The organism is Sebaldella sp. S0638 (assembly GCF_024158605.1).
Classification (GTDB): domain Bacteria; phylum Fusobacteriota; class Fusobacteriia; order Fusobacteriales; family Leptotrichiaceae; genus Sebaldella.
This window is the reverse complement of record NZ_JAMZGM010000012.1, coordinates 1-57,671: the sequence shown is the minus strand read 5'-3', so window position 1 is coordinate 57,671 and position 57,671 is coordinate 1. Positions and strand designations below refer to the sequence as shown.

Annotated in this window: 55 protein-coding genes; 9 read left to right on the top strand and 46 right to left on the bottom strand. The window is 33.8% G+C overall.

All coding sequences use genetic code 11. The features are described 5' to 3' along the window. Positions 1 to 131: 131 nt before the first annotated feature. The gene (locus NK213_RS05540) at positions 132 to 917 is read right to left on the bottom strand and encodes an ABC transporter ATP-binding protein (protein WP_253347591.1); all 786 of its coding nucleotides are present in this window, start codon (positions 915 to 917) and stop codon (positions 132 to 134) included. Then, a complete protein-coding gene (locus tag NK213_RS05535) occupies positions 914 to 2,509 on the bottom strand; it encodes a glycine betaine ABC transporter substrate-binding protein (protein ID WP_253347589.1) in 1,596 nt (531 codons plus the stop codon). The genes NK213_RS05540 and NK213_RS05535 overlap by 4 nt, the downstream gene beginning before the upstream one ends. A 367-nt stretch (positions 2,510 to 2,876) precedes the next feature. Between NK213_RS05535 and NK213_RS05530 the strand changes: the two genes are divergently transcribed. Further along, positions 2,877 to 3,764, top strand: coding sequence for a DUF5996 family protein (locus tag NK213_RS05530; RefSeq protein ID WP_253347586.1), 888 nt, complete (start codon positions 2,877 to 2,879; stop codon positions 3,762 to 3,764). 219 nt (positions 3,765 to 3,983) lie between these two features. On the opposite strand, the gene NK213_RS05525 is transcribed toward NK213_RS05530, so the two are convergent. The 19 genes from NK213_RS05525 to xylF all read right to left on the bottom strand — a co-directional run bounded on the left by NK213_RS05525 (position 3,984) and on the right by xylF (position 25,143). Further along, positions 3,984 to 5,156, bottom strand: coding sequence for an ROK family transcriptional regulator (locus NK213_RS05525; protein ID WP_253347584.1), 1,173 nt, complete (start codon positions 5,154 to 5,156; stop codon positions 3,984 to 3,986). Between the two features lie 163 nt (positions 5,157 to 5,319). Further along, the gene (locus tag NK213_RS05520; protein ID WP_253347582.1) at positions 5,320 to 6,414 is read right to left on the bottom strand and encodes a glycerol dehydrogenase; all 1,095 of its coding nucleotides are present in this window, start codon (positions 6,412 to 6,414) and stop codon (positions 5,320 to 5,322) included. Between the two features lie 25 nt (positions 6,415 to 6,439). Further along, positions 6,440 to 7,072: a dihydroxyacetone kinase subunit DhaL gene (gene dhaL / locus NK213_RS05515; protein ID WP_253347580.1), complete on the bottom strand. Its 633-nt coding sequence runs from the start codon at positions 7,070 to 7,072 to the stop codon at positions 6,440 to 6,442. A gap of 85 nt (positions 7,073 to 7,157) precedes the next feature. After that, on the bottom strand, positions 7,158 to 8,144 hold the full coding sequence (gene dhaK / locus NK213_RS05510; protein ID WP_253347578.1) for a dihydroxyacetone kinase subunit DhaK: 987 nt from the start codon (positions 8,142 to 8,144) through the stop codon (positions 7,158 to 7,160). A gap of 105 nt (positions 8,145 to 8,249) precedes the next feature. Beyond that, a complete protein-coding gene (gene dhaM / locus NK213_RS05505) occupies positions 8,250 to 8,660 on the bottom strand; it encodes a dihydroxyacetone kinase phosphoryl donor subunit DhaM (RefSeq protein WP_253347576.1) in 411 nt (136 codons plus the stop codon). A gap of 23 nt (positions 8,661 to 8,683) precedes the next feature. Beyond that, positions 8,684 to 9,397, bottom strand: coding sequence for a sulfite exporter TauE/SafE family protein (locus NK213_RS05500; protein ID WP_253347568.1), 714 nt, complete (start codon positions 9,395 to 9,397; stop codon positions 8,684 to 8,686). Positions 9,398 to 9,433: 36 nt separating this feature from the next. Then, positions 9,434 to 11,485 carry an alpha-glucosidase gene (locus NK213_RS05495; protein WP_253347566.1) on the bottom strand — a complete coding sequence of 684 codons (2,052 nt, stop codon included), beginning with the start codon at positions 11,483 to 11,485 and terminating at the stop codon, positions 9,434 to 9,436. Next, the gene (locus tag NK213_RS05490; protein WP_253347564.1) at positions 11,482 to 13,245 is read right to left on the bottom strand and encodes a solute:sodium symporter family transporter; all 1,764 of its coding nucleotides are present in this window, start codon (positions 13,243 to 13,245) and stop codon (positions 11,482 to 11,484) included. Before NK213_RS05490 ends, NK213_RS05495 begins: the two co-directional genes overlap by 4 nt. Positions 13,246 to 13,255: 10 nt before the next feature. Further along, the gene (locus NK213_RS05485) at positions 13,256 to 13,912 is read right to left on the bottom strand and encodes a DUF4867 family protein (RefSeq protein ID WP_253347562.1); all 657 of its coding nucleotides are present in this window, start codon (positions 13,910 to 13,912) and stop codon (positions 13,256 to 13,258) included. Positions 13,913 to 13,934: 22 nt separating this feature from the next. Further along, positions 13,935 to 15,248: a hypothetical protein gene (locus tag NK213_RS05480; protein WP_253347560.1), complete on the bottom strand. Its 1,314-nt coding sequence runs from the start codon at positions 15,246 to 15,248 to the stop codon at positions 13,935 to 13,937. Positions 15,249 to 15,272: 24 nt separating this feature from the next. Then, the gene (locus NK213_RS05475; RefSeq protein WP_253347558.1) at positions 15,273 to 16,133 is read right to left on the bottom strand and encodes an NAD(P)-dependent oxidoreductase; all 861 of its coding nucleotides are present in this window, start codon (positions 16,131 to 16,133) and stop codon (positions 15,273 to 15,275) included. A gap of 11 nt (positions 16,134 to 16,144) precedes the next feature. Then, positions 16,145 to 16,822: a transaldolase family protein gene (locus NK213_RS05470; RefSeq protein ID WP_253347551.1), complete on the bottom strand. Its 678-nt coding sequence runs from the start codon at positions 16,820 to 16,822 to the stop codon at positions 16,145 to 16,147. Between the two features lie 173 nt (positions 16,823 to 16,995). After that, the gene (locus tag NK213_RS05465) at positions 16,996 to 18,141 is read right to left on the bottom strand and encodes an ROK family transcriptional regulator (protein WP_253347549.1); all 1,146 of its coding nucleotides are present in this window, start codon (positions 18,139 to 18,141) and stop codon (positions 16,996 to 16,998) included. Positions 18,142 to 18,360: 219 nt separating this feature from the next. Further along, positions 18,361 to 19,377: a xylulokinase gene (xylB, locus tag NK213_RS05460; protein ID WP_253347546.1), complete on the bottom strand. Its 1,017-nt coding sequence runs from the start codon at positions 19,375 to 19,377 to the stop codon at positions 18,361 to 18,363. A 31-nt stretch (positions 19,378 to 19,408) separates the two neighbouring features. Further along, positions 19,409 to 19,831, bottom strand: coding sequence for an FGGY family carbohydrate kinase (locus NK213_RS05455; RefSeq protein ID WP_253347545.1), 423 nt, complete (start codon positions 19,829 to 19,831; stop codon positions 19,409 to 19,411). A 217-nt stretch (positions 19,832 to 20,048) separates the two neighbouring features. Beyond that, a complete protein-coding gene (gene xylA / locus NK213_RS05450; RefSeq protein WP_253347543.1) occupies positions 20,049 to 21,371 on the bottom strand; it encodes a xylose isomerase in 1,323 nt (440 codons plus the stop codon). Positions 21,372 to 21,414: 43 nt separating this feature from the next. Continuing rightward, entirely contained in the window at positions 21,415 to 22,560 is a 1,146-nt protein-coding gene (locus NK213_RS05445; RefSeq protein WP_253347535.1) for a sugar ABC transporter permease, read from the bottom strand. After that, positions 22,529 to 24,079: a xylose ABC transporter ATP-binding protein gene (locus NK213_RS05440; protein WP_253347533.1), complete on the bottom strand. Its 1,551-nt coding sequence runs from the start codon at positions 24,077 to 24,079 to the stop codon at positions 22,529 to 22,531. The genes NK213_RS05445 and NK213_RS05440 overlap by 32 nt, the downstream gene beginning before the upstream one ends. Positions 24,080 to 24,099: 20 nt before the next feature. Beyond that, the gene (gene xylF / locus NK213_RS05435; RefSeq protein ID WP_253347531.1) at positions 24,100 to 25,143 is read right to left on the bottom strand and encodes a D-xylose ABC transporter substrate-binding protein; all 1,044 of its coding nucleotides are present in this window, start codon (positions 25,141 to 25,143) and stop codon (positions 24,100 to 24,102) included. Between the two features lie 379 nt (positions 25,144 to 25,522). On the opposite strand from xylF, the gene NK213_RS05430 reads away from it, so the two are divergent. Continuing rightward, on the top strand, positions 25,523 to 26,179 hold the full coding sequence (locus NK213_RS05430) for a transcriptional regulator (RefSeq protein WP_253347529.1): 657 nt from the start codon (positions 25,523 to 25,525) through the stop codon (positions 26,177 to 26,179). A 97-nt stretch (positions 26,180 to 26,276) separates the two neighbouring features. On the opposite strand, the gene NK213_RS05425 is transcribed toward NK213_RS05430, so the two are convergent. Beyond that, on the bottom strand, positions 26,277 to 27,638 hold the full coding sequence (locus NK213_RS05425) for a deoxyribodipyrimidine photo-lyase (RefSeq protein WP_253347527.1): 1,362 nt from the start codon (positions 27,636 to 27,638) through the stop codon (positions 26,277 to 26,279). Between the two features lie 339 nt (positions 27,639 to 27,977). Here NK213_RS05425 and NK213_RS05420 point away from each other — a divergent pair, with 339 nt between their 5' ends. The 6 genes from NK213_RS05420 to lacG all read left to right on the top strand — a co-directional run bounded on the left by NK213_RS05420 (position 27,978) and on the right by lacG (position 33,255). Continuing rightward, positions 27,978 to 28,727: a DeoR/GlpR family DNA-binding transcription regulator gene (locus NK213_RS05420; protein ID WP_253347525.1), complete on the top strand. Its 750-nt coding sequence runs from the start codon at positions 27,978 to 27,980 to the stop codon at positions 28,725 to 28,727. Positions 28,728 to 28,860: 133 nt separating this feature from the next. Further along, positions 28,861 to 29,283 carry a galactose-6-phosphate isomerase subunit LacA gene (lacA, locus tag NK213_RS05415; protein ID WP_253347523.1) on the top strand — a complete coding sequence of 141 codons (423 nt, stop codon included), beginning with the start codon at positions 28,861 to 28,863 and terminating at the stop codon, positions 29,281 to 29,283. A gap of 43 nt (positions 29,284 to 29,326) precedes the next feature. Then, entirely contained in the window at positions 29,327 to 29,842 is a 516-nt protein-coding gene (gene lacB / locus NK213_RS05410) for a galactose-6-phosphate isomerase subunit LacB (RefSeq protein WP_253347522.1), read from the top strand. Between the two features lie 17 nt (positions 29,843 to 29,859). Continuing rightward, complete coding sequence (locus NK213_RS05405; RefSeq protein ID WP_253347520.1) at positions 29,860 to 30,174, top strand: PTS lactose/cellobiose transporter subunit IIA; 315 nt, start codon at positions 29,860 to 29,862, stop codon at positions 30,172 to 30,174. 15 nt (positions 30,175 to 30,189) lie between these two features. Next, positions 30,190 to 31,836, top strand: coding sequence for a PTS lactose transporter subunit IIBC (locus NK213_RS05400; protein ID WP_253347518.1), 1,647 nt, complete (start codon positions 30,190 to 30,192; stop codon positions 31,834 to 31,836). Positions 31,837 to 31,848: 12 nt separating this feature from the next. Next, positions 31,849 to 33,255, top strand: coding sequence for a 6-phospho-beta-galactosidase (gene lacG / locus NK213_RS05395; RefSeq protein ID WP_253347516.1), 1,407 nt, complete (start codon positions 31,849 to 31,851; stop codon positions 33,253 to 33,255). Positions 33,256 to 33,388: 133 nt separating this feature from the next. Here lacG and NK213_RS05390 read toward each other — a convergent pair whose 3' ends face one another. The 21 genes from NK213_RS05390 to NK213_RS05290 form a co-directional block, all read right to left on the bottom strand. Continuing rightward, complete coding sequence (locus NK213_RS05390) at positions 33,389 to 33,685, bottom strand: hypothetical protein (RefSeq protein WP_253347514.1); 297 nt, start codon at positions 33,683 to 33,685, stop codon at positions 33,389 to 33,391. Positions 33,686 to 33,783: 98 nt separating this feature from the next. Continuing rightward, the gene (gene alsB, locus NK213_RS05385; RefSeq protein WP_253347512.1) at positions 33,784 to 34,776 is read right to left on the bottom strand and encodes a D-allose transporter substrate-binding protein; all 993 of its coding nucleotides are present in this window, start codon (positions 34,774 to 34,776) and stop codon (positions 33,784 to 33,786) included. A gap of 58 nt (positions 34,777 to 34,834) precedes the next feature. Then, entirely contained in the window at positions 34,835 to 35,731 is an 897-nt protein-coding gene (gene alsK, locus NK213_RS05380) for an allose kinase (RefSeq protein WP_253347511.1), read from the bottom strand. A gap of 14 nt (positions 35,732 to 35,745) precedes the next feature. Continuing rightward, the gene (gene alsE / locus NK213_RS05375; protein ID WP_305879861.1) at positions 35,746 to 36,426 is read right to left on the bottom strand and encodes a D-allulose 6-phosphate 3-epimerase; all 681 of its coding nucleotides are present in this window, start codon (positions 36,424 to 36,426) and stop codon (positions 35,746 to 35,748) included. A 1-nt stretch (position 36,427) separates the two neighbouring features. Then, positions 36,428 to 37,393: a D-allose ABC transporter permease gene (gene alsC, locus NK213_RS05370; RefSeq protein ID WP_253347509.1), complete on the bottom strand. Its 966-nt coding sequence runs from the start codon at positions 37,391 to 37,393 to the stop codon at positions 36,428 to 36,430. Beyond that, entirely contained in the window at positions 37,377 to 38,927 is a 1,551-nt protein-coding gene (gene alsA, locus NK213_RS05365) for a D-allose ABC transporter ATP-binding protein AlsA (protein ID WP_253347507.1), read from the bottom strand. Before alsA ends, alsC begins: the two co-directional genes overlap by 17 nt. 187 nt (positions 38,928 to 39,114) lie before the next feature. Then, the gene (locus NK213_RS05360) at positions 39,115 to 40,125 is read right to left on the bottom strand and encodes a LacI family DNA-binding transcriptional regulator (RefSeq protein ID WP_253347505.1); all 1,011 of its coding nucleotides are present in this window, start codon (positions 40,123 to 40,125) and stop codon (positions 39,115 to 39,117) included. Positions 40,126 to 40,480: 355 nt separating this feature from the next. Beyond that, positions 40,481 to 40,885: a hypothetical protein gene (locus NK213_RS05355; protein WP_253347503.1), complete on the bottom strand. Its 405-nt coding sequence runs from the start codon at positions 40,883 to 40,885 to the stop codon at positions 40,481 to 40,483. 185 nt (positions 40,886 to 41,070) lie between these two features. Next, on the bottom strand, positions 41,071 to 43,464 hold the full coding sequence (locus NK213_RS05350; RefSeq protein WP_253347502.1) for an alpha amylase N-terminal ig-like domain-containing protein: 2,394 nt from the start codon (positions 43,462 to 43,464) through the stop codon (positions 41,071 to 41,073). Between the two features lie 303 nt (positions 43,465 to 43,767). Continuing rightward, positions 43,768 to 44,418, bottom strand: a complete 651-nt coding sequence (locus NK213_RS05345) for a ComF family protein (RefSeq protein WP_253347500.1) — start codon at positions 44,416 to 44,418, stop codon at positions 43,768 to 43,770. Next, positions 44,393 to 44,596, bottom strand: coding sequence for a zinc ribbon domain-containing protein (locus tag NK213_RS05340; RefSeq protein ID WP_012862476.1), 204 nt, complete (start codon positions 44,594 to 44,596; stop codon positions 44,393 to 44,395). Before NK213_RS05340 ends, NK213_RS05345 begins: the two co-directional genes overlap by 26 nt. 11 nt (positions 44,597 to 44,607) lie before the next feature. Continuing rightward, entirely contained in the window at positions 44,608 to 44,943 is a 336-nt protein-coding gene (locus NK213_RS05335; RefSeq protein WP_253347498.1) for a YraN family protein, read from the bottom strand. Beyond that, positions 44,936 to 45,538 carry a ribonuclease HII gene (locus tag NK213_RS05330; RefSeq protein WP_253347495.1) on the bottom strand — a complete coding sequence of 201 codons (603 nt, stop codon included), beginning with the start codon at positions 45,536 to 45,538 and terminating at the stop codon, positions 44,936 to 44,938. Before NK213_RS05330 ends, NK213_RS05335 begins: the two co-directional genes overlap by 8 nt. Before the next feature lie 15 nt (positions 45,539 to 45,553). Next, complete coding sequence (locus tag NK213_RS05325; protein WP_253347493.1) at positions 45,554 to 46,015, bottom strand: methylated-DNA--[protein]-cysteine S-methyltransferase; 462 nt, start codon at positions 46,013 to 46,015, stop codon at positions 45,554 to 45,556. Positions 46,016 to 46,034: 19 nt separating this feature from the next. Beyond that, the gene (locus NK213_RS05320; RefSeq protein WP_253347491.1) at positions 46,035 to 46,952 is read right to left on the bottom strand and encodes an RluA family pseudouridine synthase; all 918 of its coding nucleotides are present in this window, start codon (positions 46,950 to 46,952) and stop codon (positions 46,035 to 46,037) included. A gap of 43 nt (positions 46,953 to 46,995) precedes the next feature. Further along, complete coding sequence (locus NK213_RS05315) at positions 46,996 to 47,913, bottom strand: hypothetical protein (RefSeq protein ID WP_253347489.1); 918 nt, start codon at positions 47,911 to 47,913, stop codon at positions 46,996 to 46,998. 41 nt (positions 47,914 to 47,954) lie between these two features. Beyond that, positions 47,955 to 48,374 (bottom strand): HD domain-containing protein, encoded by a 420-nt coding sequence (locus NK213_RS05310; RefSeq protein ID WP_253347487.1) that lies wholly within the window; start codon positions 48,372 to 48,374, stop codon positions 47,955 to 47,957. An 8-nt stretch (positions 48,375 to 48,382) separates the two neighbouring features. Continuing rightward, the gene (locus tag NK213_RS05305; RefSeq protein ID WP_253347485.1) at positions 48,383 to 49,213 is read right to left on the bottom strand and encodes a KH domain-containing protein; all 831 of its coding nucleotides are present in this window, start codon (positions 49,211 to 49,213) and stop codon (positions 48,383 to 48,385) included. Positions 49,214 to 49,215: 2 nt separating this feature from the next. Then, the gene (locus NK213_RS05300) at positions 49,216 to 49,872 is read right to left on the bottom strand and encodes an HAD family hydrolase (RefSeq protein WP_253347476.1); all 657 of its coding nucleotides are present in this window, start codon (positions 49,870 to 49,872) and stop codon (positions 49,216 to 49,218) included. Positions 49,873 to 50,035: 163 nt separating this feature from the next. Continuing rightward, complete coding sequence (locus NK213_RS05295) at positions 50,036 to 51,820, bottom strand: DUF2135 domain-containing protein (protein ID WP_253347474.1); 1,785 nt, start codon at positions 51,818 to 51,820, stop codon at positions 50,036 to 50,038. After that, on the bottom strand, positions 51,774 to 52,919 hold the full coding sequence (locus NK213_RS05290; protein WP_253347472.1) for a VIT domain-containing protein: 1,146 nt from the start codon (positions 52,917 to 52,919) through the stop codon (positions 51,774 to 51,776). Before NK213_RS05290 ends, NK213_RS05295 begins: the two co-directional genes overlap by 47 nt. A gap of 571 nt (positions 52,920 to 53,490) precedes the next feature. Here NK213_RS05290 and cysK point away from each other — a divergent pair. After that, positions 53,491 to 54,405, top strand: coding sequence for a cysteine synthase A (gene cysK, locus NK213_RS05285; protein ID WP_253347470.1), 915 nt, complete (start codon positions 53,491 to 53,493; stop codon positions 54,403 to 54,405). 127 nt (positions 54,406 to 54,532) lie between these two features. Here the strand turns inward: cysK and NK213_RS05280 are convergent, their stop codons facing one another. From NK213_RS05280 to NK213_RS05270, 3 genes are all read right to left on the bottom strand, one after another. Further along, positions 54,533 to 55,447 (bottom strand): metallophosphoesterase, encoded by a 915-nt coding sequence (locus NK213_RS05280; protein WP_253347468.1) that lies wholly within the window; start codon positions 55,445 to 55,447, stop codon positions 54,533 to 54,535. 16 nt (positions 55,448 to 55,463) lie between these two features. Then, complete coding sequence (locus tag NK213_RS05275; protein ID WP_253347461.1) at positions 55,464 to 56,537, bottom strand: thymidine kinase; 1,074 nt, start codon at positions 56,535 to 56,537, stop codon at positions 55,464 to 55,466. Positions 56,538 to 56,840: 303 nt separating this feature from the next. Further along, positions 56,841 to 57,590, bottom strand: coding sequence for a carbohydrate deacetylase (locus NK213_RS05270; RefSeq protein WP_253347459.1), 750 nt, complete (start codon positions 57,588 to 57,590; stop codon positions 56,841 to 56,843). Positions 57,591 to 57,671: the final 81 nt, after the last annotated feature.

The following is a 57,671-nucleotide window of genomic DNA, read 5'->3' as shown; positions in this document are numbered from 1 at the left end:
TTTTTTTATTATTTTTTATAATTATAACATATATTCTTCATTTTTCCAGACTAATCCAAAAGAATCCCCTTATTTTTACAAAATAAAATGAGTGTCTTATCAAATTCTGCACTCATTTTATATAATTTATTTTATCTTATATTTTTCAGTTCATTCAGGCTTATATTATTATCTTTGATATATACGGATTTTAGTTTTTCACTCAGAAACTCCTTTACAAATTCTGTATTTTCATTCTGATAATACTCTTCCTTTGTCCCTATCTGCTCTATCTTCCCGTTATGCATAACAATAATTCTGCTTCCCAGCGCAAAAGCCTCTTCAATATCATGCGTAACCAGCATAATCGTAAGTCCTAATTCTTTTTGCAGTTTTTTTACCTGCTCCTGTAATTTTCTTCTGTTTATCTCATCCAATGCTCCGAATGGTTCATCCATAAGCATTATTTCCGGACTGGACGCAAGAGCTCTTGCAATTCCCACTCTTTGCTGTTCACCCCCGCTTAACTCACGAGGATATTTTTCCAGATAATCATGAGGCAGATTCAGGAGCTCAAGAAGCTCTTCTGCTTTTTTTCTTTTCTCCTCAGATGATTTATTTTGAAGTGTAAGTACATAACTAATATTCTCTTCTGTATTCAGATGGGGAAAAAGTCCTATACTCTGCACCACATAACCTATTCTTCTTCGCAGCTCTGATTTGTCCCATGTTTCCACTTCTTTATCCAAAACCTTCAAAGTCCCTGATGTTTTCCCCTCAAGACAGTTTATCATTTTCAAAAGAGTTGTCTTACCATTTCCGCTTGTCCCGAGAATAGTTATAAACTCTCCGTCTTTTACTTTAAGATTAAGATTCTTTATTACAGGCTTGTCTTTTTCATATGACTTGCTGACATTCTCAAATTCTATTACTGTCATTTTATCAGCCCCTTTTCTTCCAAAAATTTTCTCGCCACGTCCTGAGGATTTTTATTCTCTACCTCTACCTGATAATTCAGATTTGTCATAGTCTCGTCATCTATCAGCCCGTTTAATTTTTCTATCAGCGGTTTTATTTCCGGATATTTATCAAGTGTTTCTTTTCTTATTACAAATCCAGCGTTATATGAAGGAAAATAATTTTTATCATCCTGTAATGTAATAAGATCGTATTTTTTTATCAAACTGTCTGTGGAAAAAGAATTTATCACATCTACTTCTTTTCCTTCCATAGCCTTATATTTCAGATTTATATCTAATTCAACAAGTTTCTTAAAATCAAAGCCGTATTCCTTTTTCAGACCGGGATATCCGTCTTCTCTTTCAAAGAAATCAAATTCTGCCCCGAATCTATACTGTTTACTGACTTTTGCCAAATCAGAAAAAGTTTTTATATTATTTTTTTCTGCTTCTGTTCTTTTCATTGAAAGAGTGAATGTATTATTGAAGCCCAGAAGTCCGAGCCATTCAAAGCTGAATTTTTCTTCATATTCTTTTTTCAGCTGTGCATACATTTCATCTTTCGGGAGGGCCTTTTCATGTTTGAGTACAAACAGCCATGAAGTACCTGTATATTCAGGATACATGTCCACATCTCCCTTTACCATTGCAGGATGTATATTTGATGTTCCTCCGCCTATGCTGAATTTCTTCTCTACATGTATTTTTGTATTTTCTTCTATGAGTATACTCGCCATTTCACCCAGTATAAGCTGTTCTGCACTTGGTTTTGTGGCTATTGTTATTGTTTTTCCCTTACCGGCTCCCGGTTTCGACACAAAATTTTTCGCAAATACTGTAAAGACCAGTATTGCAGCCAGTGTCGCCCCCAGTATCAGAGCTGTCTTTTTTACCTGCTTTGCCTTTGGTTCATGATAACCGTTTACTTTCCTGAATGCCTTTTTCTCCATTATATTCAAAAGATAGTCCAAAATAATTGCCAGAATTGCTATGAGTAAACTTCCTATTACTATCAAAACTGAATTATTAGTGTTGATCCCTCTGTATATCGCCTGTCCCAGACCGCCGGCTCCGATAAATGAAGCTATCCCTGCAAGTGAAATAGTCATAATAACTACTGTTCTCACACCGGAAATAATAATAGGCAGTGCAAGTGGAAGGCGTATATTTTTGAAGGTTTGGAATTCAGTGGCTCCCATCCCTTCGGATACTTCTATTATCTTTTTATCTGTATTTTCCAGACCAGTATACGTATTTCTTATAACTGGCAGCAGACCATATATTATAAGTGTAACAGAAGCGTTCCAGAAACCTATCCCCACAAGCGGAATAAGCAGCCCCAATACTGCAATTGACGGTATTGTGTAAATCCCGTTTGTTATTCCCAATACCAGACTTCGGATTTTTTGGTTGTAAAAAATATATACTCCGATTGCTATTCCCAGAATTACTGCTATAACTATAGAAAATACCGATATTTTCAGATGCTGTAAAAGTAAATTTATATAATAGGGTCCGTTTCCTGTGATTTCTTTAAAAATACTTCCTATATATTCCCGAAGTTCTCCCATTTCCAACCCCTCTTTCTTTAAAGTTTTGTATTAATTATAGTTTACCGTACAAATTTTGTCAAGTTTATCTTTTAACTTTTTTATAAATCAAAAATCACTTTTTATATAATAAATATTTTTTATTTTATACCATTCATTAACCTAAATTTTGATTAATTATTTCAATAAGCATATGTTAATCAAAAAATATATTTGTATAAACAAAATCATTAATTTATTTAAGTATCTGCTTATTTTTATCTGGTCATATAATACTTACTTCATATTTTACTCACATATTATTTATTTTTAATAATAAAATAAGTTATTTATTTTATATTTTTTTAATATAATAAAGGTACAAATAAAGTAATCTATAGGAGGTCATATGAAAATTATCAACAGATCTGTCTGGAAAGACACTTATGATACACTTCATCACCTTGCCCAGATGATGGGAAAAGTAAAACTGGCAGCCACTCCTGTACAGCCCGAGTGGGCGAATGTTCCTTTGGAGGTATATCCGTCAGGCTTTAGAACGGGGCTTCTTTATAAGAATGGTATTAATTTTGAAATCCTTCTGGATTTTTATAAATCTGAGGTAAGTATCTTTGATAACCGCGGAAATTCGAAATTCTTTGTATTAAAAGACAGGACTTCTGTTTCCGGCATATATGGAGAATTTTTGGAACTGCTGAATTTTCTCGGTCTGGACATTACCATTAACACTATCCCTCAGGAAATGAACATGAAGACACGTTTTGAAGATAACATAAATGAGATAATATACGATCATGAATCTGCAAAAAATGCATTTGAAATGATTTTGTATGCCTATCATGAACTAAATATTTTTATCTCACCATTTCGCTCAAAAAAAGTGATGCCGAGATTTTACTGGGGAACTTTTGACCTTGGTACCACTATATTCTCTGGTATTCCTGCCCCCTATGATTCTTCGGACATTATAGCAAGAATAGGATTCGATGAACAAATGATAGAATTCGGATATGCCTTTGATGATACCATTGACGGCTTCCCGTATCTCTACATACTGATTTACCCTGTAAAGACTTCTGAATATGAAAATGCAAAACCAGAAGGAAGCGGATATTTTTCAAAAGAAAAGTCTGAATTTTTTCTTCCGCTGAAACCTGTTTTTGAAATGGGGAACCCGTCTGAAGAAATACAAAAGTTTCTTGAATCTTCTTTCAGAATCATATGTCATAATGAAAAGTGGCCTAACCTTGACTGGCATACTAAAGAAATCAAATAAAAACATAAAAATAAATAAAAACTGTATCACTGGAAGTTTCAAATATATTTCATTTCGGCTGATACAGTTTTTTTATAAATTTTTCAATATCCGCCCTGCTCATCTGCCGCTGTTTTCAAATTCGCTTCTAAAGAAAAAAACTGTCTGCAAAACAGCTTTTTCTCGAAATTTATTTTTATTGTATTATTTATCTATATCTTAAAATATTATTTTTCAGGTCTAATATTTTTTAAATATCATCTCATTTAATATCAAATAATTAGGCCCCAGTGAAAAATCAACAGGCAGTATACTCTTTTCCACTACTATATCGTATTTATCATGCTGCCTCAAAAAATCATTTATTATATCAATTATTAGTCCTTTTTCAAATATTTCTCCGTATAAAATTATTTTGTCAAAATTCACCAGATTGGATGAATTATATATTACCAGAGCCAGCATTTCTACAATATATTTTAAATATTTAAATTCATTAGTAGTTTTATCTGTACATACTGCAAGAAAGTTTTTCAGTATTTTACCTTTCGGAGTATCTTTATACTTTTTATGAAAAACCTGAAAACCTGATGTATTCTCTATTATGGCATTTACTATTCTTTCGTAGGATATCAGATCTTCAATATAAATATACTGTCCCCCGTGCTTTATCAGAAAATGCCCTATTTCTGCCATATCATTGCTTTTTTGTGAAAAAGACTCTCTATCAAAAATAATTGACCCACCTAGTTTCGGTCCGTATTTCAGGAATAAAAAGTTATTTCTCTTGTTTCTTATATATATTTCTGCTAGTGAAAGACAATTAACATTATTATCCACCACTACGTTTATATCTATCCGGTTTTCTATGAGCTCTTTCCAGTTTATCTCCTTATCTGCAAAAACTCCGTATGTATCAAGACTTCTGGAATGATCAAAATCTACTTTCCCCACTACTGAAAGCCCTAAACCTACTATGTCTTTTACAGTCATATTATTTTCTTTTAATATAGCAATTAGTCTCTCTATAAGAAATTCAATAAGAATTATTTCATTTTCAAATTTTTTCATACTATAATTTTCCAAAACAATCAGATCTGGTTTCAAATTACTTAAAGTTATACTTATCTCTTCTCTTTCCAGCTTAATTCCAAAAATATGCTTAAAATCGTAATTCAAATCAAGCAGAATTTCATTTCTTCCTGCTTTATTCGATTTTTTTTCGCCTACAGGCTCCAGATATCTCATATCTATCAGATCATTACATATAATAGTAACAGCTGCCCGTGTCAAATTTAGTTTTGAAGCTATTTCCTTTTTGGAGATAGACCCGCTTTCCCTTATTAAATTTAATATAGTCTCTATATTCTGAATACGTGCCATATTCATATTTATCCCACTATACTTAGCCAAATTATATCCACCATCTCTATTATGAATTTCTTATAATTATAGCAATTTTAGCCCTTTATTTCAACTTGAATTACTGTTGGTCTCTATTTATCAGACTAAAAAATAAATTAAGAAGTGCATACTCTTGCCGCGATACACTCCTTAAATTTAATTATCAAATAATTTATCTCCCGAACTCTTCACCTATTTTATCAGCTGTAAGCATAGCTGCATAAACATCAGACGGCGTCACTTTAAACGGCATATTATGGATAGTTTCCCCGTCTGCACAAGCTGCTTTGGCTGCTTCGTACATTTTTTCATAATTTATTACTTCTAATCCCATATCCTTCAAGCATACAGGCAGTCCGACTTTTTTGCAGAAAGCCAGAACTGTATTCAACTCTTCCTGAGGTGCATTTTCAAGTACGAGTTGTGTTAATGTTCCAAATACTACTTTTTCACCATGATATAAATGATGAAGCTCTTCTATTACAGTAAGTCCGTTATGTATGGCATGAGCCGCGGCAAGACCGCTGCTTTCGAATCCTATTCCGCTTAAATATGTATTTGCTTCTATTATATTCTCCAGTGCCTTTGTCACTACCTTATTTTCAGCTGCTATTTTTGCACTGTACCCGTCTTCAAGGAGTGTTTTATAACATAATTCCGCCAAAGCAAGTGCCGCCTTTGTAGAAGTTCCTCCTGCCATAGATACTGCCTCTGCTTTTTGACATGCTCTTGCTTCAAAATATGTAGCCAGTGCATCTCCCATTCCTGAAAGAAGAAGTCTTACAGGGGCTGAAGCTATTATCTTTGTATCCATAATCACTATATCCGGATTTTTTGGAATCATAAGATACTCGCTAAAAACACCCTCCGGAGTATAAATTACAGATAACGCGCTGCACGGAGCATCTGTAGAAGCTATTGTCGGCACCACAGCTACAGGAATCTTCGTATAAAATGCCGCTGCCTTAGCTGTATCCAGTGTCTTTCCGCCGCCTACACCTGTTATACAGTTTATATTTCTTTCTTTTATTATTTCTATCATTCTGTTTATCTCTTCTCTCGAACACTCTCCGTTAAACTTTTCAAATTCTGCTTTTGACTCTTCGTTTTTATACGCTTCATTAATATCATCTTTTACCAGATTCATCACAAAATCATCACATATTACAAGTACATTATCTCCCATTCTGTTTAAATATTCAGGCAGTTTTTTCAAAACTCCCGCTCCTTGCACATATTTTGAAGGAGATATAATTATTTTTTCCATATTATTTTCACCTCTCAGAATTTTTTTATATATTTTCACTTATCGCTTTTAATATAAGATAACTGGAATATGCCCCCGGATCTTCTGTCCCTATGCTTCTTTCCCCGAGATAACTGGCTCTTCCTTTCTTAGCCTGAATTGTTTTTGTATATTCCAAACCTTCATAGGCTTTTTCAAGCATTCTCCCCAGAATTTCTTTTTTACTTTCTGTTTCCTGTGCCGCTGAAAGCTCTTCGAGAACAGGCGTAAGAACATCAATCATTGTTTTGTCCCCGGGTTCTGCCTTTCCTCTTTCTTTTATTCCTTTCACTGCTTCACTTAATGCATTACACAATATTTCATTATTTAATATCTCTTTATCATTCTTTCCTTTCAAAGCCGTCCCTGCCCTCATGAAAGCTGTTCCGTACAAAGGCCCTGAAGCCCCGCCTACTTTAGTAATTAATATCATTGCACACTTTGTTAATACCTCTGAAACTTCTAGTTTTTCATACTCAGGCAATGCTTTTTTTATTTCGCCAAAACCTCTTTTCATATTTATGCCGTGATCGCTGTCCCCTATTTTTCTGTCCAGATCTGTAAGAAGCTCTTCATTATTTATTATCTCATCAGCAGCCTTATCCAAAAGTTTCAGAAACTTTCCTGTCAGATTATCCATTTTAAAACTCCTGTCTTTAGAATTTCAATTTCTGGCCAAACATCCTGTCAAAATTCTAAAATATAAAATTTAAATTTTCTGTATACTAACTAAAAATTCCTATCTCTGTTTTAAAATCAAGATATTTTATAAGTTCACTATCCAGTTTCATTACTGTTATAGAAAACCCCGGCATTTCCAGCGCAGTCATAAAATTACCTACAAATGTTCTGTGAGTCTCTATTCCTTTTTCATTTAATATTTTTGATATTTTATTATTTATAATATAAAGTTCCATCAAAGGTGTTGCCCCCAGACCATTTACCATTACAGCTGCTTTATCACCCTTTTTTAGTCCGCTTTCACTTAAAATTTTTCCCATTATATATTCAGTATGCTCATCAGCACTTTTCAGTATTTCCCTGTGTGTTCCCGGTTCGCCGTGTATTCCCATTCCGATTTCCACTTCATTTTCTCCCAGCTCAAACCCTGCTTTCCCTGATGCCGGTACTATACAAGAGCCTAATGACATTCCCATAGAAGTTATATTTCCGGCAGCTTTCTCTGCTACTTCCTTTACTTTTTCCAGCCTTTCGCCATTCTCTGCGGCTGCTCCCGCTGTCTTATGTACAAACAACGTGCCGGCAATTCCACGTTTTCCTATTGTATATGTGCTGTTTTCCACTGCTATATCATCACCGACAACTATTTTTTCTACTTTTATTCCTTCCATTTCAGCCATTTCCGCTGCCATTTCAAAATTCATTACATCTCCGGAATAATTTTTTATAATAAGCAGTACGCCTTCACCGTTATCTGCGGCTTTTATTCCTTCAAGAACCTGATCCGGAGTGGGCGAAGTAAACACTTCTCCCGAAACAGCCGCATCCAACATACCATAGCCTACGAATCCCGCATGTGCAGGCTCATGTCCGCTCCCTCCTCCGCTTACAATTCCTGTTTTTTTCTTTTTCTCTTTTCTGGCTATAATATTATAATTTTCTATTTTCACCAATTTTTCCGGATTGGCTGCTGCAATGCCTTCCAGCATCTCTGTTACTATATTCTCTGTTTTATTTATAAGTTTTTTCATAAACAATACTCCTTTTTGGATCAGCTGTCCTAACATCCGGCAGAAGAATTTTTTACTGCCGAAATATCATTGTATTTTTAGATTGAATTACATATTCATCATTCTTTAGAGTGCTAATTTACTATAAGATTTACTCTCCATTGCTGTTTTTTCCAGTTCATCCAATGTTACTCCCTGAAAATTTCCTGCTACTGCTGATATCAGTCCTTCAATCAGAGGGACATCAGCTATTCTGGCTTCTATCTCCCCGTTTAGCATTTCCAGAGCTATCTCCGTACTCATTATCGCACTTCCCAAGTCTACGAAAATCAGCACCCCGCTGCCTCTGTCAGCTTCTCTCACAGCTTCTATTATTATTTCCGGATTTGTCCCGTAAGATTCCGTACCTGTTCCCCCGCCGTTTTCTATGCCAAATTCAGCATGCTGCATCTCCCTGCTGAAATTTATCAGCTCCCGGGCAAGTTTTCTATTATGGCAGACTACTACAATTCCTACCATATTATTTTTTTTATCCATATTATCTCCTATATCTTATTTTTCTATAGAAAAAAGAGCGGAACTGCAGACAAAATCAGTAAAATAAAAGTTAATATCATAAAAAATTTCTGGCTCATCTTATTATGCAGTTTATTCCCTATATACATTCCGATTATCAAAGGTATCACTGATATAATACTTTGTATGCAGTATTCCGGTATAAATATTTTTTCAAAATTACTAAATAAAATTACTGAATTCAGAATAATCCATACAAAAGAAAGTGTAGCCCGGAATTCTCCTTTATTTTTCATAGTCTGGCTGGCATATATTACCAGAAAAGGCCCTCCTATGACAAACATTCCATGTACAATTCCTGAGAACAACAGTATAAGTATCAATATTGTTTTATTTTCTATGGTCTTAGTGCTGTTTATATTTAAAAGTCCTCTGACTGCCACAATTAATATTATTACAGGGAGTATTTTTATCAGAATTCCCGGAGCTGTTATTCGCCCGAGGAAAAGTCCCGCTATAAGTCCGATTCCCATAAATATCACTATATGTTTCAGTTCCTTTTTATTTACCATTTTATGATTCACTGCCACAATCCAGATACTTGCTGCAATTCCCAAAAAATTAAGTATAAATTTTGATTTATCTATTCCTATAAGCATTACTGCAAAGGGCATTGCCAGTATTGTCCCTGCGAATCCTGTTATTCCCTGTATAATATTCGACCCTAAAACCACCAGATAATATAAAAATTCTGTCATTTATCAGGTTCCTTTCTTTTCTGTCCTGTTTTCTAATTATTCCACATTCCATTGTCTCATAGGATTTTCTTTTGCAGCAGACATAAAAATTTCTGTATGTTTACTGCCTTCTTTATAAAATGCCGGTATTTGTCCTATTGGAGATTTTACCTTTATACTGCTTCCCCCTTCATAGCTCTTTCCTGTCCAAAAATGTATCCACTTTTCTCCTTTGGGCAGGTAAACTTCCCATTCTTCGGCTCCTTTATCGTAAACAGGAGCTACTATGATATCTTCACCCAGCATATATTGATATTTTATATCATAACAGTTTTTATCATTCTCATAATGTAAAAACAGGGGTCTTTGCACCGGTATTCCTTTTTCCGCATTTTCCTTCACCAGCATTTTTATATATGGTACCAGCTTCACATATATACCTGTCATTACCGCGAGATGTTCCAGTGTCTCGTCATCGCTGTCAAACTGATGATTATCTCCCGGTCTGTTCCCTTCATGTGTTCTGAGAAAAGGTGTGAATGATCCCATTTCTGCCCATCTCATAAATAATTCCTTTGTTCTTTTCATTCCGTGAAGTGTAGTATACCCGCCTATATCACTGTGGTGAAGACCATTCCCCAGCATTCCGCTTGATAATGCACCACATACCACAGAAGCCAGTCCGTCATCCACAGGCCAGTCTACAGACTGATCTCCTGCCCATAGTAAAGTACAGTATTTTTGTATCCCTGTGAATCCTGCCCTCATAAAATATACTATCTCTCCAAGTTTCCCCGCTTCTTCCACAGCTTCGTAATTTACCTTTGCCCATAATGCAGGCCATGCATTATGCATTATTTTAGCGTCTACTCCATTGGAAAGGATACAATCTATGGGAAGATACTCTCCAAAGTCTGCCATCCAGCCGTCTAAGCCGAAATCTATCATATTTTTCCCGATAACCCTGTCCTTATACCATTTTGCCGCCTCAGTATTTGTAAAGTCGACTATTCCTGCATAAAATTCACCAAAATCTACCAGATAATCTTCATTTTTATCATTTAATGCAAGATATCCTTTTTGGCTTGCTTCCTTAAATAAATCCTTTTCTTCTGCAAGATAAGGATTTATATATCCCAAAAATCTTATGCTGCTCTCTTTTAATTCCCATATTTTCTTATCAAGTTCAGGATAAACATCTCTATCCCATTCCCAGTTCCACATAAGTCTTTTTCCGAAAGATGTCATCCTTATACCTTCCCAATCCTGACACCATACACCTGATATTTTTACTCCAAGTTCTTTTGCACGCTTTACTTTCTCATAAACAAGTTCTGTTCCACCTTGAATGCCGAGTATTATTCCGTCATAAACCCACTCAGGCAGTTCCGGCTGTTTACCAAAATAATCCGATATCTTTTCCACCAGCAAAAGAAAAGTTTCTGCTTCCTGTATGTGTATAAATTCAGGAATCCCCCATACTTCCATTTCAGTAAACTCTTCATTTGAAAAATCAAATACTGAATAACATGTTGTTTCTATATGAAAAAAATATTTATTGCTTGAAATATATGTAGGCTGTGGATAATTGGTATTGTAATAATCCCCGCCGGCTTTGTCTTTCACATCAGCCAGCCATGTAGTATAAAGATTTTTGTTTCTTCCCACTCCCGGCTCTGATGTCCAGAGCGGAAACTTTTTCCCTTTCATATTAAAATATGTAAGCTGTTCACCGCAGCCGTATACTTTCTCAGAAACACTGCTTCCACTTCGAATCCATATTCTGTTTGCTTCATATGTCTGGGTCAAAAACTTTATATTTACACTATCTTTATTTTCTGTTATTTTTATTACCATTTCTTCAATATCATTCTCGTTCTTTTTTAGTGTCACAATACAGTCTTCTCTGTCTTTTACCACTCCTGTTACCTTCAGAGGAACTCTTTCAGTAAGATAATCACTTATATCAAAATTCCCTCTGTACATCTCCATTTTTTCTTTTCCAAACCCAAGATAAATAAACGGCTTATTACTTTTAGCATCTATTATAATATTTCCATTTTCTGACACTATTTCAAATTCATTTTTATTTATAATATTTATTTTCATTCGATAGCCTCCTCGACTGCATTTCTTCCTGCATATTTTTTTATTGCTATCTTTCCGAATACAATAACTGCCAGTCCTGCCATAATTAAAGTTACTATAATTATAAAGCCGTAATTTTTATTCTGTGTTGCTATTCCCAGAGGTGAAAGTATAATATAAATATAAATAAGAAAAGCTATAAGCAGAAAACTTATTGGAGCCGCATGTTCCCAGGGGGTCATATCGTATCCTTCGTTTACCACTGAATTTCTGTTAAATTCCTTAACATCAGGCTTAATTGCAGAAACCACAAACATTATTATAAACATACATATTACCGAAAAAGCAAACACATGCAGAAAATGTACAGTAAATCCGAATAATGACTCAGGAGTGTCTATTTTTATCACATATTTCATCAGTGTATAAAATACTATATGAAATCCTACTGCTATCTTTATTCCTAAAGCTGTTGCTCTCTTAGTAAACATTCCTGCAAGAACTGCGGCTATTATAGGCATATTATAAAATCCGGTTACGGCTCTCCCGAAATTATATATTCCGTCCACTGACTGTAGTGAAGGCGCCACTATAATAGCAAATACTGCCATTATTATCCCGACTATTTTAGCCTTTTTTACCAATTCCCTGTCGTCTATATTTGGATTTATTACAGGCTTGTACACATCAAGCATAAAAATCGTAGAAGCTGAGTTCAGCAGTGAATTATATGTAGAAATTATTGCTCCGAAAAGTGCTGCACAGAATAATCCCACTAACGGCCACGGCAGAACTTTTGCCACAAGCTGCGGATATGCGAAATCTGCTTTCGGAAGTCCGGGAATCAAGTGAAAAGCTATTATTCCAGGAAAAAGCAATATTATCGGAACAAGTATTTTAAAGAAACCTGACATTAATACTCCTTTTTGTCCTTCTTTCAGATTTTTTGCACCAAGCACTCTCTGAATCAATACCTGATTTGTACCCCAGTAAAATAAATTTGCCAGAAGCATACCGGTAAATATCGTAGGAAACGGTACGGGATCTTTCGGTCCGCCTATTGCATTCAGCTTCTCAGGACTTGTATTTATCACATTATTCAGCCCTGTAATAATTCCGCCTCCCTGTGTTTTCCCAAGTACCCATAAACCAAGTATAGGAACCAGAAGACCTCCGATTATAAGGAGTATACCGTTTATGGTATCTGATACTGCTACAGCTTTCAAACCTCCGAAAATGGCATATAATGCTCCTATCACTCCAAGAAGTACAATCATTACAGTCATAGATAATGAAGGAGATATACCGAATATTTTTGAAAGATTGAATATCTGATTGAATCCTATTGCCCCTGCATAAAGACATACTGGTATTCCAAAAAGCGTGTACCCCGCCAGAAACAATAAAGAAACCAGTCTTCGAACACCTTTATCATATCTGTCTTCTAAAAATTCAGGAAGTGTTGTATATCCTTTTCTCAGATATATGGGCAAAAATACCATTGCCATAACTACCGTAGCAATTACCGCCGTGGATTCCCACGCCATTCCTGAAAGATTTTTCCCGTAAGATTGTCCGTTTAATCCTACAAGTCCTTCTGCAGAAATATTAGTTAACAGCATAGACCCTGCTATAAAAACACCAGTAAGCCCCTGACCTGCTAAAAAATATCCTTTCGAAGTAGTCTGGTCATCTGAAGTGACCATTTTTGCTGCGATAACCCCTACTAAAGCTGTAAAAAACACAAATGAAATTAAAGTAAATAGTAAATGGCTTTCCATTAAAACCCTCCTAATAATTTATTTTTATATTATTTCCATTTAATCCTTTATGTGCTCCCAAGTTTGCCAGTCTTGTAAAATTGTCATGTATTAATATCCATTTATTTTTCTTAAATAATAGTTTATCATCTGATATTGTATCTGAAAGTTCAGTATTTGTTCCGTCCAAAAGTATTACTACACATTTAAAACCGCTGTCACTGGTTTTACACGGACTAAAGTGAAGTGTATCTCCGTATACTTCAAATATTATTCCTTCTGGTATATAGAATATATCTGTTTTTTCTGTACTGTATTCATTCTCTTTTATATCAGAGGTTTTTCCTAGAATAAGTATCATATCAGTGACTGCTATATTTACCTCTGGTGACTTGTGAAATTCCAGTGCATTCAGCTGTGAATTATTTCCGTTACAGTATCCTGCCTGAATTTCCAGTTCGCCAAAAATATTTTGTTTTATTTTCTCTATTATTTCCAGCTTCTTCATTTCACTGTCTGAAGCTATATAGATATTCCCTTCCTCCGGAATATCTGTTTTATTTTTCATATACTTTGTTATTTCATCAGTATTATAGCCCTTAAGTACCCTCCCATACTTTTGGAATTCAGGATCTGAAATTCTTAATATGGAAAGATCTGGATTTTTCTTTCGCAAATTTTCAAGCATAGTTTTGTTTTCTCCCTGTTTTTTATTCTATAACTTCCCAATTCATTATTCTTCCGAGTATTCTGAAAATATTTGCATATCTGCCGTAAACAAGCGAAACATGATGGGCGATCCCATTATATATCAACAGATCTAAAACTTCCGTCATATGTTTTTCAAATCTTACTTTTGCATATGTTCCTCTGAGAAGCTTTTCCATATATTCTGCTTTTCCTTCCTGCATAAATATTCTTGTTTTTCCCAAAGCTGTATCAATTCTCATTATATTTACATTACCTTCTTTCATGACGAAATCAGCAGTAACTCCCCTTCCTCCTGCAAAATATGTATCCAGACTTATCTGGCACTTCCCGTCCCACAGATTGCTCGGCGCTACTCCGCAATGCCACATAAGCGAATAATCTTCTTCGAGATTTACCTGAGATAAATCAGCAAGAAAAGGTGTCTGGGCTCCGATTGCCTTGTGTGCCAGCATTGACATAAGTCCCTGTATGTCGCCCTCACAAGAAAGAAGATAATCCTCTGCCTGAAGATTGGACATTGCAGCACATGGAGCCACACCATAATTTGCAGCAAATTCAGGCCAGCATCTTACAGCAAGACCTGTGAGATTTTCCCTGTCCATGAACTCTTTCAGACTCAGCGACAGATTAGCTACTTTATTTACTTGTTCTGCAGTTACTGAAGCTGTATCATATACTTCTTTTATATGTTCCTCTTCATGCTTTACTGTATTTTCGGAATTTTGCTTAAATACTTCGTCTATTCTGTAATAATCTATGATTACCCCTGATTCTCTGAAATTATTCAGTTCGTCTACAGCCATATTAAAGAAACCATGTGCTCTTGAACCAAGTATACCTAAACGGGCATTTTTCAGTGCTGTTTTTATTCTAATTGCATCTACCCAGTCTTCATCTATTTTATCCCCTATTGTATAATAAAAATCATTTACCCCTGACTTATAAAGATTTGATGCATTTAGATTTAACCCGCATACTGAATTAAGTCTTATCTTCCCTCCGTCATAAGGAAGTTCATTATATGCCCACAAAAGAATGGGTTTTTCAATAATTTTCTGAAAATAAAGAATCAAATGTCCTAAGTGAAAAGTTCCGCTAATGACTACTACAGCATCCACATTTGCAGAGCTTAGTTTCTTTGCCGTTGCTTCTGCTTCATTTATTTCTATTACTGTTTCTTCAATTATCTCCCATTCTGTATTTTCGATTTTCTTTAAATCTTCTTTTGTTTTATTGTACATTTCCTGAGCTGTTTTATATTCGAATGTTGTTCGAGTAAGACACACCACTCCTAATTTTATTTTTTGTTTCATAATCTCTTATCCTCCTTGCTGCTCTTATAATTCTTTTTTTACTACTTTGAATGATGCTGAAAAATCTTCATTTCCAAAACCTTTTTCCATAGCTTCCGAGTATATTTCCTTTATATGTTCAAAGCCCGGAAGGTCTAAACCGCAGTTTTCCTGCAAATCACACGCAAGATTCACGTCTTTATTCATATTCTGCACAGAAAACGCAGGTTCAAAATCTCTTCTTTTTATTGTTTCCCACTTGCTGTCCAGATAAAAATTCTGTCCTCCGCCGTAAGAAATTGCTGTAACGAATTTTTCATAATCTATACCGAGTTTTTCTGCCAATGTAAGCACTTCGTTCACACCATTCTGAATCATACCTACAAGTATGTTATGACATATTTTCATTACCAGTCCCTGTCCGTTCTCTCCCATATAAATTATATTTTTTCCCATACATCTCAATATATCTTTTACTTCTTCGTAAGTTCCGTAATCTCCGCCTACATAAATTCCCAATTCCCCTTTTTCGGCAGCAGCTTTTGATTTTACTACAGGAGCATCAAGCATAACGGCACCTTTACCCCCTGTTTTCTCAGCTGTCTTTATGCTTACTTTTGGATCAATCGTACTCATATCTATAAATATTTTACCCTGAATATTCTGTGTCAAAATTTTTTCATATAAATCTTCTACGTTTTTTGAAGTGGGAACCATAGTTATTATTATGTCGCTTTTATTTACTACATCTTCTGCGCTGTTTTCCGAAACAGCCCCGTGTTCCGCCATCTCAGCCTTTTGCTTTTCGCTTATATCATAGACATGAATAGTTTTTTTCATTTTATTCAAAATATTCAGTGCCATTGGTATTCCCATAGTCCCAAGACCTATAAATCCGATTTCCATATTTTCTCCTTTTATTTTTTTGTTTTATCCCATGCATCTTTAAATATATTCAAACCATAGTCTGTAAAAGGATGTACAAAACTGTCTTTATATACCTGAAGTCCGCATGTTACTATATCAGCCCCTGCTTTTGCAGCCTGTACAATCTGATTTCCATTTCTTAGTGCAGCTACTATTATTTCTGTTTTTATATTATACTTTCTGTATATTTCCACAATATCAGCAATATACTGCGTACAGTCTTCCCCGCTTTGTTCTTTCCAACCTACAAACGGCGATACAAAAAGAGAATTGTTTTTCCCTGGTAACATTGCCTGTGATGGTGAAAATACAAGTGTTACATTTGTTCTTACTCCTTTTTCTTCCAGTATTTTTGCTGCTATCAGACCCTGTTCATTACAAGGAATTTTAATTACAAAATTTTTACATATTTTTGCGATTTTTTCAGCTTCCTCTACCATATCCTCATATTTTTCAAGATGTGGATTTATTTCCACTGATATAGGAAATTTTTCATATCCCTCTATTCCTTCTTCTTTTACCCACTCTGAAAATTCTTTTATAACTGTCAAAAATGGTTTTCCGCTGGTTTGTATATGTCGGGGATTCGTAGTCACCCCGTCAAAGCCAAGATACTTATAAGCGTACTTTACTTCCTCAAGAATAGCACTGTCTAAAAAATATTTCACAATAATACCTCCTAAAAATAATTGATTAAATAATTTAATTAATCATAATATACCTCGATTTATTTTTTTGTCAACTCTTATAAAATTTCTTTTTTTCTAAAAACAAAAAAAATCCCTGAATTTATCAAGGATTTTTCATAAATAAAATATTTTATTGTATATTTTTGAAAATTCTATTCTCCGTTTGTTAATATCAAATCAAAGTCATAAATATTTGACAAAGGAATAATTCCCGCACCTATTGCCGAAGCTGTTGTCAGTAGTTTTGGAAAAACAATTTTTTCAGCATTTTTTTCTAATTTGCAGTTCTCTTTTTTTATTTTTTCTATAAGAAGACTTTGAAGCTGTTTTTCATAAGGCGCAAGAATTCCGCCTATTATTATGCAGTCCAGATCGAATATAAGAAAGAGATTCATTATTCCCGCTGCAAGATAATCGAAGTATTCGTCCATTTGTTTGAAAATATCGCTGTTACTCTCATTCAGATAAATATCAATAAGTTCTTCCACTCCGGATAAGTCATTATCTTTTATTATTTTATTTACTATATTCGATGAAACATATTTTTCCCAGCAGCCATGTCTGCCGCATTCACATTCACGGCCTTTGTAATCTATGACCATATGACCTACTTCGCCTGCATGTTGAAGTCCTCCCGAATAAAGGGAATTCTCCAGAATTATTCCCCCGCCGATTCCTTCATGTACAAAGAGATAAATAGAATTCTTATATTTTTTGGAACTTCCTATCAGATTTTCCGCATATGCTGCATAATCTGCTTCATTCCCTATATATATAGGCATATCAAAGGTTTCTTTCAGACCTTCCAATGAATATTCCTTGATATCCACTATAGGCGATTCCTCGAATTTAAGCTTTCTGTCATTTACTATTCCCGGAAATGCTATGCCAATACCCAGAATCTGTTCCATCTTTATATTGCTATGCACTATTGACTTATAAATAAGATTCTTTAATTCCTCTTCTAAATTGTTTATATTATAAATTTCCTGTGATTTATATATTAAATTTAACTCTAAATCCAGTATTATCACTGTAATAAGTTCTTGTCTTATTTCTATTCCTATGGTATAGCTGTTTTGGGAATTTATTTCAAATACAACAGGCTTTCTCCCTGCTTCGGAGTTAATTACCCCGCTTTCTTTTATCAGACCTGTTTTTATAAGTTCATTCAAATAAAGAGTTACTGTGGGTATTGTAACATCAAGAAATTTAGATAACTGTATCTTAGTTATCTGCTTTTCAAGATATATATAACTCAAAATTTTTCTGTGATAATTATTCTGAATTAATTCCATAAAAATTCTCTCCTTTTACAGTTTGCTTTCCTTATTTATACCGGATTTTCGATTTTGTGTCCTGTATATTTTTGTGTTGAAAATAGGACACAAACGGTTTAATATTATTACATATATTTTGATTTAAAATGGTGCAAGTCTCTGGCATTAAATATATAATTTTAATTTAATTCTACTTTGCCATAGTATATTATACTCCTAATTTTTCTTTTTTCAAATTCATAATCTGCTTATTTCAAAAAATTCGTTTTTCAATGCATTATACAACCTTGTGTAAACATCATATCTTCTTTTATATTCTTTATGATTATTACTGTCCGGTTCTATTATATCAGTTATTTTTACTATTTCCCCTAATTTTTTGTCCATATCTTTTTCATTCTCTGTACCAAACAAAGCAAGAAGCGCTGCTCCATATGAAGGGCCTTCCTGAATAGCCAATACTTCTGATTTTATATTAAAAATATCCGTAAGTATTTTCCGGCTTAATTCTGACTTTGCACCGCCGCCTATTATTCTAATTGTATCCGGAGTGAGACTGTCAGCTAGATTATAAGAATCATAAAGTGCAAAAGCAATTCCTTCCATTACTGCTCTTGTCATATCTCCTCTTGTATGTGCTGCTGTGAGTCCTATGAAACTTCCTCTTGCATAAGGATCTGAATGGGGCGTTCTTTCTCCTGTAAGGTAAGGCAGAAAAAACAGATTATTACTTCCAATAACTGATTGTTCTGCTTCTCCAAGCATTTTTTCATAATTTCCGTCATGTATATCTTCTATCCACCATTTCAGGCATGAAGCTGCTGATAATATAACTCCCATAAAATGATATTTCCCGCTTGAATCACAGAACGCATGCATACTGCTTTTTTCAGGAAGCGACCATTTTTTTTGCGGGATAAACACTACTCCCGAAGTTCCCAGAGAAATCAGTATTTTATCTTCATCTACCACTCCTGCACCAATAGCACCGCAGGCATTATCCCCGCCCCCTGCTACCACGGGAATTTTCGCTGTAATATTAAATTCATCCATAATTTCCTGTTTTAATTCACCTGTAATTTCATATGATTCAAAGATTTCAGGCAGATATTCTTTTTTTATATCAAGAATTTTTATCATTTCATCTGACCATTTTCTGTTCTTTACGTCAAAAAATAAAGTTCCCGAAGCATCTGACACATCAGTGTAGAATTTCCCCGTGAGTATATAGCCTATATAATCCTTGGGAAGCATTATATGTCTTATTTTACCAAAAATTTCAGGTTCATTTTTTTTTTAGCCATAAAAGCTTTGAAGCTGTAAAACCTGTAAATGATATATTTGAAGTATATTCTATCAGTTTGTCCATTCCTGGTTCATTATTCAAAAACTCTGATTCTTCCACAGTCCGCTGATCATTCCACAGTATCACAGGATATAAAACTTCCTTATCTTCTCCCAAAACCACAAGACCATGCATCTGACCGGAAATTCCTATACCTTTTATATCATTCAGCGGCATTTTTTCTGAAAGCTCCCGCATACTGTCCCGTATACCCTTGACCCAGTCTGCCGGATTTTGGTCAGACCATCCGTTATTGGAATAATGTACCGGATACTCCCTTGATGAAGATGCTGTTATTTCCCCGTTTTTATCTATAGCTGTTATTTTCACTCCGGAAGTCCCTAAATCTATACCTAAATACATACTTCCTCCTTTATCTGTCTTATTTTTTTAATATTGTATCATATAATATCAATATAAAATACTTCTTAAAAAACAGGTTATCCCAAATAATTTTGAAATAACCCGTCTATCCTGAATTAACAGGTATTACTTTATAATTCAAAATCCACCAAAACCCTGAATCATTTCTTCTGCCGGCTGGCAGCGGAGAGAGTTGCTGCCAGTCAGCGCTGTTTTTTTATCTGGCTTCCAATATATATGAATTCAATATACTTTCAAGCATTTCCTGTCTTCCTGAAGTATTTTTTATCTCTGTAAGTTTTTCCGCGTACTCTGCCAGTTCTTCAAATCCTACCTTACCTTCTACTATATCTTTTCCAATTCCTGTTTTATAGCTTTCATATCTTTTATCCTGAAAATCCTCAAAAACTTTATCTTCATAAAGTTTGTAAGCTATCTTTAATCCTTTTGCAAATGTATCCATACCTGCAATATAAGCTAAAAATAAATCCTTGTCTTCAAAAGAGCCTCTTCTTACTTTGGCGTCAAAATTCAGTCCGCCTTTTCCCAGTCCGTTATTTTTTATTACTTCATACATTGCCAGAACAGCATCATATATATTTGTAGGGAATTGATCTGTATCCCATCCGAGAAGCATATCTCCCTGATTAGCATCTATAGATCCCATAACATTATTTATTCTTGCAAGATTCAGTTCATGCTGGAATGTATGCCCTGCAAGAGTAGCGTGATTTGCTTCTATATTCATTTTATAGTGTTTATCAAGATTATACTTTCTCAAAAAACCAAGAACTGTGGCAGTATCAAAATCATACTGGTGTTTTGTAGGTTCTTTCGGCTTTGGCTCTATAAGGAGCTGACCTTTAAATCCTATTTTCTCTTTATAATCAACTACCATCTGAAGGAATCTGGCAAAATTATCGTATTCTAAATCAGACTTAGTATTCAAAAGAGTTTCATATCCCTCTCTTCCACCCCATAAAACGTAATTTTCTCCGCCTAATCTGTGAGTTATCTCCATTGCTTTTTTCACCTGTGCCGCTGCATATGCGAAAACATCCGCATTTGGCGCAGTAGCACCTCCATGAAGAAATCTTGGATGGCTGAAAGCATTTGTTGTTCCCCATAACAGCTTTATTCCTGTTTTCTTCATAAGACCTTCTATATGGTCTACTATTTCATCAAGAAGCTTATTTGTTTCTGTTAGTGTCATAGCTTCATTTATAATATCTCTGTCATGGAAACAAAAATAATCCATTCCTATTTTCTGCATAAATTCAAAACCTGCATCTGCTCTTGCCTTTGCCTGTTCCAAAGCATCCTCATATCTGTTCCATGCTCTGTCCATGGTGTCTCCGCCGAACATATCCAATCCCTGAGCCTTTAATGTGTGCCAGTAACTCATGGCAAATTTCAGATGTTCTCTCATTGGCTTACCGCCTATTAACTCATCTTTGTTATAATATTTAAAAGCCATAACATTTTTTGATTCAGGGCCTTCATATTTCACTTCTTTTATTTCCGGAAAAAACTCTTTCATGTATTTTCATCTCCTCTATTGTAATTTTAATTACTATTTATTTTTATCCTTTTTTCTTTTTCTGTGACTGCACATCAAAGAGAACTGCAAATAAAAGTATAAGACCTTTTACCACATACTGCCATGACGGCTCTACATTCAGCATACTCATCCCATTGTCAAGACTTGCCATTATCAAAGCTCCGAGTATTGCCCCTGTTACCTTACCTTTTCCTCCTGAAAGACTCGCACCGCCGATTACACATGCTGCTATAGTATCCAGTTCCGCATTTGTCCCTGCTGAAACCGAACCGGCTCCAAGCCTTGAAGTGAGTACCAGCCCCGCTGTTCCCACAAGAAAACCGTTTACTATATAAATTATCATTTTTATTTTCTGTGTATCTATTCCGGAATACTTCGCGGCGTTTATATTTCCGCCTATAGCATAAACTGTTCTCCTGTATGCTGTTTTATTTGATACAAAGGAAAATATGATAATCAAAACTGCCATTAGTAAAACCGGTGTAGGGATTCCCTCATAACTGTTCAGTATTATTATCCCAAGGAAAATCAATATACTGTTCCCTATTATCCAAAGCACATCGTTCTTAAAATTCCCCGCGTCTATTTTATTGGCTATTTTCGCCTTTCTGTCGCTCATTTTGCTGTAAACAAGAAGAAGAACAAATAGTATTCCTATTACATAACTCAGACTTTTCGGGATATAACTCTGTCCCAGCACTTTGAATGCCCCGCTTATAGGCGAAATAGTCTGACCGCCTGTAATTCCTATAAGTATTCCCCTGAACACAAGCATCCCTGATAAAGTCACTATAAACGAAGGAACATTTTTCTTAGCTGTCCAGTATCCGTTCCATACACCAAAAACAAGTCCAAGAATAAGTGTCACCAGTACAGTAACCACAAACGGCATCTTAAATGTAACGTCCATAATGGCTGCTATACCTCCGAGAAGTGCCATCTGTGATCCTACTGACAGATCTATTTCCCCGGAAATAATAACAAATATCATTCCTATGGAAAGTATCCCTGTTATTGACATCTGTCTCAATAAATTTGATATATTTCTGAAATTTATAAAATTTCCTCCGGTAATTGCTATAAACACTCCCCATATAACTAAAAGTGCTATTAACAAAATAAACATGTTGGAATTTTTAGCTTTTTTTAAATTCGTTGCCAGACTCATTTCTACCTCCTACTATAGCCGCTTCCATTATCATTTCCTGTGTAACGTCTTTATTTATAAATTCACCTTTTATCTCACCCTCATGCATTACTATAATTCTGTCGCTTATTCCCAAGACTTCGGGCAGCTCTGATGATACCATTATTACAGATATTCCCTGCTCGGCAAGCTCCACTATATTTTTATATATTTCATATTTCGCGCCTACGTCTACACCTCTTGTGGGTTCATCAAGAATTATTATTTTGGGATTTACAAGAAGATTTTTTGCCAGCACCACTTTCTGCTGATTTCCTCCGCTTAAATTTTTTATAGCAAGTTCCTCACTTGAAGTTTTTATTTTTAAGAGATCTATATACTTTCTTACATCATTTTTTTCTTTATATGTGTCTACATAATTTGCAGCTTTGGTATATGCTTCTATATTTGAAAGAGTCATATTTTTTTCTACCGACATGTCTGCTATTATCCCGTCCTGTTTTCTATCCTCAGGTACCATGGAAATTCCGCTTTTTAATGCTTCTTTTGCTGATTTTATATTCAGCTTTTTTCCTTCAAATGTACATTCTCCTGTTTTACTTCCTTCATATGTACCGAATATACTGGAAATAAGTTCTGTTCTCCCTGATCCTATCAGTCCGGAAATACCCAGTATTTCACCTTTTTTCAAAACAAATTCTGCATTTTTTACTTTCTGTTTTCCCATATTATCAAATACATTGTAATTCTTTACCTCAAAAATCACTTCTCCTATTTTGTTATTCTTCTCAGGATAAAAACTTCCCAGCTCTCTTCCTACCATGGCTTTTACAATATCATTTTTGCTGTATCCGGAAGTTTTTCTGCATTCTATAAATTGTCCATCCCTGATAACCGTTACTTCATTCGATATTTTGATAACTTCATCGAGTTTATGGCTTATATATATCGAAGTAACTCCTTTTTCCCTTAATTCGCCGATAATATTCAAAAGTACATCGGTTTCTTTCTCGGTAAGTGAAGCTGTAGGCTCATCAAATATTATCAGTTTTGATTTCTTAGACAGGGCCTTTGCTATCTCCACCAGCTGTTTATGCCCTATTCCCAGTTCTTTTACCAGAGTATCGGGAGAAATATCCATTTTTAATTCCTTTAACACTTCACTGGTTTTCTGATACATTTTATAAAAGTCTACTACTCCGTTTTTCAGTATAAAATTCCCCAGAAATATATTTTCCATAATTGAAAGCTCATCCACAAGGTTCAGTTCCTGATGTATTATGGAAATTCCCTTGCTTTCCGAATCTTTTATCCCTCTGTTTTTCAGTATATTTCCGTCGTAATAAATGTCGCCGCTGTATGTTCCGTATGGATAAATACCGCTTAAGACTTTCATAAGGGTAGATTTCCCTGCGCCGTTTTCACCGCACAGGGCATGAACATCACCCTTTTTTACTTTTATTGTAATATTATTAAGAGCTTTTACTCCTGAAAAATCTTTTGTGATATTTCGCATATCCAAAATTTCTCTATTCTCCATTTTTTTAACCTCGTCAGAATTTATTTTCCGTACACGTCGCTTTCTTTCTGGAATCCGTCTTTTATTATAGTTTCCTTTAAGTTTTCCTGAGTTACTGATATTGGAGATAACAGATAAGATTTTACATCTATTTTTCCGTTATTAGTAATTCCGTTAGATTCTATCTCTTCTCCTCTTCCCAGTTCCACAGCTATCTGTGCTGCTTTTTCCGCTAGTGCTTTTATAGGTTTATATACTGTCATTGTCTGTGTACCTTCTACTATTCTCTTTACCCCTGCAAGATCTGCATCCTGTCCTGATATAGGTACTTTCCCTGCTAGTCCCTGTGCATTCAGCGCCTGTATTGCTCCTCCTGCTGTACTGTCATTAGATGCTACCACTGCATCAATTTTATTATTATTAGCTGTAAGTGCGTTTTCCATTATCTTTAGTGCTTCTTCCGGAAGCCAGTCTTTTACCCACTGGTCACCAACTACTTTTATATCTCCTTTGTCTATAAGCGGCTGTAATACTTTCATCTGCCCTTCCCTGAAAAGTCTCGCATTATTGTCAGTCGGCGATCCTCCCATAAGAAAATAATTTCCTTTCGGCATTTTATCCACTATAGCCTGTGCCTGTAATTCTCCTACCTTTACATTGTCAAATGATATATAAAAGTCTACATCTGAATTCGTAATAAGTCTGTCATAAGCCAGTACCTTTACTCCTGCTTTATGCGCTTCATCAACTATAGGCGCCATAACTTCTCCGTTATTAGGTATAATTACCAGTACATCTACTCCCTGTGAAAGTAGGTTTTCAGCATCTGTAAGCTGCTTTTGCGAATCTCCGTTCGCAGATACCACTATTACTTCTGCTCCCAGATCTTCCGCTGCTTTTTTAAAAATATCCCTGTCTTTCTGCCATCTTTCCAGTCTCAGATCATCAATTGACATTCCTATTTTTATCTTTTTTTTGTTTTCCTTACCTGTATCAGTACCTTTCGTATCTCCTTTGCTGCTGTTCCCTCCGCATGAAACTAAAAATAACATTACTAAAGTTAACATAAAAAACATCTTTTTCATTTTCTCACCTCTATATTTTTTTATTTGCTTACTTTGTTATTCCTATTATTCAGTTTACTGAATAAAAAAATTTTCAGATTTAGTGAAAGTTACTTTCAAAATTACTTATATCGTTACTTTTTATTTACAAAATCTATATTTTAAAATCATTTTAAAATATCAAATCAATATATTTTACCTTTATTTTTTTATTTGTCAATACCAAAAACGAAAAAATATTTTTAAATTTTAAAAACATCTTATAAATATGATATTTAAGATAAAAAAAATCATTTTATTTATTATTTTAAAAAAAAATTAGAACTATTATTTTAATTTTATTTGACATTTTTCACTTTCAATTATACAATCTATACAAGTACACTTACAGGAGGTAAAAATGGTTTTATCGGATATAGATAAACAGATATTAGAGTCTTATAAGACCATGGTGGACGGATTGGCAAATTATTTAGGACCTTCTTCTGAAGTAGTTCTTCACAGTTTGGAAGATTACAACCGTTCTGTTGTAAAGATAGCAAACGGACACCATACAGGAAGAAAGATCGGAGCTCCTATCACGGATATTGCTCTGAAAATGCTTTCTGAAATTAAAAATTCTGATGACAAGATTTGTAAAACATACTATACCAGATCTAAAACAGGTAACTCGCTAAAATCGAATACCACAGCCATCTACGGAGAAAACGGCAGAATTATAGGATTACTATGTATGAACCTGAATTTAGACACTTCATTCGGCGAGTTTATCAAAAGCTTTTTTCCAAGCAAAGATCAAAATATGCAGAACAACAATGAAAATAACGAAATTTTTGCTAATTCCACGAGCGAATTGGTTCTCAGTGCATTAGATAATATTGTTACAGAAGTAAATAATGACTCCTTTGTTTCTTCAATAAACAAAAACAAAGAGATCATTAAAAGGCTTTATGACAAGGGGATTTTCAATATCAAAGATTCACCGAATCTTGTAGCTGATTATCTGAAAATTTCCAAAAATACAGTTTATTTGCATTTAAGAAATTACTCAAAATAATAATTTTATTTATACTGTAAAAATTGTCATTAAAAAATCAGCGTCAAGATTACAAAATCTGTGATGCTGATTTTTCTGTACTTATTATTTCTAAAATTTATAATTTATTTATTTTCTCTGTATACATATCTATATTAAATTTTCTTTTCAATCCGTTTGAATTCATGTATCTTATTTTCCCGAAAATATTCCGTTCATTCCATGCTCTGTCGTGCTTCCCGAAGCACCATGCTATTCCTGCATAGCTGTTTTCATCTCTTCCGTCAATAAAATATTTATTATTCAGATATTTTATTACTTCATAGGCTTTATCAAATCCTTCAGACCATTCTATTATTTTCTTTGCCCAGTACATTCTCATATAACCATGCATTTTCCCTGTTATCATCATTTCTTTCTGAGCTGAATTCCAGTATTCATCGTGTGTTTCTGCTTTTTCTAGAATATCAGGGGAATAGATATAATCCTTTTGATCATTTTTATGTTTCTCCATAGTTTCATATGCCCATGAATAAGTCATATTCTGAAACTTATCATAGTCCGGGTTATAATATACGAAATTTATTGCTAATTCTCTTCTTACTATAAGTTCTTCCAAAAAATCATCTGTAGATTCTTTGTTTTTTTGCGACTTCAAAATCTCCTTTGCAATAAACAGAGGGGATATATTCCCAAAATGCAGATAAGGTGATAAATCCGACTGATAGTCCAATTCAGGATTATTTCTATATTTACTGTATCCGTCTAATTTTTCAGCTATAAAAGTTTCAAGAGTTTTTTTCGCAGTATTTTCTCCTCCGTAAAAATATTCTGACTTTTTTACTGATCTGTCTATATTCAGTTTTCCTAATATCTCATACATTTTTTTCAGATCAAAGTCTGTCTTAATTTCCCCGAGATAATTCATTTCATAATGAATATAATCAAACTCTCTGTTTATGTAAAATTCTAAGACTTTATGCAGCTTTCCCCTAAGAGTCTTCGCTGAGTATTCTTCTTTAGAAGATGCCGTTTCAACGGGAACCACCACATCAGACTCTACCTGCACCATTCTCACTAAAATTTTTTCAGCTGCTTTTTCCCTTATTTCTCTCAAATACTTTAAATACCCCCTGTCAGTTATTACACAGACAGATTTTTCAGCATATTCCAAAAGCTTTGTTATCAAAGGGCTGGAATCTAAAACTATAAATCTGATTCCTCTTTTTTTCAGGTTTTCCTCTGTATCTTTAAGTGATTCAAACAAAAAGTAACAGCTTCTTTCATTCATCTCTGAAAATTTACTGTCAAAGCAAAAAATTACCAGTAAATCTTTTTTTAAGTCATTTGCTATCTGAACAGCATATTCCAATGAATGATTACAAGAACTTCTTATGCTTCTCTGCATCCAATAGATTACAAACTCTCCGTTTTTATCCATCTTTTTATTATTAAGACTTTTTATTCTGTTTTCAAACATACCTATCCTTTATTTATTTTTAGAATTTTTGATACAGTTTTATATAACATCATCTTTAGTTAAATAATTTTTCAAATATAATTTTATTATATTATATAAACATAATTTTTAAAAGCAGATAAATAAAATATTTTAAACCCGGGTATGTACATAATTTATTATCAGTAATATTTCCGTATAGAATATAAATAAAATCAAACTGACCGCTGCTGATACAAAAAGTAGTTCATTAATAAATATTAAATATAAAAGTTGACAAGTAAAGTTAATAAGAGTAAAATCATTATAACAAATAAAAACATTTTGTAACAAAAATATAGAAAACTTTTAGGAGTTGAAATGAAAGAACAAAGAATAGATATGATAATGAAAGAATTAGAAAAATACGGCATTGTCACGGTAAATGACCTGATGAAAAAACTCGGCGTTACCAGAATGACCATAGGACGTGATCTGAAGCTGCTGGAAGATTCCGGCATGCTGAAAAGAACTCACGGCGGTGCGGTAAGAAATAATGACTTGAATCTGGTGGAACTCACACATTTACAGAAAAAAAATATAAATATATCAAAAAAAGAAGAAATCGGAAAACTTGCTGGTAATTATATAGAAAACGGAGATATAATATTCATAGGTGCAAGCACTACCAATGAGTGTCTTTTGAAATATATAAAAAATAAACGTATAAGAATTATTACAAATTCTTTTTATATATTCGAACAATATAAAGGAAACGAAGATTTTGAACTGATACTAACAGGCGGAATATGGCGGGAAAAATCAGGAGCTTTTATAGGAGAAATAACAGACAGGGTTTTATCTGAAATTAAAGTAGACAAAAGTTTTATAGGTGCTAACGGAATAAAGGATAATAATGTAACTAATTCCAATAAAGAAGAAGCAAGTCTTCAAAAGGTCATCATGAGTAATTCCCAGAAAAATTATGTATTAATAGACAGTAATAAATTTGACCTGAAAGATTTATATACTTTTTACCAGACTGATAAAATTGACGGAATAATAACAGACAGCGGACTTGCTGCTGCTCTTAAGAAAAAATATGAAAAATACACTAAAATTATTAATTAACCAAATAAGGGACATCTTTTTTTAAGATGTTTTTTTATTTGTTATTGACAAATTTAAAAAAAAGGTTATAATAAACATATAACAATTTGTAACATTTCATAACAAAAAATAACGAGAAAATGGAGGAAAACAGATGAAAATTGGTCTAGGCAGCTCAGAAGGCGGAAAACACTTAAAGGAAAAAATAAAAGAATATCTGTTGGCTAAAAAGTATGAAATCATTGATTACGCAGATGAAGAAAATGATATCTGCAATATTTCATATAAAATATCAGAGGCAGTGACAAAAGGAGAGATTGAAAAAGGGATAATTTTAGATGATTTTGGAATTGCACCATTTATGATATGTTCAAAACAGAAAGGAATTGTTTGTGCGCAGGTCGCAGATGAACATTCGGCAAAGATGACAAGAGATCATAATAATACAAGCATTATCACAATAGGATATGAAATCACAGGAGAAGCACTCGCCAAGAGTATCTGCAATGTTTTTGCCGAATCGAACTATTCGGGAGGAAGACATCAGGTTAGAGTCGATATGCTTAATAAAATGTAGTTAAGACAAATATAAAACTGAAAATACAGGAGGAAATAAAATAATGAAAATAGCAGTCGGATGCGATCATATTGTAACAGATACTAAAAATGAAGTAGTCAGATATCTAAAAGAAAAAGGTCATGAAGTTTTTGATGAAGGAACTTATGATTTTGAAAGAACACATTATCCTATATATGCAAGAAGAGTAGGTGTAAGAGTCTTAAATAAGGAAGCGGATTTCGGGATAGTAATATGCGGAACAGGTGTGGGAATATCAAATGCGGCAAGTAAAGTTCCAGGGGTAAGAATATCACTCGTAAGAGATGTTCTCACTGCAAGAATGGCAAGAAAACATCTAAATGCAAATGTACTGGGTTTAGGTGCGAGAATTACCGGAATCGGGCTTATTCAGAATATAATCGATGAATTTCTTGCGGAAAAATATGTGGAGACAGGGGAAAACAGAGAATTAATCAGTAAAATTGATAATTTCAAAAAAGAATATGATGAAATAAAACATGAGAATTTTTTCGATGAGTTTATAGAAAAATGGAATCAGGGCTTTTATCACGATTAATAAAAAAGGAGAGAGTTATGACTAGAGAAGAAGTAACAATGATTGGATTTGAAATAGTGGCTTACGCCGGTGAAGCAAGATCAAAACTGCTGATGGCAATAAAGGAAGCAGAAAATTCTAATTTTGAAAAGGCTGAAACACTTGTAGCCGAGGCAGGCGAAGTATTGCTGGAAGCCCATGCCCAACAGACAGAAATGATACAAAAAGAAGCAGCTGGCGAAACTAATGAAATAGGCTTTATAATGGTGCATGCCCAGGATCATCTGATGACTGCTATGTTATTAAAGGATCTCACACAACATTTTATAAATTTATATAAAAAATCTAATTAAGGCGGGGTGAGAAATATGATGAAACTAGTAAAATGGATAACAAAAATGCAGCCGTTTTTTAATAAGATATCTAATAACCCTTATTTACGTGCAATAAGAGACGGTTTTATAAGTCTGATTCCTGTAATATTATTTTCAAGTATATTTTTACTTATAGCATTTGTGCCAAATGCATTCGGATACTTTTTACCTGATAATATTGTTAATGTATTAATGAAAGCTTACTCATTATCTATGGGAATTCTGGCTATACTAATGTCAAGTACCATTGCAAGAAGCCTTACAGATAATTTTAATCTAAAAATGCCTAAAACAAGACAAATAAATACAGTATCAGTGATGATAGCATCTATAATATCATTTCTTCTGTTAAGCACTGATCTGAAAGACGGGGCAATTTCCCTTGATTATCTTGGTACAAAAGGTCTTCTTACATCATTTATAATAGGTTTCACTATTCCTAATATATATAAATTCTGTGTAGGACGTAATATTACCATAAAACTGCCGAAAGAAGTTCCGGGGAATATTTCTCAGACATTTGCCGATATTATTCCAATCTCGCTTTCAGTCCTGCTTTTCTGGATATTTGATATTGCAGTGAGAAAGTTTATCGGGGTAGGTTTCAGCGAATTTATCCTTGAATTATTCAGACCGCTGTTTTCAGCAGCTGACGGATATATCGGACTTGCTGTTATTTTCGGGGCTATGGCGTTTTTCTGGTTTGTGGGAATACATGGCCCGTCAATAGTAGAACCGGCAGTGGCAGCTATATATCTTACAAATGTCGAAGTAAATTTTCAGATGTTCAGTAAAGGAGAACATGCTACAAAGGTTCTTTCACAAGGTTCTCAATATTTCGTGGCAACTTTGGGCGGAACCGGCGCGACACTTGTAATAATATTTATGATGGCATTTATAGCAAAGTCAAAACAGCTGAAAGCCGTGGGAAAAGCCTCTTTGATTCCGGGATTGTTCGGTGTTAACGAGCCGATACTGTTCGGTGCTCCCCTTGTTTTGAATCCTGTATTTTTTATACCGTTTATATTTACACCAATTATAAATGTATGGCTTCTGAAATTTTTCATAACTATAGGCATGAACGGATTCGTCTATAATCTTCCGTGGACAACGCCGGGGCCTTTAGGATTAATAATAGGAACAGGATTTTCTCCGCTTGTATTTCTGCTTGTACCTCTGCTTCTTGTGATTGACTTTATAATTTATTATCCGTTCCTGAAAACTTATGATCTTCAGCTTATTAAACAGGAAGAAGAAGACAGTGCAGTAACTGAACAGCCTCAGGAAAAACCTGAAACTGAAGATAAAAAAATATATGATATAAAAGATAAAAAAGTGTCTGTACTTGTATTGTGTGCAAACGGAGCAACAAGCGGAATGCTCGCCAACGCAATCGCAGAAGGTGCTAAGCAGAAGAATATGGATCTGGAATCAACTGCTATGGCATATGGTCAGCATAAAGAAATACTGGATCAGTTTGATCTTATTATACTGGCTCCGCAAATGGCTTCAATGCTTGATGAATTAAAGACGGAAACAGATAAAGCAGGAATAAAGGCAGTTTCTACAGGTGGGAAAGAATATGTTTCCCTGACTAGAAACCCTGAGGAAGCATTGATATTCGCACTTAAGAATATATAGGAGGAAATAAGAATGGAAAGATTACCTGAAGATTTTATTTTTGGGGCAGCAACAGCGGCATTTCAGGCAGAAGGCGCAGTTAATGAAGGCGGCAGGGGAAAATGCTATTGGGACGAATATCTGCACAGAGCTGAAAGTACCTTTAACGGTGACACTGCCAGCGACTTTTATCATAAATACAGGGAAGATATATCTCTATGCCGGGAATACGGCATAAACGGTATAAGAATCTCAATAGCATGGTCAAGGATAATTCCTGACGGTTTCGGAGAAGTAAATCAAAAAGGTGTTGATTTTTATAATGATATGATAAATGCCTGTATTGAAGCAGGTGTAGAACCTTATGTAACACTTCATCATTTTGACACTCCTCTTGGATTATTTAAACAAGGTGACTGGCTGAATAGAGAGAATACAGATTATTTTGTAAGATTTGCAAAAATATGTTTTGAAAAATTCGGAGACAGAGTAAAAAAATGGATTACAATAAACGAACCATGGTCTGTAGTTGCCGGGCAGTATATAATAGGGCATTTTCCTCCGAATATAAAATATGATCTTCCAAAAGCAGTACAGGCAATGCATAATATGTGTACAGCCCATGCAAAAACAGTTATTGAATATAAAAAATTGAACTTAGACGGTGAAATAGGGATAATTCATATCTTAGAATCGAAATATCCAATATCTGAAAAACCCGAAGATAAAAGAGCTGCTTTTCTTGAAGACACACTGGCGAACAAATTTATGCTGGATGCTTCATTAAAAGGTGCTTACAGTGAAAGCACAATGCAGACTATACTGGGAATTCTGGAAAAATATGATGCAAAACTTGATATAAAAGATGATGAACCTGATATTCTGAAAAAAGGGGCAGAGCTGAATGATTTTCTTGGAGTTAATTATTATGCAAGCCATTTTTTGAAAGGGTATGAAGGAGAAACAGAAATTCATCATAATGGTACGGGGAAGAAAGGAACCGCTATTTTTAGAATAAAAGGAGTAGGTGAAAGAGTAAAAAATCCTGAGATAGAAACAACTGACTGGGACTGGCCTATTTATCCAAAAGGTTTATACGATATGCTTGTAAGAATAAAAGAAGAATATCCTGATTATAAAAAAATTTATGTAACAGAAAACGGGATGGGATATAAGGATGACTTTATAAATGGTGAAATAAACGATATTCCCAGAATTGACTATATAAGAAAGCATCTGACAGCGATAAATCAGGCTGTGACTTATGGGGTAAATATAAAGGGGTACTTTGTGTGGTCGTTAATGGATGTTTTATCATGGACAAACGGGTTTAACAAAAGATACGGTTTATTTTATGTAGACTTTCAGACACAGGAAAGATATCCTAAAAAAAGTGCTTACTGGTATAAAGAGATTTCAAAATCTGGTATCATAAAGTAAAAAATATAATAATAAACAACACTAAAATAATCTGGTCTTTTCAGTTTCAGCGAAAGATCAGATTATTTTTTTCTAATAAGATATTCCTGTTGTTTCTCAAATAATACTCTGTTTTTCCCATAAAGTGATATTTTTAAGGCTTGAAAATTTTATTCATTTTCTTCCTTGTAAATAAAAATAGATATGACTTCTCATCATATCTATTTTTGCTGTTTATTATATATAATAATTTGTATTTGAATTCATATATTTCTTTCACAAGGTTTTTTATTGCATGTAAATCTAAAAATCGAATATTTCTTATAATTTCCATCATTTCTTTGCTTAATAGTCTAGTTTTTCTATAACTACCCCTTTTGAACCCAGATACTTCTTCATAACCACCAGTTTTCATAATACCTTGATTAATAAGGAATGTCCTTATTTCCAAAAATAATTATTTCTGCCTGCCAGGTCTCTGTTCTTCCTGATGGTATTCTGAAGGAACAAGACTTTGGCAGGCAGACCTGCTAGATGATAAAATAATTATTATTTTGAAATCAGATTAGATTCTACAGGCACTTCTTTAGGTGCTACATCTGGAGAAATCTGTGGTTTTTCTTTTAATGCGTCTACTAATATTCTTAAACTTGTTGCACCTATCATTCCAGGATCTTGTGCTACTGTTGCGTTTAGTTTTCCTTGATTGATAGAGTCTTTTGCTTCAGGGGCTCCGTCAGTTCCTACTACTAATATCTGACCAGTTTTCCCAGCATTTGCTACTGCCTGTACAGCTCCAAGAGCCATTGTATCATTACATGCATAGATTGCTTTTAAGTTAGGATATTTTTGAATTAAGTTTGCCGCTACGTCTAATGCTTTTGATCTGTCCCAGTCAGCCGGCTGGCTTGCTACTAATTTAAACTTAGAATCAGCTTTAAATGCTTCTGTAGCACCTTGTTTTCTGAATTCTCCCGATGCATTTCCTGATTTACCTTCAATAATTGCTACTTCTCCACCTTCAGGTAATTTTCCGATGATATACTCTGCACCTTTTCCACCAACTTTTACGTTATCAGTTGTTACGAAAGCCAATACGCTTCCACCTGATTTTTTTAACTGTTCCATGTCAATTTTTTCATCAATGTTTACTATATAAATCCCTTTTTTGTTAGCTTCTACTATTGCCGGAATTGTGTTAACCGGTGACAGAGGAGCTATACCAATTGCTTTGTACCCTTTTCCCAATAAGTTTTCTATTAATCTTAACTGTTCCTGTACATCTTCTTCAGAACTTGCTGCTATGATGTCTACTTTTATTCCTTGAGCTGCTGCTTCCTTTTCTATTCCTTCCTTCATTTCAACCCAGAACGGATTTGATAAAGTTTTTAGAACTATTGCTATTTCGGCTTGTCCTTCAGATTTTTGTTCAGTTTTTGCAGCATCGCCTGTACCTTCAGTTTTTGCCTCTTCTTTTGCTCCACCACAAGAAACTAATAAAAACATTGTTAATAATAGAAAAATTTTCATGATATTTTTCATATTTTGTTTCCCTCCTAAATAATATTATTTATTTTAAAAAATTTTAAAACCGTTATTTTTAGCTTTTCATATTTCTGATATAATAAGCTGCTCCTAAAACTCCGCTTTTCTGATCATGTTCCGAATAAATTATATTCAGATTTTCTGCGGGGAAAGGCTTTCTTGCATATTTATATATGCATTTATCAAGATAGTCTCTTGGAAATCCCTTCATCATCGGAACTCCGCCTGCTATTATTATGTAGTCCGGATCGAATATGTTTATTTCTGTAGCTATTGGCAAAGCAAGAGTATCTATGTATTTTTTTATTATTTCATTATCTTTATGTTTTACAAAGATGTCATCTATTATGTCTCCCGGGAAGTTTTCCTTTAATATTTTCTGAAGATTTTTCCCCGAAGCATATATCTCTATACAGCCTGTATTACCACAAGGACATTCTTCCTCGCTGTTCATCACCGGTATGTGTCCCAGCTCTCCGGCAACACCGTTTTTACCTTCAAGAATACTTCCGTTTATATATACCGCATTCCCGAATCCTGTTCCTATATAAAATCCCAGTACTATTTTATCTTTTTCCATATTATGTTTCTTTATATCATCAAGCATCAGGAAATTTACATCTTTATTTATAAAAACCGGTATATTCAGAATTTCTGATAATCTGTCTGTTACATTTACATTATCCAGATTTTTCATATTCGGTGTAGAGTATACGAATTTTTTATCCTTACTTACGCATGAAGGGAATCCTATCCCCACACCTTCTATTTCATTGCCGTATTTATTGATATAGTCCTTTATTTCACCAGAAAGATTTTCTATAAAATCACCGTTTTGCAGTACCAGACTTGGTTTTATTCTGAAATCTTCCACTGTGTATGATTCCGTTACCAAACCTGTTCTAAAATTCGTACCTCCTATATCAATTCCTAAAATATACTTTTTTTGCATTGTCATCTCTCCTATTATTTTGCAGTTTTTGCCTCGTATATTTCCATCATTTTGTCCCAGGCTTTAGGCAAATCACTGTCTAAATTAAATAAACCGGAGCTTCCCACTATAAGTACCTCAGCACCTGCTTCCGTGAGGATGTCAAATGTTCTTTCATTACATGAACCGTCTACTTCTATTAAATATTTGTATCCGTTTTTCTCTTTCAGTTCTTTTAATTCTTTTATTTTATCCAGCATTTCAGGTATAAAAGGCTGTCCTGCGAATCCCGGATCTACTGTCATTATAGTAATTTTATCCAACAGATGAATATAGTATTTTATCCATTCTATAGGAGTAGCAGGATTAAGCACTATTCCGGCTTTACATCCAAAGCTGTTGATTTTGTTAATAATTCTGAAAGCATCTTTATTTATTGTTTCTGCATGCGGGCAAATATAGTCTGCTCCTGCTTTTGCCAATTCCTCAATGTAATCATCCGGATATTCTGTCATAAGATGTACATCTATCGGAAGTTTTGATACTCTTTTCAAAGTTGATACAAAAAATGGTGATAATGTTATATTTTTTACAAAATGCCCGTCCATGATATCCACGTGGTAAAAATCTGCTCTTTCGTTTAAGATTTCCACCTGTTCTTTCATATTAAGCAAATCCATACACATAAGTGACGGTGAAAACATCATTTTTTTCATATTAAGCTCCCTTCTTTTTTGTTGCAAACAATCTGTCTACTGTAACTGCTAATATTATTAAACCACCCATTACTATCTGCTGGTAATATGGTTTTACTCCAAGAAGATTCAAACCGTTGCTTATTACTCCGATTATAAGTCCTCCCATTACTACTCCGAATATTTTCCCTTTTCCTCCGAAAAAACTTGTTCCTCCTATTATTGCCGCAGCTATTGCAAATGTTTCAAATCCTACCCCTGCCAAAGGTTCTGCCGCTCCTACCCTTGCAGTGGAAACTACTCCTGCTATTCCGGCACAAACACCAGATATTATAAACACTATAAGTGTATGCAGTTTTACATCTATTCCTGAAAACCATGCTGCCTGGCTGTTTCCTCCAAGTGCATAGATATTTCTTCCAAGTTTTGTTTTATTTGTAATAAATGATAATATCAGAGCCACTCCTATTGCTATCAAAGCCGGAACAGGAATATCAAATCCAAAGAACGGTATTTTTCCTGCTACTGTATTTGTAAATGACGGAGTAAATCCGAATATCGAGTTCGCATCAGATATAGTCAGTGCAAGTCCTCTGAATATAGACTGTGTCCCAAGTGTTATAATAAATGGATGTAATCCTGTTACGTTTACAAGTGCCCCGTTTATTGCTCCTATTGCTGCACCGGCGATGATTCCACCTATTAATATTGCCAGTATCGGGTGAAATCCTGCAAGCAGAAGCTTTGCAGTAAACATTCCCGTAAGTGCTATTACAGATCCCACAGAAAGATCAATTCCCGCTATTAATATTGCAAAAAATACTCCGCATGCTATTAGTATGTTTACAGAACTCTGTAATACTATCTGTGTTATATTATTAAATGAAAAGAATAATGCAGGCTGGCTAACCCCGAATATTACGGCAACAATAATCAATATTCCGAATGTTCCGTATTTCTGCCATAAGTTATTAAAGTCTTTTGTCATCTTTCATATCTCCTTCGTGTGTTAAAATATACATAATTTTTTCTTCAGTAGCTTCATCTGCGTTAAGAATTTCCGCTATTTCACCATTTTTGAAAACAGCTATCCTGTCACATACCGCCAGTAATTCCGGAAGTTCCGAAGATACCATCAATACTCCTTTGCCCTCGTCGGACAGCTTTCTCATTAGTGTATATATTTCACTCTTACTTCCTACATCTATTCCTTTAGTAGGTTCGTCAAATATAATAAGCGATGATTCTGCTGCCATCCATTTACCAAGTATCACTTTCTGCTGGTTTCCACCTGATAGTTCTGTAATATTCTGATTAATTGAAGAACATTTTATATTCAGCTTCACTTTTTCGTCATCGGCATATTTCTTTTCCATTTTGCCATTTACCAGTCCCCAGATTCCTCCCAGTTTTGAACTTTTTATAAAAGGAAGAATTGATATATTTTCTTTTATGTCAAAGTTATGAAAAAATCCTGTTTCACGTCTATTTTCCGTAACAAATGCTATACCGTTTTTTATAGAAACATATTCGCTTTTTGGTTTTAATTCTTTGCCGAAAAGAGAAATTTTTCCTTCTTTTAGCGGATCAGCACCGAATATAGCATTCATAAGTTCACTTCTTCCAGAACCTATAAGCCCTGCAAATCCCAGAATTTCTCCCTGCTGTAATTTGAAAGAAACATTCTTTGCTTTTCCGTCATATCTTGTTATATTTTTAGCTTCAAAAATAGTTTTTGTTTTGTCAATATCAGGATTATTAGAAGGATATTTTGATTTTATTTCCCTTCCTACCATCATAGATACAAGGTCTTTTACTTCTACATCTTTTACTTCCCTTGTTCCTACATATGTCCCGTCTTTAAGTACTGTAACTCTGTCTCCTATTTCTTTAAGCTCTTTTAGTTTATGAGATATATAAACTATTCCTTTTCCTTCTGATTTCAGCTGTCTTATTATAGCAAACAGCTGGTCTGTTTCTTCCTGTGTTAATGAAGTAGTAGGCTCATCCATAATTATAATATCTGCATCTGATACAAGTGATTTTGCTATTTCCAGCTGCTGCTTTTCGCAAATACTCAATTCTTCCACAAATATATTCAGATCTCTGTGCAGTCCTACTTTCTTTGTCAGTACTTCTGCTACTTCCTTCATTTTTTTATAATCTACAAGATTCACACCTAAGACCCTCTTTGTAGGAAGTTTTCCTACAAACAGATTTTCCTGTACTGATAATTCATTAATTACACTTAATTCCTGGTAAATAATGCTTATTCCGTTTTCATATGAATCTTTTGGTGTCAGGTGATCATAATCTTTTCCTTTTAAACTGATGCTCCCTGATGTTGGCTGATATGCTCCGCTCAAAATTTTCATAAGTGTTGATTTTCCTGCTCCATTTTCCCCCAGAAGTATGTGAACCTCACCTCTTCTTACATCGAAGGAAATATTATTCAAAGCTGTAACACCAGAAAACTTTTTTGTAATATTTTTCATTTCAACCAGTTTTTCAATATTTTCCATAGTTAAATACCTCATTCTGAAATATATTTTACCTTAATAAAGTCAATGTTTTGCGATAATGCCAAGCTCAAAACATCTGTTTTATTTTATTCAGCTTTTCAAAAAATCTCCATTCACTCTTTGAAATACTGAATTAATACATATAAGAGATAACGTTTACTCATTCTCTTAAATAAATAAAATGATTTTATTTATTTTCAGTACTCTTTCGTCTAATTAATTTTACGGGAACACTGATACTCTTCACCTCTGCCTCGTCTTTCAATATTATTCCCATTAATATTTCTGTAGCATACTCGCCTAATTTTTCTGAATCCTGATGAATAGTAGTGATAGAAGGTGATGTAATTTCGCTTATTGACATATTATCAAAACCGACTATTTTTACATCTTCAGGAATCCTGATTTTTTTCTCCCTTAATGCACTTATTGCCCCTAAAGCCATCCAGTCATTCGTGGCAAAAATACCGTCAAATTTTATCCCGCTTTTTATTTTCTCCAAAACTCCTTTTTTGGCTTCTTCATAATTAACATGATCCACATTATAGATCAAATTTTCATCAACAGATTTCCCGGCCTCCTTCAAAGCCCGCTTATACCCGTCATAACGGCTTATAATCGATGATATCTGTCTAAAGTCTTTTATTATCATTATATTTTCACATCCCGCGTCAAGCAGTTCCTTAGTAGCCAGATAGCCTCCTTCTTTGTTATCCGACTGAACATACATCTTCGAAGCTGAAATATAACGATCTATATACACTACGGGGATTCCGATATTTCCTTCTACTTCTTCCCCGGAGTTTGTTTTACCTGAAATATAAATAATACCATCCACAAATTTTTCCAGCAGATTCTTCACCTGCATCTGCTCTCTTGCCTCATCTTCATCTGTATTGCATACAAACACTGAATAATCATATTTCATTGCATTTCTTTCCACAGACTGAATTATCTTTGCAAAAAATTCATTGGTGATGTCCGGAACTATTACACCTAATGTCTGTGTTTTCTTTGTTCTCAGGCTTTTTGCATTTACATTCCTTCTGTAACCGCTTTCTTCTATTATTTTCAGAATTTTTTCCTCTGTTTCCTGAGAATATCTTCCGTTTTTATTAAGAACACGTGATACAGTAGCAATAGAGACTCCTGCTTTTCTGGCAATATCTTTAATGGACAGTTTTTCTTTTATATTCATAAAACTTCCCTTCACTTTCTGAGTAAACGTTTACCATAATACATTGATAGTATACCTTGTTTTTTATTTTTGTCAATAGCTCTTTAAAATTTTTTTTAACTGCTTTATTTATGATATTTTTGCTATTCCTATCTTTACTACATATTTATCTATAAAAAAAATAAATTTTTTTTTTAGTTTTACAATTATAAAATTTTATTTTTGTCATTCACTGTATGTTTTCACTTAATTTCTAATTTCATATTCCTTCTTCATATTATTGGTAAATCAACAAATCAAAATATACTTTTTATTATGAAATAGAAAATGAGCCTTTCAGCTCATATTTCTATTTTATTTTAATTCAATTATTATATTATTCTGCTTTTTCAGCTAAAGCGTCATATTCTTCATCAAGCTTTGCCATTTCGTCAGAGAATTTTTTAGCTTCTTCTGTATCAGTTAGCTTTACAGCATATTCAGCTTCTTTTGTAGTAAGTTCGTGTATTTTGTCACCTAATTCAGTTGATTTTGCTTCATCCTTTGCATTAACTGCAGCTGTATATTCTTTAAGCAGAGCTTTATAGTCCTCAATATATTTTTGTACTTCAGGAACTGTGTACGCAGCAGCATCTGCAGCAGGTGCGTCTCCTTCTTTAGCCGGCTCTGTTGTAGTTGTTGTTTCTGTTTTTGTTTCCGCATTATCTGTTTTAGCTTCCTCTTTCTTACCACACGAGAAAATTACCCCTAAAGCCAATAAAACTAATAATATTTTTTTCATTTATAATTACCTCCAATAATTTTGTATTAGAGTAATCATATCACAAATAAAAAATATTTTCAATATTTTTTTACTTTTATTTTTATTTATATAAATGAAATTTTAAATATATTTTTTTGCTTTTTTATCAATATTTTCCTTGGAACAAACCTTCATAAACTTTTGTTCAGATAATTGATTTTATATTATTTTGAATATAAAATTGTTACTTCTTTCGGCTTCAATGTAATTTCTATTGTTCTGTCAGAAACATAATATTTTTTATCATACATTAAATCCTTATATTCTCCGAAAAGTTTCGGTACAAGAGCTTTTATTGTATATTTGTCGTTACTGTTATTAATTATTATTACAAGTGATTCTTTACCATTGGTAAGTTCATAACTTATGTAATCCACATCAGGCCTTTTTACTTCTATGACCTTTTTTTGATATGTCTGTGCTTTTCTTTTTTCTTCTGACATATAATATGAGATAAACTCATTTACACGAGCCTGTGTTTTAGGGTCATTAGAAACTTCCAGTATTTTGAAATCAGAATTTCTTATAAGATCGCTGTATTCCTGTCTTATTCCCAGTATCTTGCGGTAGAAGCTTTCTATATCCTGATTAACTGCCACAGGATAATATATTTTCTTTTCCACTTCATTTATAACAACTTGTTCAGGCATATTTCTCAGTCTGTCCATATATTTCGAAATGTCATCACTTTCGTTGTCATACGGCGCCAGATCTTCCCAAAGCATCGGTTTTCTGTTTCTTGGATAATCAGAGCCCCACATACCTTTTTCATCACCGTAATACACCACCGGACTTGCAGGAAGCATCATCTGGATGCTAACCAGCATTTTCAGTTTTCTTACAGCTTCACCATCATATAAATCAGGTCTTATTTCCTTGTATTCACTTGAGCTGTTATTTCTGTCAAATACTCTGTTCGGATTAATTATTCCAGAATAAATTCTGTCTGTATCCAATGAATCAAGATAGATTTCTGCCCCATAAAATTTTTGTTTTGAATATTGGTTATATATTTCAGCCATTTTGGATGCGAATTCTACATTATCTATTTTATAATTAGAATTACTATTTACTATGTATTTTATCATTTCATTAACATAATTATAGTCTACTCCTGTATCATAAAGTCCCATTTGTATATCATCGCCGAAATTTCTGCTTTGGTCACCCAAAACAAGTATTTCCGGCTTAAACTCTTTCAGTTTTTTCGTGATCTCTGCAAGTGCTTTTTTATTTTCATTTTTATAAAAAACATATCTCACTCCGTCAATCCCGTCATCATCTTCATAAGTCTTAAATGTTTCATCAGGTCCTAAAATCCATTTCTTCAAAGAATTAAACACATAATTCTGAGCATCGGGATTATTTAAGTCCAGTCTCAAATCTGACTTACTTCTGTACCATTTATTATATTTCGGATTCAGGTTCGCAAAAAATTTATTTGAAGTGACATCCGGAGACAGCTCTATTATTATTCTCATGTTTCTTTTATGTACTTCTCTTGCCAGTTTTGCCAGCAATAAATCTGAATTCGTCCATTTCCATGTTTTGGGATCTGTTGTTTCATCAAGCAGATTCTTGTCCTGTTGTGCGTTATACACGAGCAGATCAAGCTCTCTTGCTCCGTTTGTATTGCTTACTGTTCCTTTGACATCCATTCCTTCATTAGTTCCTGTCTGTTCAAGATAACCAAATGTAGGATCCACATGATTCATATAAATCGCATCATATTTATGATTTGAAAATGAATAAACAGGCGGGGATATTATCAAATAGTTTATTCCCAGTTCTTTCAGATAATCAAGCTTATCTATGATACCTGCCAGATCTCCGCCGTATACTCTTGTATATTTTTTTATCTGATTCCCAGCGTTTTCTTCCCATGAATCCAGTTCTTCATAGTTCCCTGTCCACGGATGAACTGTAAACGCCTTATAGGCTGGATTTGTATTCCAGTTTGCAGTGGCAAGACTTCTACGCGGTGTTCCAGATCTTATTGTTCCTGTGGGTGCACTAAAGTTATTCGTCCCGAATTCATTAAAAATAGCATCATTATCATAATTTCCATTTCTGAAAGTATCTATATATATCAGATATCCTGTACCTGTCTTTGCCCATTCAGGCATATTTGTGAAATCATAACTTCTTTGATATGTAAAAGGAATAATTTCTGAATCATTTTCACCTTGTGTTTTACCGTAAAAATACTTCGCATGACCATCTGTCAGTGCAAAATAATATGAAAAATTTTCATTAGGTACTTCTACAGAAAATATCTCCTTACCCTTATAATTCCCGAAACTGCTCATTTCAGCCCTGTTATTGCCGTAAATGAGTTCCACTTTTTCTATGTCATTATTTCTTACATCCAGCAGGATTCTCACAGTTTCATTATTATCTACCCTGTAATTCACATTTTCTTCGTGGGAAATAGAGGCTTTATCTATATAATTATCTCTTCTTTCGCTGATCTTCGGAATTACTTCTTCTCCAGAGGACGCCCCGTAAGATACAGAAAATGCAAAAAATACAGCCGCCAGTAATAACCATTTTTTCATATTTATTTCTCCCTTATTAACTTTTGCTTATAATAAAATCCGATATTCTAATTTTCATTATATTATTTCTATTTAATTAATTATTTTGTTCTTTTTTCAATCATTTGTTTATTATGATAATACATTGAAAAACAACCAAAACATTTAATATTTTACGTTGCTATATTCTATCATTTATTTTTATTTTTGCAAATAATTATTTATTTCATGAAAATCAGAAAATCTGTCACAAAATAATACATATCCGAAATTTATTTTATTGTATTTTGATAACTGTTTTCTATATATTCACATAGAAAAACCCTAAATTTCTCCCTTATTAACCTTTATTTCCCTGGCTGCCGCCAGTGTAAGCACTGTTATTTTATTTACTTTATATTTTTTTAGTATTTCATTTTTTATTTCTCTGAGTGTAGCTCCTGTGGTCACTATATCATCAAAAAGCAATATATTCTTATTGCTTAAATTAATTTCATCATTTATAAAAAAGCTGTTTTTGATATTTTGGTTTCTTTTATTTTCCTCAAGAATCTTAAACATCTTTTTTGTATTTTTTATTCTCTCTATCTTCAAATACTGCAGCTTTAGAGCATCCAGCAATACTTCCGTCTGGTTAAATCCTCTTTCTGCCTTTCTTTCTGCGCTTATGGGTACGGGAATTATATAATCAATTTTCTCTCTTTCAAGAACGAATTTTATTCCGCTTTTGGTTAAAGCAGCTATATTCCGTGCGATATCTTTCTGTCCCCTGAATTTCAGCTTGGAAATAAGGAGTTTAAAATCTCTGTCATAATTCCAGAAATAATAAATATTGTTTATTTGCTTCAAACTTCCTCTTAGCCTGAATATTTTCAGTGTTTCCTCTGATATCTCGATTTTTTTCAGTTCTCGTTTATTCAGAAGATCTGTATCCTTAAAGAATACTTTCTTAAAATTCCACAGCAGGCTTTTCATTCTTTTCAAACACCTTAGCTGAGTACATCTCTGTAAAACCACAGTCAGAGCAGATTTTCAGATAATAAATATCCATTGAAAACTTTACTTCTCCAGTAGCTTTAGTAGGAAAAGCAATAGTTTTTAACTCATATTTTTCAGAATTGCATTTTAAACATTTATTAAATACATGTATCATTTCTTTCTCCCTCAAACAAGATTTTTCACCCAAATAATCTCTTCCCCGTTTATAGCTACCAAATCATATCGGCAGCCACCATTCCAGTCAGTTTCAGATATATAGTTCAAAGAGATGTTTATTATTTTTTTCAGTTTAGCCTGTGTCACACTCTCTTCTGCAAAACCGTAGTCACTGTTCTTTCTGTACTTTACCTCTACGAAAATCAAAGCATCTCTCTCTTTAAAAATAAGGTCTATCTCGCCGTACTCGGAATAATAATTACTTCTTACAAATTCCAGACCATTATTTATCAAAAAATTTTTTGCCAGATTTTCATACTTAAACCCTTTTTCCCTTTTATTCACTATACTCCCCCAGTATTTTTTTCAGAAAACTCTTTCTGTGTATTTCACATGCACCATGTGCCAGAAGCAGTTCACGATGAAGTTTGGTTCCGTATCCTTTATGTTTTTCGAATCTGTAATCAGGATATTTCAAAGCGAGTTCTTTCATTATATTATCTCTGTATACCTTTGCTATTATTGATGCTGCTGCAATAGACATTGACCTTCCGTCTCCTTTGATTATCTCCTGCTGTTTTCCCGAATACTCTCTTATTTTATGATTTCCGTCTACCAATACTATATCATAACCGCCTACCTGTTCCAAGGCTCTTCTCATTGCCAGAAATGTAGCATTTAGTATATTTATTTTGTCTATTTCATTTTCACTGGCTATTCCTACTCCTACTTTACATTTTTCTCTTATTATATCATAAAGTTTTTCTCTTTTTTTCTCTGTTAACTTTTTGGAATCATTTATTCCGTCGAGTTCATCAAAATAATCTTCTATTATCACAGCTGCTGCAACTACAGGTCCTGCAAGCGGCCCTCTTCCTGCTTCGTCTACACCTGCGATTACGCAGTTATATTCATTGTCAAATAGTCTTAGTTCATTCATATTTACCTCTTAAATTTACAAAAATTTCTTTTCATGTTCCAGTAAAAATTCTTTCTTGTCAAGTCCGCCTGCAAAACCTACGAGCTTCCCATTCTTTCCGATTACACGGTGACACGGCACTATTATCATTATTTTATTTTTATTATTTGCATTCCCTACAGCACGCACAGCTTTTTCATTATTTATTCCTTCAGCTATATCCTTATATGAAACTGTGATACCATATGGTATTTTTCTTAATTCATTCCATACACTTTTCTGAAATTCTGTTCCTTCAAAATACAGAGGAAGATCAAATGTTTTTCTTTTTCCGGAAAAATACTCATTCATTTGTTTCAAAGCTTCATCCAAAACTTTTGATCCTTTGTCATTTTCTTTGGATGTATCTGAAAAACTCACTGAAAGCACATGTTCTTCACTACAGACTATTTTTATCATTCCTGCGGAAACCTCAATGTATCCTGTATATTTATTCATAAATACCTCCTGAATATAATTATTCCTCTGGAAACTCCGCCTTCAAACCTGTTTTTTTCAATGCTTCCTTAAAATCTTCCGGAAGTTCTGATACTATTTTCATTGCTTTTTGTGTTACAGGATGTAAGAATTCCAGTTTACAAGCATGCAGCATCTGTCTTTTGGCCATTCCGTTATCTCTTCCATACATTTTATCACCAAGAACAGGATAGCCCAGATATTTCATATGTACTCTTATCTGATGTGTTCTTCCTGTTTTTATATTTACTTTTACCAATGAAAATTTTTCATTTTTATCTAAAACCTGAAAATGTGTTACTGCTGTTTTTCCGTTTGTTTTTACCACAGCCATTTTCTTCCTGTCCTTTGGATCTCTGCCGATTAATGTTTCTAAATCACCGCTGTCTTTATTTATTTTTCCTTTTAATATAGCCACATAAGTCTTTCTTATGCCGTTATTACCAAACATTTCCGAAAGCTTCAAATGTGCGGCATCATTTTTGGCAATAATCAAAAGACCGCTTGTGTCTTTATCCAGTCTGTGTACTATTCCGGGTCTTATCTCACCGTTTATTCCGGATAAATCCTTTATATGATACATAACTGCATTAACAAGAGTTCCCGATTCATGTCCGTGTGACGGATGAACCACTATCCCTGCCTCTTTGTCAATAACTGCCATATCGCTGTCCTCATATAAGATTTTGATATCTATATTTTCAGGGACTAAGTCTATCTCTTTTTCGTCAGGGACAACTATCTCTATCAGGTCGCTCTTCTCTACTTTATATGAAGATTTTGATTTCTTATTATTTACACTTATATTTCCGTCTTTTATCAGCTGCTGAATTCTCGTACGTGTAAGCTCTGTTCTTTCTGCTATATATGAATCAAGCCTTTTTCCTTCTTCTGATATTTCAAATATTATTTTTTCCATATTTTCAGTTTACTCCTGGTATTCTTTGTATTTGTTTAACGGATTATTTCTGGCTTTCCCATCCTTTTATAGTTTCCTTCTCAAAAAGAAACTGTTTTACTTCATCTTTCATATCCACATACTGGTTCTTTTCTGTCATTGTCTTATATATTGCGTCTTTAGTCTGCTTTACTTTTGGTGTGGTATATTCTATCATTATGCCGGAATAATTACTTTTTCCGTATATTTTCTTTACTGTTTCATTTTTCAAAAGTTTTTCTGTTATCTCTTTTGCCTTTTTATCCATAACTGCCTGACTTTTGCCATAATCATCAGATACCACATAAAAACCTATTATTGTGGTAAGATCAGCTAGTACATTAAAATTAATATCTGTTATCAGCACTTTTTCTCCTGAAACTTCAAGAAAAACAGGCAGTTTCAAAACATTTATCAGAGTGTCTGCATCTTCCTGCATTCCTGTGGCGCTTTGGTACATCTCCATACCCATTACATCATAATTATAGTATACCTGACCTATTCCACCCTGCCGCTCTACATCCAGAAGCTGTTCCAGATATTCTACTTTTACATATTTTGTAGTTCTCAGTATTTTATAAACCACGAGTTCATTCTTTATTCCGTCACTTATAGTTATTATTTTCTGTTTATTCTCAAGCTGTTTTTTCAATGCTCCTGCTACATAGCTTCCCTGAATGAGTCTTCTGTTTGTTTCACTGATTTTTGCATTAGGAAACCTGTAAATCTCATCAACTAAGAATATCTGTACATCATCGCTTTCTTCAGCAAATTTTATTATTCTTTCATATTTTGGAAGATTTTTTTCAGAAGCCGGATCTTTTTCCACTTCCTTAATTAACTCAAGAATTATATCTCCGGTATCTTTCGCTGCCGGTATTCCCGTATCTGCGAAAACAAAACCTGATACTGCGAATATTATTAAAAATAAAATTTTCCTCATTATTTATCCTTTCAAATTCATGTAATTTACGGCATTGATTTTTAACTCAAATCATCCAGTTTCTGAAATTCATCCATAAGTCTGCCGTAATTTTTTACATGGTGGTTTTTTATTAAAACTGCCAGTTCCTTATCTGTTTTTTCCAGTTTTTCTGCACCTTTGTCAGGATGCTTTTTAAGACTCGTTTTTATATTAATTTTATGGAGAACTCTTATTGTCACATTTGTATTGCCCTTGCCGCAATCATGTAAAAGTGCCAGTTTTTTATATAAAATCTCGTTTTTAAGTATACCATTTTCTCTGACTTTTTTATATACTTCCAAAGAGTGTTTCCTGTCATATTTGGCCATTTTCATAAATATCTTTTTTTCATTATCATCAAGAAGACTCAGTGCTTCTGTGCACAGCTCCCCCGGAATAACAGGAAAAAAATATTCTATGGCTTTTCTTATGATATACATACTCTCTCCTATAGTTCTTTTATGATTATTTTACCATATTTTTCTCTGAGTTTTTTTATATTTTTACCTTTATTGCCTATGACCTCACCCTTTTTGGATTTTTTCACATAGAAAAATATAAATTCTTTGTTTCTTTCAATTTTTTCTACATTTATTTCATTAATCACATTATCTTTATGAATTATCATATCTTCAAGTTCCTGTGAAAATATCATTTTTTCCAATGTCAGATACTTGCCTTCAAGGGGCTGTTTTTTATTATTAAGTATATATCCGCTCATGATTCTCACCTGCTGCGGCATAAACGAGCTTCCCAAAAAGTGAAGTTCCTCATTTTCATAATATACTGTGAGTTCTCTTACTTTTTCTTTTAGTTCTTTACCTTTTTTTGTGGTAAAGCCGCTGACATCATGTTTCCCGCTAAGTTCTGTACATCTTTTGTTAATCTCTGAAATATTATTTTTTATTTTATCTGCTGGATATCTGTATATGTAATGCCTTTTTTCTATAAGCTTCGGCAGCTCCAGATAGGGAAGAGTTTTTTTTATATCAAAAATTTCGATAGTATCTGAATTATTTTCAAATTTTGATAAATTCAATTCCTGTTTTGTATTAATATAAAGTATATTTTCTTTTGCGCTTACGTCTTTATCTGTTCTCCCGGCCTGCTGTACTCCTTTGTAATAAGAAATATTATTTTCTGAGAGGAGTTTCTTAAACTCTCCTTTTACACTTCTCATATCCTTATTTTCATCAAAAGAATCGAATTTTGTCCCGTCATATTTTATAAAAAATAAATAGCCGAAATATCCTGTTTTTTCTAAATCTCTGATTTCCATATTTACTCCTGTGTTTCCAGTATTCCCAATATCTCCTCAGGCTTTTTTACAATAAGATCAGGAATCAGGTCAAGTGTCTCGCTGTTCCCAAATCCCCATTCGCAAAATACGCCGTATACTCCTGCATTTTCAGCTGTTTCCACATCTACTCTCATATCACCTATATAAAGGGCTTCACTTTTTTCTATATCGTGTTCGCGAAGAATTTCTTCAATTCCATTCGGTTGCGGCTTTCTTGGTTTACCATCCACAGCTCCGGTTATATTCGTAAAATTCCATTTCTTCAAAGTTTTCTCCACAGTTTCATCTGCGAATCTCTGGTCTTTATTGGTATTTATAGCTAAAAGTATTCCTTTTTCAGTTAGTCTGTCAAGTAATTCCGGGATTCCGTCGTATAAACGAAGATTATAATCCCAGTATTTTTCATAATATTTTCTGATTGTTGCTACCAGTTTTTCCTTCAATTCGGGGCTGCTTCCCTCTGGCAGAGCTTTATCAGCAATACCTGCCACACCGTGTCCTATGAGTGTTCTGCTCATTTCCAAAGAATATGTATCCATTCCCATTTCTTCAAAAGCCAGATTAGCAAGCTTTGATATTGCTTCAAGGGAATCCACCAGTGTTCCGTCTAAATCGAATATCGCCATTTTAAAACTCATTTTTTCTCTCCTTAAACCACTTTTTTATTTCATGTATTTATTATATCATACATTGAAAGTTTTATTAAAAAAATATTCCTTAATTTTATACTCCCGCAAATAAAAATGTTGCCTAAAAGAAAAGAGAGTATCTCTGATTTTTCAGATCACTCTCTTACTTTTCTTATTTTTGGAATAATAATTCTCCTATTTCAAGCATTTCTTTTTTACTTTTTACCCTTACCATAATTTCTTCTGATTTTTCTTTTTTTGTACCGTAATTAGTATACATTACCACTCTCAATGTTATCGGTCCCGCAAGATTTTGTCTGCTGTCTCCGAAATACTTGACTTTTACTATATATGTTCCGTCTGCTGCCTTCTTTAAAGCAAATTCCTCCGGTCCAAATCCCTGTGTTATATCTCCTGAAAGTCTGCTCCCTATTCTTGTCAGTCTTCTCCCGTAATATCCTATTTCTCCAAAAGGATCAATGAAATGTAGGTCTACATCAGAATTATCAGCAGTCCATTCCAGCGTTACCCTTATATCTAAAGGCATAGGATAAATAAGTCTTCTGTCAATATCTGAAACATTCAGTTTCGGATGCATTACTATCAGTCTGTTCATCTCTTTTAATACTACATCTTTTACCTGTGTGAATCTTCCATCCCAGTTTCTGCTCAAAACTATATAGTATGTATTAAGGGCTTCCTGATAATCGCCGTTTCTCTCATAAGCCATAGCCAGATCCCTGTATGACTGCGGGTCTTCTCCTTTTATCTTTACCAGTTCCTTAAATACTTCCACTGTTTCAGCAGGTTTATTCAGCTCAAGCAGTTTATAGCCATATGCTTTCAATAATTCCGGACTTTCCAGTTTCATTTCTGAAACATTCGACAATACCTGCAATGCTTCATCCGGCATTTCGTTTTTCAGCAGATAATCTGCTACATCTATATAAAAAGACGGCTGATCTGAATATTCTTTTTTTAATTCAAAATATTTTTCCATCATCTCATTTTTAGGTGTATTTTCCAGTTCTTTCAGATACACTTCATCCGGTGACCATGCTTTTACTTTTATTGTACTGTTCGCTTTGGTTTTGTAGTTTATTCCGGCATTTTTTCCATCAATGGTTATGTTACCAAGTGACTCTATTCCAAATGAAACACCCTCGCTTGATATTCCCACATTGAGCGTCCCTCTATTTTCTCTCTCAGTATATGAACTACTTCCTATACCTGAAGTAATTAGCTCCGAATTTCTTACACTCTTACTAACTTTTTCTTCATCTGGTTTAATCTGAAAATCCTTCTTATACCACTTCTTTATCTCTCCGAGTATTTTCACACTTTCACCCAAAGCTGATTTTTTCTCATCTGCTTTTTCTTTCTTCCCCTTTTCGCTTAATCTAAAATATTCTTCCTGTAATTCCACAGGCGGAACAATTTCATATCTTACATAGTCATTTATCCTGTCCAAAACTATCAGAGTAGTATCGTTAGTTACAATCCCGTATTCTTTTGCTGTTTTTACTATCTCACTTCTGTTATTTTCATAATCCTTATTCAGTTCACCAATTTTCTTGCCAGCCCACAGTCTGCTGATCCCGGCACTTTCCTCAATACTGTTTATAAAAACTTTTCTTGTTTCGGTAATTACATCCCCGTATCCAAAATTTACCGTAATTTCTGCTTTTTCTTTTTTTATTTTTCCCGCAAAAGAAAAATCTTCAGAATTCCCTTCCCATACAGGAGGATAAACTTCTGCTATGTCATTTTTATTATAATTATATGATATTAATCTGTAATTTTCACTTTTCATATTTTCGACAGCTTTTTCTGCATTCCCGGTATTTAAGTCGATATATTTCCCGCTTGTTTGAAGTGCTGCCGCTCTAAGATAATTTTCATCTGCCGCTTTACTTGAATTCACAGTTACCACAGGTTTCTTCCCAGGCTTTTCCATAACTCAGCAATCCGTCAGTTACAAAAATTATCTCATCACTCTTATACTTTTTGAAATCCAGATTTTGAAATCTTGTCTCTCCGTCATAATGAAGCCCTTCCAGCTTGTTCTTTAATTTGCCCCACTCACCCAGACTTACTTTATATGATTCCGGTTTTGATACTCTGTTCCCAAATGTTACTAAAGTTACATCCACATTATCCAAATACTTAAAATACAGATCAAGAAACTTCATTTCTTCACTGATATTTCTGTTATTTCCTAAATTTGAAGTATCCCATACCAGTGTGATTTTCTTACTCTTCTTTCTCTCTTTCTGACCCGGATTTACTGAAAAAGAACTCAGAAAATATGTTTCCTTCCCCTTTGTTTCTGTATACACTTTTTCTTTCTTATCTGATTTTATGTTGAATTTTATACTTTGATTCGGTACAAAATCTTTTTTATTTATTTCTGTATAATATCCTGTTTTTGAATTGTCAAAATCCATACCGGAAATTTTTGATATAAATTCAGGTTTTATTTCCTGTCCCGGTACTTTTATTTCCAGTGAAAAATCCCTCACCTGATTATTATAATTCAAAGGCAGATAATAAGCCACACGGTCATTCTCCCCTGAGAGAATTTCCTCATATGTTATTTTTATTTTTCTGTATCCGTTGGCAGGTATAGGATAAATTCTTGTTTTATAATTATTTCCTTTTGTTTTTTCCAAAATTCCGGGATCAATATTTTGTCTCTCTATTGCTTCAAAAGTTTGTCTTGCCTTTTCTTTTTCCACTACAACTCCGTCCCGCATCTTTCCGTTTATATCAAGAGCATAGCCGACTACTGTCTGACCGTTTAAAAGCGGGAATTCAAACTCTCCTTCTAATATTCTGTTATTTGGATTATAAAAAGTAAGCTCATAAGTTGTTGTAGAAATATTGTCTTTGATTTCGGCACTTATTTTCATACTGTCCAAAACTACTTGTTTCTCGCCGTTTGCCTTCAAAACTGCTGCCCTTACCTCAGGTGCCTGTTCTCTTATTCTTTCTGAGGTTTCATTGGCTGATATTATTCCAAATATCAGAATACACATAAAAAATATTTTCCTCATTATTTCTCCTTTTAAAATTTTTGTTATTTTTAAAACATTTACTTATATATCATATTTTTATTCTAAAGTCGTAACTTTTTGAATAAATCCATAAAATAACCCATATAAAAACCCATTTGTTATCTATAAAATTTATAACATCCAGAATCACTCATTCTATTAATTAAATAATATATTATACTTTTTATCATATATTATTTTCCCCTGTATTTTCTATTATTTTCTCCAATATTTTAAATATAAAAATCATTTCTTCAGTGAAGTTTATTTTACTTATATTTTATTTCTAAATGTAATTATACTATATACTGCTGCATTAAACAATATCACATCCCTAAAATAAGCATTTACTTAACTGAAAAAACTATCTTCATATGAAATAACCCTTCTGTTAAATAAGAGTATATAAAAAATTTCAAATGAAACTCTTTAGATTTAAAATTAAATTTTACTAATAAAAAAGACTTGCTTTTCATTCTAATTATTGTATAATAAACTGAGTCTCATGAATAAAGTAAAAACTGTATTATTTTAATACACATTTGCCAGTACAATTTTTCAGGAGGTATTTATGGTTTATGAAAACCTGCTTGATCTAGTTGGTAACACGCCAATTATCAAGTTAAACAATATTTTTAATGATGAAAATATTGCTGATATTTATGTTAAACTTGAAAGTTTTAATTTAGGAAACAGTGTAAAAGACAGAGCCGCACTTGGGATGATCGAAGCTGCTGAAAAGGCCGGCAGACTCAGACCGGGCGGAACTATTGTAGAACCCACAAGTGGTAATACGGGTATTTCTCTAGCACTTATCTCGTCACTAAAGGGATATAAGATTATTATTATTATGCCTGATACCATGAGTGTGGAACGCAGAAGCATAATCGCCGCATATGGTGCCGAAATTATTCTTACAGACGGAAACAAAGGAATGAAAGGCGCTATTGAAAAGGCCGAAGAGCTTCTAAGGGATAACCCTGATTATTTTATGCCGCAGCAATTTGAAAACCCGGCAAATCCTGAAAAGCATTACGAGACTACAGGAGAAGAAATTATCAGAGATTTGCCCGATTTGGATGCCTTTGTGGCAGGTGTGGGAACCGGCGGAACAATTACCGGAACAGGAAAAAAACTTAAGGAGTTTAACCCTGATATAAAGGTTATTGCTGTAGAGCCTGTTGACTCTGCTGTTCTTTCGGGAGAAAGACCGGGAAAGCATAAACTTCAGGGAATCGGTGCCGGTTTTATTCCGAAAATTCTGGACTTATCAGTTATTGATGAAATTATCAGAATTTCAAATGATAAAGCCTTTGAATTCTGCCGTGTTATTTCCAGACAAAATGCATTGTTTTTGGGAATTTCTTCCGGAGCAGCCATTGCCGCTGCATATGAAACAGCCAAAAGGCTCGGCAAAGGAAAAAAAGTACTTGCTCTCTCTCCTGATAACGGAGAAAAATATCTTTCAACGGATGTTTATAAATAATCCGTTCTGATGAAAAAAACAGCAATGATAAAAATCCACTGCTGTTTTTTTTATTTTATAAATTCACTTTATCTTACTGCTAAAAAACGAACAAACCACCAAATAAAATATAACAATATTCTCTGTATTATTTTTTCTTCAGTACCAGATTCACTATCTCAGGCCTTGCCATGAATCTCATAGGAAAAACAACCCCTCCAAGACCTGAAGTGATATATATTTTGCTGTTTTTTGTTTCTTTCATTCCGTATCTATACTTACTTCCATATCTTGAAGGAACAAAAGGTGCAAAACCAAATAAATTCAGCTGTCCTCCGTGTGTATGCCCGGACAGGATTATATCCGTTTTCTCCTTTGCCTCTTCCGGCATTATTTCAAAATAGTCAGGATTATGGCAGAGTAAAATCGTGAACATATCGCCGGAGCCGCCCAATGCCTTTTCTATATCGGGAGTTCCTCTCAGATAATCATCTATCCCAGCTATGACAATGCTTCCATTCTCTGTTTTTATTTCCGCACTGTTGTTTTTCAATATATTTATTCCCTGTTCTTTTAGTCTGGAAGTTATTTTTTTGTAATCATAATAATCGTGATTACCATAAACCGTATAAATACCCTTACCGGCTTTCAAAAATCCCAGCTCTTCAAATACTGTCTCTGTCCCGCGTGCTTTATTAATATAATCACCGCCGAACAAAATTATATCCGGTTTTTCCTTATTAATGAAATTTACTATTTTTCTTATTTTCTTTCTGTTTTTTGTATAAAAATAATCCATCTGAATATCAGCAAAAAATATAATTTTCATATTCTCAAAACCTAAAGGAATCTTATCAGATTCTATTACCAAATCCTTTGTATGAATGGTGCTGTTTTCATATACACCATAAATAACAAAAGAAACACATAACAATATATATGCTGTAAACCAGTAAATATTTTTCATACTTACCGTAAGAATTACTGTAAAAACACAGAATCCCAAAATCAGATAAATTAACTCTCTTATTTTCAGTCTTTTTCTGCTGTTGGTATTTTTCATATTTTTCTCTTTTCTGCTACAGATATCTGAAAGGTATTTTCAGCCTTTGCGATACTCTTGAAATATTCGCCGCTTCCTCTGCATTTTCTTTATTTTTATTTATGTATATTACTTCTTTTACATTGATATTATTTCTGTGAAGTACATCTATTGTGAGATAAACATGATTCAGTATTCCTTCACGGTTTTCAGCTACTACCACTACCTCTGACTCTTTTCTGTATTCTATCATAAGATTCAGAAGGTTATATTCCTCTTTCAAAGGATAAAGAATTCCGCCTATTACCCTTATGACAATTACATCATGACTCTGTGTAGCATCTTTTATATCTTTTCTAAGCTGTGCAAGGTCAAGTACATCTTCCACATTATTGATTTTTATTATCTTTGTTGATTCTCTGTCATTATTTTCAAAAATATATTCGTTTTCTGCATGCTCTTTTCCTACATTTACATCTGTTCCCACTACAAAGTATATTTTTGCTTCCTTTTTGTCTCTGTATTTCACTATATGGTGTCTTCTGCATCTGGCCTCATAACTTTCCGTTGTTCCTACGAAAAGCACAGGATCATCATAATAAGCCGGTTCGCCGTTAATAATTCTTTGTGTTACATAAGCAGGATTCCCGCATACTGTGCATATTGCATGAAATTTATCCACGTAATCCGCTGTTGCCATTAATCTCGGCATAGGCTCATAAGGCTCACCTCGAAAATTCATGTCAAGACCTGCGACAACCACTCTTTTCCCGAGTTTCACACATTTTTCACAAAATCCTACTACATCTTCTCCGAAAAACTGTGCTTCATCTATTCCTATTACCTGAATATCAGGATTATTTTCCAGATATTCCTCCATTACACTTACATTTTCTGCGAGTATTGCTTCTATTCTGTTCTGGCTGTGTGAAACTATATTTACATCGTCACCTTCATATCTCTTATCTATAGCAGGTTTAAACACAGCTGTCTTTTGTTTTGCATACTTTGCCCTTCTCAGTCTTCTTATTAATTCTTCACTTTTACCTGAAAACATACTGCCGGTAACTACTTCCAAAATACCACTGTTATTACTTAAATATAAATTCACGTTTTCCCTCCAATTTTTTTTATTTACATATTAAAGTCTAAATTATTTTTAGCTTTTTTTCAACACCAATTTAGCTGAAAATTCCCAACATAGCAGAAATTGATTGTTTTACAAATATATATATTATATATTCTCATCTACGGCTTTTTCGTGAATCCGATAATAATACAATAAAAACATCTGTTCACTAAAAAAGACCGGAAGAATCCTGTCAATAATTATTCTATAACTCATTATTATTAACAAACCTCTCCGGCCTTATTATTTTTTTATTTTAAATTCTTCATATACTTTACCCAAAATTTACTTTTTTATTTCATTTATTATATCTGCATAATTAACTAACTCCGCTTTATTTCTTTCTACCAGTTCTTTCATTCTGTCTCCTGTGAGAAAGTCCAGTTCCTCTGCTCTCATCATATTATATGAAGAATTTCTCATAACATAAGTATCCGCATATCCCGGATGAGTCATGATCTCCACATATTTATTTTTTATTATCTCATCAAAGTTTTCTGCCACATATTCAAGCCCCGGAATTCCTCCAAAATCTCTGTGATTAATGAATCTTACTTTCTCGTAATATCCTGTCTCATGGTTTCTCAAAGGAATTCTATACTCATCAGCAAGAATCAGCGCGATTTTCTTCACTTTTTCCAGCTTGTCGCTGCTGAACAGGTGGGAATCCAGATGAGTAGGTTTCTGCTTTGTAAGCTCCATAAATCTCAGAAACTGCTCTTTCAGCTCATCATAAAGTTCATCTTCATTATAGTCTATCCCCAGTTCCAATACTTTATCAGGTTTTATAAAAAAGCCGTTTTCATCTGTGAGTGTTTTTCTCTTGAAATTCCCCGGTTTCCCCAAAGCTGTATTCAGGTGAAGACCCACACCCATTTTAGGAATTTCTTTCATCATTGCAGCGGCATGTTCTGCGCCGGGCATTCCTGTCATCAGGGTTGTGGAAGTCAGCACTCCGTTTTTATGTGCTTCAAAAATACCATAGTTTATCCCCTTAGAATATCCGAAATCATCAGCATTTATAATTATTTTCATTGCTTTACCTCCTTGTATAATATGTTTGTAGTTAAAAAAGCTAAATTAACTACTTAAAATCTTTGTTACTTTATGTAATAA

Coding starts and splice junctions, on each gene's coding strand:
- NK213_RS05350 (WP_253347502.1), bottom strand. CDS start 43,464: ATGAAAAAATGGTTATTACTGGCGGCTGTATTTTTTGCATTTTCTGTA.
- NK213_RS05325 (WP_253347493.1), bottom strand. CDS start 46,015: ATGAATAAATATACAGGATACATTGAGGTTTCCGCAGGAATGATAAAA.
- NK213_RS05295 (WP_253347474.1), bottom strand. CDS start 51,820: ATGGAAAAGCCTGGGAAGAAACCTGTGGTAACTGTGAATTCAAGTAAA.
- NK213_RS05405 (WP_253347520.1), top strand. CDS start 29,860: ATGACTAGAGAAGAAGTAACAATGATTGGATTTGAAATAGTGGCTTAC.
- alsE (WP_305879861.1), bottom strand. CDS start 36,426: ATGAAAAAAATGATGTTTTCACCGTCACTTATGTGTATGGATTTGCTT.
- NK213_RS05330 (WP_253347495.1), bottom strand. CDS start 45,538: ATGAATGAACTAAGACTATTTGACAATGAATATAACTGCGTAATCGCA.
- NK213_RS05475 (WP_253347558.1), bottom strand. CDS start 16,133: ATGGAAATCGGATTTATAGGTCTTGGGACTATGGGAATACCAATGGCA.
- NK213_RS05520 (WP_253347582.1), bottom strand. CDS start 6,414: ATGGAAAAAATAATTATATCTCCTTCAAAATATGTGCAAGGAGCGGGA.
- NK213_RS05480 (WP_253347560.1), bottom strand. CDS start 15,248: ATGAAACAAAAAATAAAATTAGGAGTGGTGTGTCTTACTCGAACAACA.
- alsC (WP_253347509.1), bottom strand. CDS start 37,393: ATGACAAAAGACTTTAATAACTTATGGCAGAAATACGGAACATTCGGA.
- NK213_RS05280 (WP_253347468.1), bottom strand. CDS start 55,447: ATGAAAAATACCAACAGCAGAAAAAGACTGAAAATAAGAGAGTTAATT.
- NK213_RS05540 (WP_253347591.1), bottom strand. CDS start 917: ATGACAGTAATAGAATTTGAGAATGTCAGCAAGTCATATGAAAAAGAC.
- NK213_RS05465 (WP_253347549.1), bottom strand. CDS start 18,141: ATGGAATTAATTCAGAATAATTATCACAGAAAAATTTTGAGTTATATA.
- NK213_RS05315 (WP_253347489.1), bottom strand. CDS start 47,913: ATGAGGAAAATTTTATTTTTAATAATATTCGCAGTATCAGGTTTTGTT.
- NK213_RS05530 (WP_253347586.1), top strand. CDS start 2,877: ATGAAAATTATCAACAGATCTGTCTGGAAAGACACTTATGATACACTT.
- NK213_RS05290 (WP_253347472.1), bottom strand. CDS start 52,919: ATGAGGAAAATATTTTTTATGTGTATTCTGATATTTGGAATAATATCA.
- NK213_RS05455 (WP_253347545.1), bottom strand. CDS start 19,831: ATGTATTTAGGTATAGATTTAGGGACTTCCGGAGTGAAAATAACAGCT.
- NK213_RS05485 (WP_253347562.1), bottom strand. CDS start 13,912: ATGCTTGAAAATTTGCGAAAGAAAAATCCAGATCTTTCCATATTAAGA.
- dhaM (WP_253347576.1), bottom strand. CDS start 8,660: ATGGATAAAAAAAATAATATGGTAGGAATTGTAGTAGTCTGCCATAAT.
- xylB (WP_253347546.1), bottom strand. CDS start 19,377: ATGCTTCCCAAGGATTATATAGGCTATATACTCACGGGGAAATTCTAC.
- lacB (WP_253347522.1), top strand. CDS start 29,327: ATGAAAATAGCAGTCGGATGCGATCATATTGTAACAGATACTAAAAAT.
- NK213_RS05500 (WP_253347568.1), bottom strand. CDS start 9,397: ATGACAGAATTTTTATATTATCTGGTGGTTTTAGGGTCGAATATTATA.
- NK213_RS05430 (WP_253347529.1), top strand. CDS start 25,523: ATGGTTTTATCGGATATAGATAAACAGATATTAGAGTCTTATAAGACC.
- dhaK (WP_253347578.1), bottom strand. CDS start 8,144: ATGAAAAAACTTATAAATAAAACAGAGAATATAGTAACAGAGATGCTG.
- NK213_RS05360 (WP_253347505.1), bottom strand. CDS start 40,125: ATGAATATAAAAGAAAAACTGTCCATTAAAGATATTGCCAGAAAAGCA.
- xylF (WP_253347531.1), bottom strand. CDS start 25,143: ATGAAAAAGATGTTTTTTATGTTAACTTTAGTAATGTTATTTTTAGTT.
- NK213_RS05300 (WP_253347476.1), bottom strand. CDS start 49,872: ATGAGTTTTAAAATGGCGATATTCGATTTAGACGGAACACTGGTGGAT.
- cysK (WP_253347470.1), top strand. CDS start 53,491: ATGGTTTATGAAAACCTGCTTGATCTAGTTGGTAACACGCCAATTATC.
- alsK (WP_253347511.1), bottom strand. CDS start 35,731: ATGCAAAAAAAGTATATTTTAGGAATTGATATAGGAGGTACGAATTTT.
- NK213_RS05310 (WP_253347487.1), bottom strand. CDS start 48,374: ATGTATATCATAAGAAAAGCCATAGAATATTTTTTTCCTGTTATTCCG.
- alsB (WP_253347512.1), bottom strand. CDS start 34,776: ATGAAAAATATCATGAAAATTTTTCTATTATTAACAATGTTTTTATTA.
- dhaL (WP_253347580.1), bottom strand. CDS start 7,072: ATGGATAATCTGACAGGAAAGTTTCTGAAACTTTTGGATAAGGCTGCT.
- alsA (WP_253347507.1), bottom strand. CDS start 38,927: ATGGAAAATATTGAAAAACTGGTTGAAATGAAAAATATTACAAAAAAG.
- NK213_RS05490 (WP_253347564.1), bottom strand. CDS start 13,245: ATGGAAAGCCATTTACTATTTACTTTAATTTCATTTGTGTTTTTTACA.
- NK213_RS05305 (WP_253347485.1), bottom strand. CDS start 49,213: ATGGAAATCAGAGATTTAGAAAAAACAGGATATTTCGGCTATTTATTT.
- NK213_RS05440 (WP_253347533.1), bottom strand. CDS start 24,079: ATGGAGAATAGAGAAATTTTGGATATGCGAAATATCACAAAAGATTTT.
- NK213_RS05535 (WP_253347589.1), bottom strand. CDS start 2,509: ATGGGAGAACTTCGGGAATATATAGGAAGTATTTTTAAAGAAATCACA.
- NK213_RS05445 (WP_253347535.1), bottom strand. CDS start 22,560: ATGAGTCTGGCAACGAATTTAAAAAAAGCTAAAAATTCCAACATGTTT.
- NK213_RS05345 (WP_253347500.1), bottom strand. CDS start 44,418: ATGAAAAGCCTGCTGTGGAATTTTAAGAAAGTATTCTTTAAGGATACA.
- NK213_RS05320 (WP_253347491.1), bottom strand. CDS start 46,952: ATGGAAAAAATAATATTTGAAATATCAGAAGAAGGAAAAAGGCTTGAT.
- lacG (WP_253347516.1), top strand. CDS start 31,849: ATGGAAAGATTACCTGAAGATTTTATTTTTGGGGCAGCAACAGCGGCA.
- NK213_RS05340 (WP_012862476.1), bottom strand. CDS start 44,596: ATGATACATGTATTTAATAAATGTTTAAAATGCAATTCTGAAAAATAT.
- lacA (WP_253347523.1), top strand. CDS start 28,861: ATGAAAATTGGTCTAGGCAGCTCAGAAGGCGGAAAACACTTAAAGGAA.
- NK213_RS05355 (WP_253347503.1), bottom strand. CDS start 40,885: ATGAAAAAAATATTATTAGTTTTATTGGCTTTAGGGGTAATTTTCTCG.
- NK213_RS05425 (WP_253347527.1), bottom strand. CDS start 27,638: ATGTTTGAAAACAGAATAAAAAGTCTTAATAATAAAAAGATGGATAAA.
- NK213_RS05420 (WP_253347525.1), top strand. CDS start 27,978: ATGAAAGAACAAAGAATAGATATGATAATGAAAGAATTAGAAAAATAC.
- NK213_RS05495 (WP_253347566.1), bottom strand. CDS start 11,485: ATGAAAATAAATATTATAAATAAAAATGAATTTGAAATAGTGTCAGAA.
- xylA (WP_253347543.1), bottom strand. CDS start 21,371: ATGAAAGAGTTTTTTCCGGAAATAAAAGAAGTGAAATATGAAGGCCCT.
- NK213_RS05270 (WP_253347459.1), bottom strand. CDS start 57,590: ATGAAAATAATTATAAATGCTGATGATTTCGGATATTCTAAGGGGATA.
- NK213_RS05400 (WP_253347518.1), top strand. CDS start 30,190: ATGATGAAACTAGTAAAATGGATAACAAAAATGCAGCCGTTTTTTAAT.